Genomic DNA, 57,671 nt, shown 5'->3' with positions numbered 1-57,671 from the left:
TAACGGTAAGGGTTTCTGGTTGGTTGGGGAGGAATCTTGTTTTTGTGAATTGGAAAAAAGCTGTGTTAGGTTAGATTGAAATTTATCTATGGTGGGGAATTCGTCTAGGGTGTACCAAGCTGTGTACTCAAACTCGTGTTTGATTTGTTGTACGAGTTGTACTGCTAGGGATGTTTTGCCGATGCCGCTGATGCCGGTGAGGGTGATGAGGCGGCTGTGTTGTTGTAGAATCCAGGTGGTGAGGGTTTGGTGTTCGGGAGTGCGATCGTAGAAATCACCCAACTCCGGCATTTCGCTTAAATCTTGATGTAGAGTGTTGGTTTGTTTTGAGTTAGATGTTTCCTGATTTGGTGGCTGTGAGTTGGGTAGTTCTGGTGGGTGTCTAGCTTCTCCACAGATGTTAACGCTGTTAATTTGCACCGATTCTTCTTGTGCAACGTTTGAATATATTGAAACTTCCCACCTCTCCATTGCCGATCTAAAATTTGTTTTATTAACATCTTCCCCTAACTCCTCTGAAAGTATCTGCCATAATTCCGATCCGATTTCCCTGATGCGACTTTCAGAACAGTCAAAGTCTTTCGCTATTTCTTTGTATGTCTCGCGTTGTAGAGTTCCCCGCAGTACCGCTGCTTGTAAATCGTCAAGGTGCTGACCCGTTTTCTCGAAAACTATGCGATCGGCGAGGTTTAACATTTCTTTAAGATTCATCTGGCAGGGAGATGCGAGAGTTTTGTGTATTGTAGCTCACAACTGCCAACATTTTCGTACATTTTCGTACATTGTTCTACATTTTCGTACATAATTAGATTAAACAGAGTGAAATTGGCAACAAAGTAGCGACAAAATAGAACATTTTTTGTGTAGACAAACGTTGAAGATATAAAACAGAATAGAATAAGTCTTTAAGAATAAATTCCTGCGTATTCTGTAAACAACGGATGGTTAGACGTCAAAGTTTATAAGGTATCCAGGGTAGTCACAACAAGTATATTGAGGTAAGTGTCATGGAAATTGTGCAATTAGTATTCTACTTCCTTCTGGGTATTCTCGCTCTCGGGATTGGTATTTATTTCATTTTTTCTCCGTTTGCTTTGATTCTTGGGTTATTTAACCCCCGTATAGTTCTTGACGATAAAAAACCGCAAACTCGAATGAGAGTTTTAAAACGTTATGGCGTTACCAGCGTTATTATTGTTGGGATTGGTTTGGGTACCTTATCTTCTGCTAGCGCTGAAGATAGCGCCTATAGGACAGACTATTCCGTCTCTTCTACAACATCCAGCTATGCACCCAAAATTCAAGAAACTACACTAGCTTCGACACCTGTTGAAACAGAAACTTGGATTAATGTGAGAGGTAATCGGGCGGTTCAAGTAGATAGTATTGAAACAATAGATCGCATTGCTCCTAATAATAGTTTTTTCAAGCCAGTAGAAGCACAAGGCGGTCAACTTGTTATGGTTGAGCTAAAAATTAAAAACACAGGACAAGAATCTGGTAGTATGGCATGGTCAAATTACCAGTTGATTGATAGCCTGGGGCGGAAATATGACGAGATTAATGACTTCTCAGAAACCTTAACTATTAAGGAATGGCTTAAGGGAAATGGCAGAGAAGAGTCTAGTAATCAGTTATTTCCAGGACAAATTATCGAGGCTGTTAAAATATTTCGCGTCGCCAGTGATGCTGCGGATTTTAAATTAACAGTTAATGGTAAGCAGATCGACATTAACTAGGCTGCTTTTTCCATATTCCACCATTTCAATACGATCGTACCAGCATCATACAGATTCTTTTGCCACTTTACAGTAGGTTTGTTTGAGGAAAGAAACCCAAATATTGTGGCATTTATTGTCCCTTTATTATTAGTTTCTTGTCATCAAAATAGAAAACTAAGTATGGCTATGATTGACGGATAGCGCTCGGTCGCTAATAAAAATCTTTAAGTTTCTCTTGTAGGTTGCATTACGATTGCATAATCGTTATTTCAGCGACTAATTACTAACTAATGGATACAAAACAATCCAATACAAACTGCATTAAAATCTGCACACTTCTCCTATCATCTGACCGATTGAGCTTTTATTCAAAGCAATTTCTTGCTGCAGTTTTAGCATTCTAGCAATTCCTGCTTGAAGAGATTTTTTAGTAGTCAACTTTCCCCAAGCGTTATACTTCGGCTTAGCTTCCTTAAATGGTAGATGCTCTACAACTACTACCACTTCAACAGAAGCATCTTTCAATTCAGCGGGCATTGGGAGAAGCAATATGCCATCACATCCAATAGGCGAGATCAGTGTCATTGTGTCCTAGCCCGACTCCAAAAAATTCGAGCAATTTTAGTTGACCTCAAAGCTGTTCACCCTTACCAGTATCTTGATCGATCGTCTAGGTGCTATTGGATGGCGAAGGATCTCGCCCTTCACACCAAATACCAAACAGTGCGATACTTGCATCAAGAGCGATCGCCCCATAACGCATAAAGAGCGATCGCTCTTTATGCAACCAAAAGCATCAAAGTTAGTTTTAACTCACTGCAAATTCTGTGAACTGACGCATATAAGGTGGATGAAACCCAACCACAATATCCGACTTCGGCACACCTATATCAACCAGCTCTTGCCCTAAATCGATTTCTGTTCCATTCTGCTGAATCCAGATTTTCCCATCCTTAATATCGAGATGTATAGGACAACCGTAAACTCGCTGTTTGTTATCCCAACCCACTCGAACAACTTGATAACGATCGTGTTCTGTGTCAAAAACAACTTGCACCTCTACTTCTCCATAAGAAGGCTTGTATGCAGCATATTTCGTGAGAACTTGTTTGATACAATCCCGATATTTTTCTACTTTTTCCATAAAGCTATCACCTCTTCTTCTACGTCATATACTAATAATTTGAACTGTAATCTTCCACAACTGCGATTGTAAATTCACGCTTGAAGAAATCGTTATACGCTGTCAAAGGAATTGCCAAAAATAGCTGACGTTGGGGGTCTTTAAACTTGAGTGCTGACATAAAGCCCTGATGACAAATAACTACAATTATACTGGCGTTAATTGAGATGTGTGAGCGCAATAGTCATTACAAACACAAAAGGAATGTCCGTATCCCTATCTATCGAAAGCTTACCACCATTTCGCAAACCCCCAAAATTTGGCGGAGATCCTCATGAATTGCTGAGCATCGGGTAAATCCCTTCAGTGGTGCGATCGCCCTTCACACCAAATACCAAACACTGTGATAATTTTACGAGTTGCGTGAAGCGTAGCTATCCCGCAGGGCGATCGCCCTTTCTTGTTTCTGATGAGCGAGATCTTAAAATGAAAGAGCGATCGCCATTGGTAGGCAATTAACTTAATTGAAAAGTTTATTCGTCAATAAAGCTCAAGACAATCCAAAGTAGCGCTATCGCTCAATTCTTGAATTGCGTCTGCTCCAGCTCGAAGCATTGCTTCCACACTGCTGGTAGGTGTATTGCCACACCGCAGCCAAATCACCTTTGGCGGAGAACCATAAAGACGGCTTCTTTCTGCAAAATCAGCATCCTGAGTAACAATACAAAACCCTTGAATTTTAGCTAAATCCCAAATTTCGCTATCCATAGCTTCTGTAAACCCGTGAAACTGAACATGACTAGCATCCGGGAAGATATCAGCCAAGCGATTCACTAACTTCCGGCTCAAGTTTTGATCGAACAGTAATTTCACCTTTCACCTACTACGGCAATTAAACGATGTTCTCTATCGGCAGCAAATTCAAGACAAGCTCTAATATCTTCCTCTGTTAACTCTGGGAAGTCATCTAAAATTTCTGCATGAGACATACCAGCAGCTAACCAGCCCAAAACATCGTACACGGTAATCCGCATTCGTCTGATACACGGCTGGCCACCACGCTTACCTGGTTCTATTGTAATGATGTTGCGATAGCTCATGGGAAAGGGAATTTGGTATTTATAAAGCCAGTTTAGCCTAATTTTCCATTCTTTTGGTGTTCTGCCTCACTAGACAAATTAATTGTTCCTCTCTTCTCTCAACTCCTGATGCCCAATTCCCTTCAAAAACTCCTTTCTTGCCTCAATCCTTGAAGGCATTAAAACACAACGCACCAACAATTCTAAATCCAATTCCGGCAACAAATCACTTTTAGAAATTAGCTCATAATCATTCTCGCGCAGCCCATACACAGCCAACTGATTATTTTCCCAAAACCAGACTTCTGGAATGCGAAGTCGCAGATATTTAGCTAGTTTATTTGTACTCCCGCTAGTCATCGTTACTTCTACTGCTAAATCGGGATGTTCTTTCTTTTCACCTATATAATAAGACTCATCAGGCTCAAATGAGACATCTTTGGCTCGATTTCTGCGAGTTGCGCTTCCTACAGGGATAAAGTTAATCCCTTTCTCGAAAAAGTAAAGTGCTATAAATATAGCCAAAATACTTTTTATCTCCTCATGTGCTTCGCCCAATGTCATAAACTCGATCCACCCATCAAGATAAGTTATCCGCAAACCAGAAGAGTTTGCCATCAAAGACTCTATAGCCTCAAATTGCTCCCAACTATAATAACCGGGCAGAATTAATCGCTGTTCCCCAAGCGTAACTACTTCTTCTAAAACTTGTGCAGTCACAGCTATCACCATCCTATTTTAAATATTGCTAGCCCCTACCTAGTAAAAACCAGGCAGGGGCATTCTTTCACATTCTAACTTAGGATCGAAAACTTAATAACTTAAACACCTCCTACAGTCCTCTCTCCTGTAAGTTGCCTTCCTCAAAGGAGGCAGAGCCTCCGGATCTGCATTACCAGGCAGAGCCTGGTAACGAGCTAGTTCATTAAGTTATTAAATTTTCATTCCTTAATGAACTAGCTCGATCGCCCTTTTAGTCAACGCCTCAGCAGTCAACCCGTTAAACGCCATCAACTGACCCGCACTAGCAGTAGTTTCCCCCCGCTTCCAAGCAAAAGTATCACGCGGGCAATTGCTGCGTAGCATCACCGGCTCCAACATCCCAGAAGCACCGCCTGTCACGCCAATCAAGGCATCTCCACCAAACATTTTGGCAAAATTCTCATCGCTCAAAAAGCCGCCGTCAGCTTCCGAACAAGTATCCCAAGCAACATCGCTTGGACGGTACAAGCGGCGCGGATTCACAACAGAAACAATCCGCACTCCAATCCCTTCGGTTTCCAAAAATGCTGCGGCTTCAAACACCGGTATTAAAGTCATGTCGCCGACAACAGCAAACACAACTTTCTTGCTTCCCCCTTGATTTTGGGATGCTTGCGGAGAATCAATTTCGTGCAGCACTATTGCACCGTCTTGCAAAGCTTGGCGAGTCTGTGCAAAAGTAGTGCGAATTGGCAGCGGCGACTTGCTCGCAGTAATCACAACTCCCTTATTTTTAGCACTCAAAGCCCACTCGTAACAAGCTTGAATACTGTTAGCATCCGGGGGAAACAAAGGAAAGACATTTCCGTTACGCATCATGGCGGCAAAATAAGCCTCAATTTCCGGGCGTTGGTGCGTCCAACCGTTGCGGCCTTGCTCCAATGCACCCGCTGTAAATAAGGTGACAGCAGCCGGAGTTGGACGGCGCAATTCTGCCATTGCTTGGGTAACAGTTTGCCAAATTGGTAAACCGTTAACGGCAAAAGATTCGTAGGAACACCACAAACTCCGCCCTCCAAACAGCGACAAACCTACAGCCAAACCCGCGCAAGCATCTTCGCTCAAAGGTTCGTAAACTTGACCGTTTGGCGATTGATTGTAGAGGTCATCTGTCGTCGGGTGAATGATTTTCAGAGCTTGATTGATGTTGGCAATTGCCGATGCTTCATTACCGTCAGCATTGGTGACAAGAAAAGTCCGATCGCACTCGCCGACTTTCGCTACCAAACGTCCCATTGCTGTTGTCGAAATCTTGGCTTCTCCGCCAACCGCAAATTCTTCTAAAGGCAATTCGCCCAAATCTGCCAGCGGCAATGTAAACTCAGTAACAACTGTTTTCGCTGCTGGCCCGCCGCCCGCGCGCTCGCAATTTGTCCGCACCAACTCCCAAGCAGCCACCGTCAAAGCGCGCTCTTTTAAAGCACTGATAATGTGCGGAGCATCCAGCGTATCTTTTGGATAAAGGTTGTGAGATTTCGAGCCGCGCGCGTGCACTCCGGCACCTTTCAACTGTTTGATAATAAACACAGTCAATTTGCCGCCGAGAGCAGATTTTGCGGCTTTGTCAACTCCTTGTAAAACAGCTTTGGTAAATGCCATGCGCTGTTCGAGTGAAAAAGCAGTGCTGTCAACATAAGCTTCCGGTTGATTTTTATCGTCAAATTCCTTAGCATCAACTAAGATGACTTCTTCAAAACCGTTTCCTTGCCAATAAGCAATCATTTCAGCATTAGTTTTTGTCGAAACCATGCTGTGATGTTCTTGAGAATATCCGTTCCAAACTAACACTGGTAAAAAGTTAGTAGCCTTGGGATAAGCAGTGTGGAAATGCGCCATGCTGCTCATGGGATAGGGTTCGCCCATGCCGCCGTCGCCCATTGTGAAAGCAAACAGTTTTCCGGGATGCAAAAGTGCTCCCGCCATTGCAAAATGCTGCCCTTGTCCGAGGGGGCCAGCAGGTGCTAAAAGGCCGGGAATGAAACCGGAAAGATGTCCTAACAAACCGTCTTTTTCGCGGAATTTATCGCGCACTTGCTGCACGTTGACAATTCCCATGTCTTCTAAAGATCGATCGAGAAACATGGCACTGTAAAATCCCGGCGCGTGGTGCCCGACTTCGGTGACAATGTTCTTGTGTCCGAGCATCACCAAAGCGGCGTAGGCCTCGGCTTGGCTGGCAAAACCCCCCGGATGTCCCGATGCCTTGCTGGCGGTGACTTGCAGCGTCAGGTAGCGCAGGGCATCTGCTCCCAGCATTGTTTGAAAGACGGCGGCGGGATCTGCCGCATCGGCGATCGACTTGCTTCCCTCGGCGATCGCGGGTGCTTTCCCGTAAGTCTCAAAACCCGGCATTGTCTCGGAGAAATACTGGATTCCTTCGCAAAAACTGGGGATGGCTGACGTTGCCTTCGACGTAGTTGCAGTCATGCTTGATACCTGAAAAATTTGGATTAGATTAATTTAACAGTAATTTTATAACTTATTTGTTGCAAAATATCGTTATTTCTGTTATTGCCAATTATAAATCATTCAAATATCTCAAACTTTTAGATGAGTGCGCCCGATATTTTCACAAGCAAATCAGCGCGATTTTGCCGAAAAAATATCGCCGATCAGATTTATTGCACGAGTCTTGGATCGCTATAAAAACCGCAGATTTCAGGCAGATAAACACAAATAAACGCAGATTTTTTTTCCAGATTTTTTCTAAATTTTGCCAGCAGTCTATTACAAATTAGGGCTCGCTAACATCTAACCCCAGCCGTTCCCCAACATTAATATAAACGGGAGTGCTACTTTCAAAAAGAGAAGGTCTAGCCTTCTGATTCCCCAGCCACACAAAGAAACTGCTGAGTGCTGGAGCCGGATCTTGATCGCGGCGCAGCGTGTAGATCAAACCTTCACAGGGCCCGTTAACGCGGCTGCTGGTGCAAATCACTTTCTGATTGTTTACAGTGCCTACAGTGACATAATTTAGCTGTTTGTTGCGGCTGTAATTTTCTAGGCGCTGAGTGACTTGTTTGCAGCGAGTCAGAGGATCGTAGCCAGAATCCGAAAAGAAATTAGAATTCCAGCGAATCCAAGGCTCCCTAAACCCTTGCGGATTTTGATAAACAGTCATCGGTTCGCCGGTGGAGGTATCGCAGACAAAGCCTCCTGGCCCCAGATTCGATTGAGTTTGGCTGTAGCCGCGCTGGATCGAAATATTGCTGAGAATATCAAACCCGTTAGGTTTAGCTTGCGATCGCAGCGACATCAAAGAATCGATCGGGATTGCTGCATTCAACCCTGTTTTAATTTCCTCAATTTGACCGTTCCACTGGCTGATCACCGTACCAACAGTATCACCCTGACCGTGAATTCCCACAACGGTGCCATCAGCATCAAATACAGGCCCGCCGCTCATGCCGCGCCTGGTGACAGCTTGATATCGCAGTCCGTATCCCGATGATGCGCGATCGAGACGAGAAGAAACAATACCAGCAGTAAATTCGAGTTTTCTTTCATACCAAGAAGCGATGGGCAGCGGATAGCCAGCAACGTAAATAGTAGAACCGACTACAGCACGTTTTGATTCGCCAATTGGCGCTACTGGATAATTTTCTCGGCTGTAAAACTGGATCAGAGCTAAGTCTATATCGCGGTCGTTTTTCGGCAGCCGCTGTATTCTGATTGCTCTATAATTTTTTTCTAAATGAGTGCGAATGCTGTATTCTTGGGCGAGGCTGGCAACAACGTGATTCGCCGTCAGAACTGTATAAATATTGCCTTGTTTTGCAATAATTACTCCCGAACCGCTTGTAGCAAAACCCAGCGTATTGTTAACTTCGACGGTGCTCAAAGTTGCTACCTGAGCAATTTCTTCCGCTGTTTTGGCACAAGCAGCATATTGTTGGCCGACAATTGCTGTCGCCGTTATTGCACCGGTCAAGATGATTGTCAGCGCCCCGAACCGCGAACTCCACAAATTCATCGCTAACTCCCCAGACATGACGAGACGAACTGCAAATATATACCGATCGGAATTCCCCAACTGGATTTAACCATTTTTTCCAATAATTCTCGCGTCGGCGCGCTTCCATCTTCAAAAGTATAGACCTCAAAACCGGGCTGTCGATCGCTGCCCCGATCGTTAATTGCCACCAAGAAACCTTTGCCATTAAAAATCCGGCGGCGGTTCACGGCAATTTTAACGTTATTTGTATACCGCAAGCTATAGCCTTGACAAAAAAAAAGATTTTGGCAGCAGCAACTCTACAAAACCCCGCGCTACTGCCAACACCTCAGCACCAGCAGGGAATCCGGTGGCGGCGACTGTCCCTACCGCCCTGCGTAGGAACTGCTGTCGATCGATCTGTTAACCGCAGATTTCAAGCGTACAAACACCGATCGACACAGATAATTCAATCTTGAAAATTGCCCAACCATTAAGCAAGGCTGGAGGATGGCGAAAAAATCGGCTATTGCGCCCCATCATCCGTGCTTTCCCCTAGTTTTTGCCTCACGTCAATGTAAGGAATGTTACGGGATTCATCAAAAGACGGCATCCCGACATATCCTTGACGCCAAGCTAACAAATTATATAAAGAGCCGATCGGGTCTTGGCCGGGTCTGAGAGTATAAATCAAATTTTGACACAAACCGTTGACTTGATTCGCCGTGCAGATGACGTTTTGGCTGTTCATCCGGCCTGCTGTAATGTACTTGAGCACCCGGTTGCGGCGATAGGTTTCGAGGCGCTGGCTGACTAATTGGCACCGAGTTTGTGGATTGTAACCAGAACCGGAAAAATAATCTGAATTCCACTCAATCCAAGGCTCTACCGCACCTTGAGAGTTTTGGTAAACCGTCACCGGTGCGCCCCTGACGGTACTGCACGAAAATCCCTTTTCCGTGGGTGAACTCCAGCCGTAACTAGGCTCAAAAGGCACTGTCAGGCTGCTGAGGGCGATCGCGCTTGTCGCCAAAACCTTCGTCAATAATTGCTGTTTCATGATGATGTTCTCACTATTTTTGATGGAATTCGGTAGAAAAATCACCAAATATTGCGATCGCACCCTGAATATGCCAGAGGCTGGCTGCTAAATTATGTTGTTAGCGACTGGCACCTTTGCAATACCAAATCCGGCTTAAATACCCGCTTTATTTCTTAGTCCGCCTCGGCGGAGGAAAGCTTGTACAGTCGAGGTTTCAACCGCCGACTCATCAGGGATTTTTAATGCGGATTTTGTTTTGTCACTGCACCGAAAGCCCAGTTATGCCACTCCGAAGCCCTCGTAAAATGCGCGGGCCAGTCAAAAATATGTCCTCATTACTACTAATCAAGGTCAAGGTTTCGCCAACCGGAAAAAAGCTGTTTAAATCAGACGGAATAAAGCGATTTGAAACGCTACATCACACCGCTGATAGGTTATTCAATCTGACTGGCAGTCTAGCGTTAGGAGCTTAATCTGATGAGATCCCGACCCTGCAGCAGCGTTGCACGCATCAAGTGCCTTAGCCGTTTACGTGAAACCACACTAAGATCCAGGTAGTAATAATAACTTTTAACTTTTTTCATCTACGTATATCTCTTGCACTGATTCACAAATTATCTGAAATTATCTAATCTAGAGTGTGCTTATCTGCTTTTAATCTGCGGTTTATGTATGGATCCAGAACTTATCCAAGACGTCTTGTATTGCGGATGCCGGGAAATAGTCATAAGTGAGTGTAATCAGGGAGTAAGTGCTTTCTACCACCAAAGTTCACCTTCCACGCACAGACGTTTAGTTGAGTATTAAAAACTATGAACCGTATCTGCAAACAGTTAGGGTATTTAGCCACTGGATTAATTTTGATGGGCGGTAGCAGTTGTTCCAGCTATGATGCAGCGAACTTAACCGCAAACCAGAGCCAATCGCAAACTAGCGCCGGTCAATTCGGAGACCTACAGCTAACGGGAAATCAACTTCAGGCTCGATCGACTCAAACAGCTCCGGCTTCTAACTTTATTTCTCCTGTTTTAGCCAGTGGAGTAGCATCAGAAAATACTGTCACCGTTAAAGTTTATAAGGTAAACAATCTCTGTCAAACTCTGAACCCGGAAACAGTAACAGGCACCGACAATCAGTTAATGTCATCCGTCATTAATGAAGTGTTAAAACAGCAGATTTTCGATAGTCTTGGCTTGGTTGGCTATCGGCTAACGATCGATCGCGACCTCGGAATAGCGACCCTCGATCTGCGGGCCTTCGGGAATTCCCGGCAGAAATTGCAAAATCTGTCGAGCTGTCAAATGCTAGGTTTGTTTGGAGGCGTGCGCCAAACTTTAACCAGTTATGCTCCTTGGCAAATCAAAACAGTGCGTTTTACAGAACTGGGACAGGACATTGTAAGCACCGTTCGAGAATAACCTCTTAAAATTATTGCAGAGGGTATAACCCGGTTTCTGCAGCAGTCCTATTTATGTTCTCCAAGTCCTTTAACCAGCACTACCACAATTTCTATGACCTTACCTGACGGCCCCAAAAACCCCCGCTTCGTGCAGCTAATTCAATGGATAGCCGATCCGCTGACATACATGGATGTCAGCGCCAAAAAGTACGGGGAGATTTTCACGACGCGGTGGGGGAACCTCAAACCATTCGTGATGATCCACAACCCGCAAGCGATCCAGGAAATGCTCAACAGCAAAGCGCTTGAGGCTCCAGGCGATATCAACGGTATTCTCAAACCCTTGCTAGGAGAACAATCGATGATTGTGATCTCTGGAGAAAAGCACAAACGCCAGCGCCAATTATTGATGCCGCCGTTTCACGGGGAACGGATGCGTAACTACGGTCAACAAATTTGCGATATTACTCAAGATGTTGCTAGCAAGTTGACGGTCGATCGACCTTTTGTGGCCCGCACCGCCATGCAAGAAATCACCATGCGGGTAATTTTGCAAGTAGTCTTCGGACTGGATGAAGGGCCGCGGTTGCAGCAACTGTCCCCGCTGCTGGCTTCAATTATCGATACAACAGGCTCTCCGCTGCGATCGAGTATGCTATTTGTGTCTTGGATGCAGCAAGATTGGGGCGCTTGGAGTCCTTGGGGACGGATGAAGCAGCAGCAGCGGAAAATTCAGGAACTGATGGACGCGGAAATTGCCGAACGCAGACAGCAACCAGACAGCAACCGCACCGACATTCTCAGCTTAATGATGGCCGCCCGCGACGAAAACGGCGAACCGATGACCAATGAAGAATTGCGCGACGAGTTGATGACGCTGCTGTTTGCAGGCCACGAAACCACAGCAACGGCCCTAGCTTGGGCATTTTACTGGATTCACAGTTTGCCCTCAGTGCGCCAGAACTTGCTGCAAGAATTGGACAGTTTGGGCGAAAATCCAGACCCGATGGAGATTTCCCGCTTGCCGTACCTGAGTGCGGTTTGTCAAGAGACACTCAGAATTTATCCCGTGGGAATGCTGACGTTTCCGCGAGTGGTGCGAGAGCCCGTGGAACTGATGGGACATCAACTCGAACCGGGTACGGTGGTTTTCGGCTCAATTTATTTAACCCACAGGCGCGAGGATTTGTATCCAGAACCGCTGCAATTTAAGCCGGAACGGTTTTTGGAGAGGCAATTCTCGCCTTACGAGTATTTGCCCTTTGGAGGTGGCAGCCGCCGCTGTATCGGCTTGGCGCTGGCGCAGTTGGAGATGAAACTGGTGCTGGCAACCATTTTGCGGGATTTCAACTTAGTATTGGCCGAGAAAAAGCCGGTACAGGCCAAACGCCGAGGGGTGACTTTAGGGCCGGCCGGTGGCGTGCGGATGGCTCTGCTGGGGCGGCGGATGCGGCAGTCAAAGCCTGAACCTGTGGTTAGTGGGGTTTGATGTTGTAGCTGCCAAGAATTAGGGAAGAATGGGCGATACCTTCGGCCTGCTTCGCTTACGACCCGCAAGCGCCCATTTTTTGTAGCACCCGCTACATAAAAACCGCTAGAATCCTTAACCTGTAACCATCACCCGCTCTCAAGTTTCAAATTTTAAGTCTAAAATGGTATGAACCTTGCAAACACAACCTGAAAGCAAAAGTGGGTGATTGCAATAGCCCTCTTGATATCTCGAAAGCTTGGCTGCCATACTTTAAAAACATATGCATACCCTGTTATTCAGCAAGGTCGGAAGCGTGTTGGCATTGCCTGCAATCTTCCGACCTCTTTATTTTTTGGGCTACTTTAGACCTTGAGCTTTCTGATGCAGAAGGCAAGGCAAAAGTAGAAATTCTCCCTATCTTCTCAACTCCGCTCTCTTCAATTAGAGTGGTTTCTCCTTAAATTGAAAAAGCATCCGCCACCAAGTTTAATAAATTTCTGTGGGTGATTGCAATAGTCCTCTTGATATCTAGAAGGCTTACCCGCCATACTTTAGAAACATATGCATACCCTGTTATTTAGCAAAGGTCGGAAGCGTGTTGGCATTGCCTGCAATCTTCCGGCTTCTTTATTTTTTGGGATTTGAAGACTTGCGGCTAGAGATGCAGAAAGCAAGACAAAAGTAGAAATTCTCCTCTCTCCCCATCTGCCCCTCTCCGCAATTAGGGAGGTTCTGCCTGCAATTGAAATAGAATCGGGCAGCAAGTTTAAGGAATTACTAAGGAATAGTTAATAACTTGTTAAACGCTCTTCTTCTGCCCCCTTCTCAATCTTCTGTTTTCAGGAATTCCGAAACCGAGACCGACTTGGGGAGGCTCTCGACATCTTTAATTTCGCTTTCGTGGGCAAAAAATTCGACTTCTTTGTCGTCAATTTCGATCTGATAGCTAGCGGTAGCAGTCACAATCCGCCGCTTTTTTTTATCTTCTATTAAAACCCAACACACGACTGGTCTTACCCACCTCTCAACGTGCTGGCTTTGCTTGGTACTTCCAAAGGCGTACCAGCCTTTAGCTTCAATAATTTGCAGGACTTTAAAATCGTTACTTGCCATAAATATCTCGATCGCGTTAATTTCACTATTATTCTTAGATAGAACGGCACGCTGGCTAAGCAGGAAAAGGCTTGGGGAATTATCATCTGGGCTGAAAAACCAGCTATTTAGTCTAAATTTAGCGATTTTCTAAGGCATGGTCTGGGTTGTATCCCGCTAAATTTAGTGCGATGTTTTTGTACTCTCCTACAATTACGGTCAAGTATTTATGCTGGATACTCAAAAAATAGTTTGGCAGTAGCCTCAAAAGCAGCCAACTAGACATGAGTTAAGTGCATTTAAGTGGATGCTAACTGCTTCTAACGCCTGGTTGTTGAGAGCGATCGGCATACAAGACTGTTCAAAATTTCTGTTGCAATCAACAGTCATGTTTGCCCGATCGGGTAAAACGCAACTAGAGATTGCTGTTTTCAATTCTAGGCCTCGGCGTGCCTAATTCCACATTAATTGTATGGTTTAGTTGATAATTGCCAAACTGTCGATCGCACAAAACAGCCGTGTCTAATTCTTCGATTACCGTCACCGTTAAACTGTTCGCCGCCTTCGGTGAAGCCTACGGCGTTTCCTTCCTTACTGTAGAACTCCCTCCCGAAACTCCAGTGTCTCAAGTGCTCGAAAACTCGATCGCCCAATATCCTCAATTAGAACAGTGGCGCGATCGCACCCGCTTCGGTGTCAACCTAGAATTCGTCTCTCCCGACACCATCCTCCAAGACGGCGACGAAGTTGTACTCATCCCCCCCGTCAGCGGTGGATAATACGATTTTGGATTTTGGATTTTGGATTGAAGAATTGGGAAAGCCCGCGCGGTTACTGCGGTGAATTCAGAAACCGGGTTTCTGGCGATATTTCTCGTGAATCAACCCAAAATCCCGTAGAAACCCGGTTTCTCGCCCGCGCGGTGAATTCAGAAACCGGGTTTCTGGCGATATTCTCGTGAATCAACCCAAAATCTCGTAGAAACCCGGTTTCTCGCCCCTGCGGTGAGTTCAGAAACCGGGTTTCTGGCGATATTCTCGTGAATCAACCCAAAATCTGGTAGAAACCCGGTTTCTCGCCCGCGCCTCAACCCTGTAGTTTGTCGTTTTGAGTCACCAAGCAAAAAAAACTTTATAAAGTTTTGAAATTAGTTTTGCAGCCAAATCATTCTTGAGTTCGGTTAAATAAGAGATTTTTCCTCTGAACCAACACTATTCTGCAGAGCCTAGAAACTTCTCTGAGAAAGAGATTGAGGACTATCCAGCCACCTGAATTTTCGGACAAAACACTGCTGCAAAATCAATCCCGACCAAAAAAGTCGGGTATGGTTGACGGGGTAGATCCACCGTGTTAATCTGTCCTAAGAATTAGAAAACATCGCAAAACTAAAGAGTTGAGCTGTCAGGAACTCAGGGCTAAAGCCACTGAGCTTGGTAAGAGAAATCGAACAAGCTATTCTGACCAGCCTAAGTCTTAACTGACTACGTTATTCAGGTCACGACACCGGGCGAATGCGAAGCTAGTTCCCTGCTCTGTCGCTAGCGGTTAAACAGTCTTAAAGTCACTGAGACAGTGCTGCTAGCCTAACAAGCCTTTATAACATTGGCGAAGCTAACATTACCCCAGAAATGGGGGTTTGAGGCAACCATACCTCATCGGAGGGGCAACCATACCCCTCCACCCCGCGAGGGGATTCAATGCGATTAAAATCGCCGAGCCGTTTTCCTCTCAGGACTGAAGTCGCTGAGTTTCCCACTTACCGAGTTTTTCTTATGACCCAAGCAACCAGAACCCAATCCACAGCAGCAACCTTCACAGCCCTCAAATGTAAAGAATGCGGTGAAGAGTACGAACTCCAAGCCAAGCACGTCTGCGATTGCTGTTTTGGCCCGCTTGAGGTCAAGTACGACTACGAAGCAATCCGCCGCCGCGTCACTCGCCAAACTATCCAAGCAGGCCCCAACTCGATCTGGCGCTACCGCGAATTTTTACCCGTCGCTACAGAGAACGTCATCGATGTCGGCACCGGCATGACTCCTTTAGTAAAATCCCACCGCTTGGCCCGCCGCCTCGGTCTAAAAAATCTTTATATTAAAAACGATGCCGTCAATATGCCCACTCTCAGCTTTAAGGACAGAGTGGTGTCAGTCGCCCTCAGCAGAGCGAGAGAATTGGGTTTCACAACGGTATCCTGTGCCAGCACTGGTAACTTAGCTAACTCCACCGCTGCGATCGCCGCCCACGCCGGCCTCGACTGCGTAGTTTTCATCCCCTCCGACTTAGAATCAGGCAAAGTCCTCGGCACTCTGATTTACAATCCAACTGTAATGGCAGTTCACGGCAACTACGACCAAGTTAACCGCCTGTGCTGCGAAGTGGCCAATACACACGGCTGGGGATTTGTCAACATTAACTTGCGTCCCTACTACTCCGAAGGCTCGAAAACCCTCGGCTACGAAGTTGCCGAACAGCTAGGCTGGCAATTGCCCGACCACATCGTCGCCCCCCTCGCTTCCGGCTCTTTGTTCACAAAAATCTACAAAGGCTTTAATGAATTCATCGAAGTCGGTTTGGTTGATGAGAAGAAAGTTCGGTTCAGCGGCGCTCAAGCTGACGGGTGTTCGCCGATCGCCCAAGCATACCGCGAAGGCCGCGATTTTGTAACGCCAGTCAAACCGAATACTATTGCTAAGTCGATCGCGATCGGCAATCCAGCAGACGGTATGTACGCCTTGGAAATCGCCCGCAAAACTAACGGGAACATCGAATCCGTCAGCGACACCGAAATCATCGAAGGCATGAAACTGCTAGCCGAAACCGAAGGCATATTCACCGAAACCGCTGGCGGCACGACGATCGCAGTCTTGAAGAAACTTGTAGAAGCAGGTAAAATCAACCCCGACGAAACCACCGTCGCCTACATCACCGGCAACGGTTTGAAGACTCAGGAAGCCGTCCAAGGTTACATCGGCGAACCTATCACCCTCGAACCGAAATTAGAAGCGTTCGAGCGCGCCCTAGAACGCGCCCGCACGCTCGAACGCTTAGAATGGCAGCAAGTTTCGGTTTAATTATTAGTCATTGGTCATTGGTCATTGGTCATTGGTCATTAGTTATCAAGCTGTGGACTGTTGACTGTTGACTGTTGACTGTTGACTGTTGACTGTTGACTACTAAGAGGGCGGGCACGCACCATCCACCGCCCCTACCTACCTACTGACTGCGGACTACTGACTACTGACTACTGACTACTGACTACTGACTACTTACCACTGACTACTTACTACTTACTACTGATTACTTACTAAGGACTAAAAAAATGACTGTTAAAGTTTTAATTCCCACTCCGCTGCAAAAATTCACCAACAATCAAGCCACTATCCAATGCGGCGGCGAGAATATTTCTGAGTTGATTGAATCCCTCGAATCAAATTGTCCCGGTATCAAAAAAAGCTTGTGCGATGAAAAGGGAGAACCCCGCAGGTTTTTGAATTTCTACGTCAATAGCGAAGATATCCGCTTTTTGGACGGCTCAAAAACAGCCCTCCAAGATGGCGATGAAGTGAGTATTGTTCCAGCAGTTGCTGGTGGTTGATTTTTGCTACCGCAGATGCTGGCAGATTAACACAAATGGACGCAGATAGAAGAATTAACGACTATCTGCGTTTTTTTGCGTTCGTCTGCGGTTGAAAAATAAATCCCTGGCTTTACCAGGGATTGTTAATTCTAGGAGACGGTGGAAGCGACCTTGGCTGCAGTCCGGGGGCGACGACGACCTGTTACTTTATTCACAGGAACTGGCGCTGGCGGCGGCGTTGGTGCTGATGTCGGTGATGAACCTAATAGTTTGGGTGCTTCTAGAGAACCTGGTGTTACTTCTGCTGGTTCCCGTCGCACAAATGATGCTCCTTCGGGAATTTGCATCAGGAATACTAGCATGGGATTGCTTTGAAGTTCCCGGCGCAGCACTCGTGCAATTGCTCGTTCTATTTGCGTTTGCACTCCTGCCCAGTCTACGTCAACTCCTGATTCGGTAGTTGCAGAAGGCGTGACGAATTCTGACCAGCGATCGCTCAAAACTGTGTCTATCGTTTGAGCGATCGACTGTTGTAATAGTGCGCGATCGGCTGATGTGACTACACCTTTCAAGTGTATTTCTGGCTTAGCAACTAATTTGCCTTCTGCATTCAACGCCGCAGCTACTGTTACCGCGCCATCTCCGGCTAACTGCTGACGTTCTTTGAGGACGTTTGCTTTGACAACGCCCGATCGAGAAGAGTCTACTAATTCAATTCCTGAAGGTACTGTACCAGCAACTCGGATCGAATTTTCTGTTAGTTCTACGACATCGCCGTTGTCAATAATCACCATATTGCTCGCGGGAATGCCCATGCTTTGAGCTGTCTTGGAGTGCTGAATCAGCATCCGGTGTTCTCCGTGTACCGGCAAGAAGAACTTGGGACGGGTCATGTTGATCATTAACTTTTGATCTTCCTGACACCCGTGCCCGGAAACGTGAATGCCTTTGTCGCGCCCGTAAACTACGTTTGCTCCCAGCATCATCAGTTTGTCGATCGTGTTTACCACTGCGATCGTATTTCCCGGAATCGGATTAGCTGAGAAAATCACTGTATCGCCTTTTCTGATTTTCAGTTCGTGATGTTCGCCGTTAGCAATCCGAGTCATCGCCGCCATCGGTTCGCCTTGGGAACCTGTAGTCAAAATCAAAACCTTGTCATCTGGCAAATTGCGGATTTCTCTGAGCGGTTTGAACAGGCTGTCTTCGCATTTGATGTAGCCGAGATTGCGGCAGTGAGCGATGACGTTCAACATCGATCGACCTACCACTCCCACAAACCGATTGTTTTTCTTAGCCAATTCTAAAACAATTTGCAATCGGTGTACCGATGAAGCAAAAGTCGTCAGCAGTACCCGTCCCGTTGCTTGAGCGATAATTCTATCTAAATTCGGAGCGACAGAACGTTCTGAAGCGGTAAAACCGGGAACTTCCGAGTTAGTAGAATCGCTGATCAAGCACAGAACGCCTCTCTCGCCGTATTCCGCCAGCTTTTGCAAGTCGAAATGTTCGCCGTCTACAGGAGTGTGGTCAATTTTAAAGTCTCCGGTGTGGATGATAATTCCGACTGGAGTGTGAATCGCCACCGTAAAGCTGTCGGCCATTGAGTGAGTGTTGCGGATGTATTCGACTAAGAAATTCTTGCCAATTCTCACCGTATCCCGCGGTCTCACTGTCCTTAATTCTGTGCGGTGAGATACTCCGGCTTCTTCCAATTTTCCGGCTAGCAAAGCCATCGCCAAACGCGGGCCGTAAATGACGGGAATTTCAAATTCTTTGAGGTGATAAGGGATGCCGCCGATGTGGTCTTCGTGACCGTGAGTCACGATCATACCTTTAATTTTGTGGCTGTTTTCCCGCAGGTAAGTCATGTCTGGGAGGACAATATTTACACCGTGCATTCCATCTGTCGGGAATGCTAAACCTGCATCTAAAAGAATTATTTCGTCACCGTACTCGAACACGCAAGTGTTTTTTCCAATTTCGTGCAGCCCGCCGAGGGGAATCACTTTTAGAGCCGATGCAGTTGTATTTTTGATCATGCGTATCCTTTGTTAGTTATTTTTGAGTGTTAACTGTTAACTGTTGACTGTTGACTGTTGACTGGTGTCTGTTGTCTACTGTCTTTTGTCTTTTGTCTGTTTTCTACTGTCTTTTGTCGTCTGCTGTTCGTTAGATGGGGGCGATTTTTTCCAAGATATTTGTGAAAAACTCCCCTACGGGTTTTACTCTCCCGTACAGTCAGTTGTCTTCCGCCTTCAATCTTTAATTCTCAGTATTTAATCCTTTACTATTAGCTACTTACTAACAGTTAATGACTGATGACTGAGGACTAATGACTAATGACTCATTACAACTAATATTCAGTTGTCTGAAAACTCGTTCTCGCCTATCTAGCTAGTAGATACTGCTGCTAGCTTATCCAGTACGTCCTTTAACTTTTGAGTTACCTCAACGGGCGGATCGCACAGGGGCGGACGGGTGGAACCTACATCCCAGCCTTGAAGTTTGAGAGCTGCTTTGACGGGAATGGGATTTGTGGTGAGAAAGAGAGCTTTAAACAAGTCAAAAAGTTGCAAGTGAATCTGGGTAGCGACTTGAACTTGACCGGTCTCAAAAGCTTCGATCATCTGTTGCAGTTGCTCTCCTACCAGATGGCTGGCTACGCTAACTACACCAGATCCTCCTACAGCCAACATCGGCAAGGTTAGGGAATCATCTCCAGCATAGATGGCAAATTCAGGTGGTGTCAAGCGTCGAATTTGGCTGGCTTGATCCAAGTTGCCACTTGCTTCTTTTACGGCCACAATGTTGGGGATTTGGGCCAGTCGAGCTACTGTTTCCGGCAACATATTTTGGCCTGTGCGACCGGGGATGTTATATAACATTATAGGCAATTCTGGAGCAGATTGCGCGATCGTCCGAAAATGATTGTACAAACCTTCTTGCGGCGGCTTGTTGTAATAAGGAACCACCTGCAAGCACCCGTCCAATCCGAGTTTAGCTGCTTTTTTCGTAGCTGCGACTGCTTCGGAAGTAGAATTCGATCCGGCTCCTGCTATTACCAAAGCTTTACCGGAGACTGCCTTTTGCACCACCTGAAATAATTCGTACTCTTCATCCCAGCTCATAGTGGGAGACTCGCCTGTAGTTCCGCACACTACCAAGCTGTCCGTACCGCGATCGGCTAAATGAACTGCCAACCGTTCTGCTACTGCATAGTTAACGCTGCCGTCTTCCTTAAACGGCGTAATCATTGCAGTCAGAACCCGTCCAAACTTTACCACACTTTCTCCGATTTTAGACTGTTGATTGTTGATTTTAACTTTTTGATTTTAGATCGAAGGTTTATCTAAAATCGCCATTTCTCTTGCCAAATTGCCAGCTTCAGTCGATTTTAGATACTTCGGCTTCGCGAGCGTACAAGTTTGAAATTTTTCGACTTGCTTCGGCTACGCCAGCGGACAAGTCGCGAGCGAACAAGTTTTTGATTTTAGATTTACTTGCTGCAGCAGATTTATCTGGGAGCTTAACTCGATCCTAAAATTTTGGTTTTTTTACGACACTACTTAAACTTGAGTAGGAGGCTTCTATCCGTTTTTTGGGGTCGAGTCCACCTTAATTATAAGCAGCCGCTGCTTTGATTCGCAACAAATCTTTTTCTGCTAGCAACTCAGCTATCTGCACCGCATTTAAAGCCGCCCCTTTGCGAATTTGATCGCCGCTCAGCCACATCTCCAACCCGCAGGGGTGAGAAATATCTTGGCGAATCCTGCCGACTAACACCTCATCCTTACCGCTGGCTTCTACAGGCATCGGGAAATAATTAGCTTGCCAGTCTTCTACCAGCTTAACCCCGATCGCCCCCTTTAAGATTTCCCTGGCCTCGATCGGACTAAAAGGCTCGGCAAACTCTAGATTAATCGCTTCGGAATGGGCGCGGAGTACGGGAACCCGCACGCAAGTTGCAGTAATTTTAATTTCGTCCGTACCGAATATCTTCCGAGTTTCGTTTAGCATTTTCATCTCTTCCTCACAATACCCCAAATCGTTAATCGGCGTATTGTGCGGAAACAAATTAAAAGCTAACGGGTAAGGAAATATCTCAGTTTTGGGAGTTTCCCCAGCCAAAATTGCTCTGGCTTGAGCTTTCGTTTCCTCCATTGCTCTGGCTCCCGCGCCGCTAGCAGACTGGTAAGTCGCTACAACTATGCGCTTCACAGGCCTAACTTTGTGAAGTGGCCAAACGGCAACTGCCATCAAAATCGTCGTGCAGTTGGGATTAGCAATTATACCTCGGTGAGCTGCCACCGCTTGGGGATTGACCTCGGGAACCACTAGCGGTACCGTCGCATCCATGCGGAAAGCGCTGGAATTGTCGATGACCACTGCCCCAGCGGCCACGGCTTTCGGAGCCCATAGTTTAGAAGTAGAACCGCCTGCGGAGGCGAGCACTAGATCCACATTATCGAACGATCGCTCCGAAACTGCTTCGACCGTCAGCATCTCGCCGCCAAAGGGCACTTTTGTGCCGGCGGAACGCTCCGAAGCTAACAGCTTCAATTCAGAAATCGGAAATTTCCTGCTGTACAGGAGTTCTAGCAACTCGGCACCGACTGCGCCGGTGGCTCCTAATATGGCAACTCGGTAGGATTGAGACAAATTAGTTTCCTCCACAAATTATAGTTTCTACGATCGAAATCAAAAATTTAAATAACGGCATCACAAGCTGTTGCGCCTGAGAGATTGTGTATGGCGAATCAGGGGGAGAGAGTCCGAGAGTCCCAGAGTCCGAGGGGGAGAAGATTTTTAAGCTGTTCTGGAAATATACAATTTAAATTTACAATAGCTTATCAAAATTAATTTATTTTATTTATGCGATATCAGGGCGCGAGCCGGTGGTAGAGGTGCAGTTAACCGCAGCCGTCGATCGCACTCAATCCCAGTTTAGCATCTTTCGCCTCGCGATCACGTCCAATTCGCATCCGCTTAGCTTTTGGGAGCTACCTGCATTTTAGCAAGCGCATCCTTTGATGGCAGCGCCGCTCGTCCCGGCCACATTGACATCAGAGGGCGATTTGTGCTATTGTGCATCGGCGATTGGTGGATTTGACCTCCACATTTCTAGCAGCAAAAGCTAGTATCCTCAAACTAAAACTATTTTATCAGGAAATTGGGTTTAAAACCCCGTCCTTCTAGGGCGGCTTTAATTTCTTAAATCCATTCCTAAAAATCAGGAATTGCTGGTATTGGTAGTATACTAAAATCGTCAAGGTTAAACTCCTTTACCATCGTGAAACAGTTAAGACACACTTTTAGGTATAAACCGGGGGACGCAGAGTGGCGAAAACTCGCTATACAGCTAAAGGATCAACGCATCCTTAAACCAGTAAAAACAAACAATTTCTTGATTTGTTAAGTAGGGTAGGGCATACCCAAACTCTAGGCTTGTATCCTAGTACGCTTTTGGAGATAGACCCTCTGGGGTTACTGTGAATTAGACTCGTCAATTTGTACTATTGTACGGTTGAAAGGTTTAAGGACTGCCGCAAGGACATGGTGCTTAAAGGTCAGTCGATGAATTAAGAATCCCCACGCCTGATAGCTGGGGAGTGTCAATTGGCAAGATCCAAAAAAGTAGCCGGAAACGACTTACAGTCTCATCCGGTAGAGGTGTTTGTAGCTGTACAGCTACAATTGAAAGCGTAGAAACTTAAAATACAGGCAAAGTCAGATTTGTATGTATTTTTTGAAGGAGGCAGGAGGCAGAAGGCAGAAGGCAGAAAATCTTATTCAGCACGGGTATCAATCCCCTTTTGAATAAAAGCCACCAAATTTTAATTTGGTGGGTCTTAAAACCGAACTGCTGTCACAGGCAGAGGGTAGAAATCAGTATTCCTCCTGCCTCCTGCCTCCTGCCCTCTGCATTTCTCGATAACTATTGTTTAATATCAAAAAAAGCCGATGAAAGTAACCCAGGAAAAACTTCCAGCCAGCCAAATTGGTCTGGAAATCGAAATTCCATCAGAAAAATCCAAACAAGCTTACGAGCAGGTAATTAAACAATTCGCTCGCGAAGTGAATATTCCTGGGTTCCGCAAAGGCAAAGTTCCCCGCAACATTTTGCTGCAGCGCCTGGGCCAGACTCGTTTGAAGGCGACGGCTTTGGAAAATTTGATTAACGACTCGCTACAAAAAGCCCTCGAACAAGAAAAAATTCAGGCGATTGGCAGTTTTGAACTGCGTACCGAGTTTGAAGAATTGCTAGAAAAGTTCGATCCAGAACAGCCTCTGACTTTTTCGGCTAAGGTTGACGTACAACCAGAAGTGAAAATGAATCAGTACAGTGGCTTGCAGCTTCAAGCAGAAGAAGTTAAGTATGATGAAGCTCAGGTGGATGAGGTACTGGCCAAATATCGATCGGACAAAGCAACTTTAATCCCCGTAGAAGGCCGGCCCGCTCAGTTGGGAGACGTGGCTTTGGTTGACTTCGCCGGTAGATTTGCCGAAGCACCAGAAGGCGAAACACCCGCAGAAATTCCCGGTGGCGGTGCAGAAGACTTTCAAGTAGAACTGTCGGAAGATCAGTTTGTACCTGGTTTTATCCAAGGCATGATCGGGATGAATCCCGGAGAAACAAGAGAAGTTTCCGTGCAGTTTCCAGACGAGTACAGCAGTGAAGAATTAGCCGGAAAACCAGCAGTTTTTACGATTACTCTGAAAGAACTTAAGGAAAAAGAATTGCCGGAGTTGGACGACGACTTCGCTCAAGAAGTTAGCGAGTTTGAAACTTTAGCCGAACTGCGCGCATCCCTAGAAACTCGGTTTAAAGCAGACCAAGAAAACAAGTTATCAGCTAATAAGGAAAAAGCCATATCAGCAGCACTTGTGCAGCTAATTGAAGTGGAAATTCCCGAAACAATGGTCGATCGCGAAATCGATTATTTGCTGAACCAACAAGCGCTGCAATTGAAAAATTACGGCATAGATATCAACCAACTGTTTACCCAAGAAAATATGGGGCCGATGCGGGAACGCTCGCGCCCGGAAGCAATAGAAAAGCTGAAGCAGTCTCTAGCTCTGGCAGAAGTGGCCAAGCTCGAATCCTTGTCTGTGGAAGACTCGGAAGTAGCAGCAGAAGTCGCAAAAGTCAGAAAGCAGTTTCCTAAAGGAAATTTTGACCCTGAAAAGTTGCGGGAATTTGTAGGAGAAGACTTGCTCAAACAAAAAACTCTGAAATGGTTGGAGGAAAAAGGTACGATCGAACTCGTACCTGAAGGCTCTCTCAATCCTGCTCTAGACGAAGAATCAGAAGCAGAAGACGCTGAAGTTTCTGGAGAAGAAGCAGCCACTAGCGTTGTTGATGTGGAAGTCGTAGGCCAAGAGTAAAACCTTCTACTTTTTGGCAATGCCAAAAACTACCAGCCTAGGGTGCAGCGAACTTACCCGCAGGGGGCTAGAAACCCTGTTTCTATGTAGGTAATTGACGCATTCGATAGCCAAAAAACCGGGTTTTTACCGAATCTGCCGCCTGCAACGAAAGCTGTTGGTAAAAAAAACCCGGTTTCTGAACGCTCGCGCCTCCTGCAGTGTAGATGCCTCATGGCCCAAGGCTGATGTTTCTTTGAAACCGGGTTTCTGTTGCTAAGTTATATACTAACTAGGGGCGCGCACTAAAAACGAGAAACTAGAAACAGCGACGATCGATCGGTAAGTATTTCAACTCATTCACCCCCCAGTCGCGGGAAGTCGCCTCAGCTTTGCGCTTCGCTGCGGAAAGCAATTTGCCAACTCAAAACTCCCGATTCCCCCCATGTCGGTTCAGAAAAGGCATAATAGTTAAAAGCTGACGGCTTAATTTCAAGCTTTCATCAGCAGCAAATTGTCTAGTATCCTTGACTGGTGTCTTATGGTTGTATCTCAATCTTCCAATTACCTAATTACAAGCTATAACGATTTTGATGTCAGCTCTAGTCCCAGCAATGTAGTGCCGATGGTACTAGAACAGTCGGGGATGGGCGAGCGGGCATTTGACATTTACTCGCGCTTGCTGCGGGAGCGAATCGTGTTTTTAGGAACTCCCGTAACCGATGAAGTGGCTGACTCGATCGTAGCTCAGCTATTGTATCTAGATGCCGAAGATCCAGAAAAAGATGTCCAAATGTACATAAATTCCCCCGGTGGCTCGGTGACGGCGGGTATGGCAATTTATGACACAATGCAGCAAATCCGCCCGGATGTGGTGACGATTTGTTACGGCTTGGCCGCGAGTATGGGCGCATTTCTGCTGACAGCAGGAGCCCACGGGAAGCGGATGTCTCTTCCGAGCTCCCGGATTATGATTCACCAACCGCTTGGAGGCGCTCAAGGTCAGGCAGTTGATATTGAGATTCAAGCTAAAGAAATCCTTTATCATAAGCGTAAGCTGAATCAACTTTTAGCGCACCACACGGGTCAATCCCTCGAAAAGTTGGAGGCTGATACTGAGCGCGACTTTTTTATGTCGGCCGAGGAAGCTAAAGATTACGGATTGGTCGATCGAGTTATCGAAAAGGAAAATCTTCCGACGGCGGGAGAAAATGTCACTGCACTGAAATAAGAGGCTGTTATGTCTAAGTACGACTCCCATCTAAAATGTTCGTTTTGTGGCAAGTCTCAAGAGCAGGTACGCAAGTTGATCGCAGGCCCTGGGGTGTATATCTGTGACGAATGCGTTGACTTGTGCAATGAAATTTTAGATGAGGAGTTGTTTGATTCGAGTGCAGTGCCGGCGGCGGCGGTTCCGAAGCAGGAAACAACCCAAAAACGCCGCGCTACCTCGGGCAAAAGTATGTCGATGAGCCAAATTCCCAAGCCGAGGGAAATTAAAAATTATCTCGACGAAAATGCGATCGGTCAAGAAGAGGCGAAAAAGGTGCTCTCCGTGGCGGTTTACAACCACTACAAGCGACTGAGTTTTATCCATGCCAAAAATAGCGGCAAGCACCCGCCGGAAGAAGTAGAACTGCAAAAATCAAATATTTTGTTAATCGGGCCGACGGGCTGCGGCAAAACTCTCCTCGCTCAGACTTTGGCGGATATGCTGGACGTGCCGTTTGCGGTGGCTGACGCGACGACTCTGACGGAAGCCGGTTATGTCGGGGAAGATGTGGAAAATATTTTGCTGCGGCTGCTGCAGGTGGCAGATATGGATGTGGAAGAGGCGCAGCGCGGAATTATTTATATTGATGAAATTGACAAAATTGCCCGGAAGAGCGAAAATCCTTCGATTACGCGGGATGTCTCTGGAGAAGGGGTGCAGCAGGCGCTACTGAAAATGCTTGAGGGGACGATCGCCAATGTACCTCCCCAAGGCGGCCGCAAGCATCCCTACCAAGACTGCATCCAAATTGATACCAGCAATATCATGTTTATTTGCGGCGGCGCTTTTGTCGGTCTCGACAAGGTGATCGAGCAGAGAACGGGTAAAAAGTCAATGGGTTTTATTCAGCCTGGAGAAGCTGTGCCGAAGGAAAAACGGGCCGCTGATGTGCTCAGGCAACTGGAACCAGACGATTTGGTCAAATTTGGGATGATTCCTGAGTTTATCGGGCGGGTGCCTGTGGCGGCGGTGTTAGATCCGCTGGATGAGGAAACGCTGATGGCGATTTTGACTGAGCCTCGCAATGCTTTGGTTAAGCAGTATCAAAAGCTGCTAAAAATGGATAATGTGCAGTTGGACTTTAAGCCGGATGCGATTCGGGCGATCGCCCAGGAAGCCTACCGCCGCAAAACTGGAGCGCGGGCGCTCAGGGGAATTGTCGAAGAATTGATGTTGGATGTGATGTACGAGCTGCCGTCGCGCAAGGATGTGACGCGGTGTACGATTACTAAGGAAATGGTCGAGAAGCGATCGACCGCCGAGCTCTTGGTACTTCCGTCTTCGCTACCAAAACCGGAGTCAGCTTAAAGGCAAGGTTTTCAGCACAGCAGCTTATGGAATCTCGCATTCAACTATACCTGCGCTTTGCCGCCAGCCAGCAGCGCGACACCGAGCGGATCGGGCCCTTTCTCGCTACCTTCAGCCGCCACAGCGCTAACCCTTATCTCAACTATGCCATTCCCGACGACGGCGCAGCACCTTCCCTCGCCGATGTCAACGCCCTAATCGCTGCGTACTCTTGGCGCGGGCGAAAGCCGCGTTTGGAGTATGTCTCGAAACTAGCGCCTGCTGTCGAAGAAGCCCTGATCTCGGCTGGTTTCACTGTTGAGGGACGCTTGCCGCTGATGATTTGTACTCCGGGCTCGGAGAAATTGCTTCCCATCCCCCCAGAAATTGAGCTAATTTTGCCAGTTTCCGACGCTGAGCTCTTCGGTACTGTGGCGGCGCAACACGAGGCTTTCGGCGAAGTTGCACCAAGCCCTGAAGACGTTGACAGTCTTCGCAAAAGTATCGCGGCGGGCAGCATTGCGGTACTCGCCCGCGTAGCAGCAACGGGCGAACCTGCGGGGGCTGGAATCTGTACTGTGCCGGAAAATCAGACGACAGAAATCGCAGGTATCGGTGTCCGCCCTTCTTTTCGGCGGCGGGGCATCGCAGGGGCTTTGACGGCCCGGCTGCTGCGAGAAGCTTTCGACGCGGGTGTTGCGGTGGCGTTTCTGATGCCAGGACACGAGGAGGAATTTCGAGTTTACACCCGCGCGGGATTTTGTGCGATCGGCGAAATCTTGCACATTTCCCTCCCGCCCAATTTGATTACCAACCCATAAAATCATCCCCATCAACCTCAGCAGATAACTCAGGAAAATCCGGTTCAGATTCCAATCTAAAAGTTTCCGACTCCCAAATCTCTAAATCATCCGACAAATCGACTACTTCCCCCTCAAATATATGAGCCAACTCCCTAGCTAAATTTGCCACATCTCGCGCGTCATCTCGCACCGCTACAGCCTGAGCTTTAGAGTCATTCTGAGAGTCTGTAATGTGGTTTTTATCCCGCAGAGGTTCAGAAATATTTGGCAGTTTTGCGGCGGTATTTTCAGCCTCCAAAGAGCGTTTTTGCTCTTCTCCTTCATCCCTATTAAAATTATCTGGAATTTCAGAACCCGCCGAATTCTGTATCTGTTGCTTCCCATCGCCCGCCGGATGAGAATTCCTCAAATTTTCGGCAACCAGTCCGTTAGAAGCTGGCAAATCCTTGATGCTGGAACTATTAGTTTCAGCGGGATTGGAAACTCCCACTTTTACTGTTACTTGACGGTTAAAAACTTGCACAAAAGCTTCTTCAAGATTAGCTACTTTGTCTTTAACCATCTTGAGTAACGGCTGGGAACTAATCTTAACATAAGCACTATCATTGCTAAAAATTACTAGCTGTCCGTGTTGGCGGAGTAGCGATTGAGTCCCGTTGGGTCGCACGCGATCGAGTACCTGTTCCCACACTCTATCTAAATCAATTTCATCGGCTGAATTAGTCGGTGCATAATTTGTTTGATTCGTTTCAGCAGTTGGTATAGGTGCGGAAATCGGTGCGGTGGGTTCGCTTTCTGGCCGATTAGCAATAGGTGGCGGCTGCGGTGGGAGATTTTGAGGTTTGGCAGCGGGAGGCTGTTCAATCTGGGGTATTTGACTGCCCAGATTTTGGGAAGATTGAGCAATATTTCTACCTGGTTCTGCTGTTGGTTGCTGCTGAGTTCTAATTGCTGAGGGCAATAATCCCAAGAGGGTTACTTCCAGCCACAATCGCGGCTGAGTGCTGTTTTTAATTTGCACTTCCTGGGTTTGCAATTGTTTCTGACTTGCTAAAATTAACTCGGTATCCCAGGTGCGAGCAACATCGCAAAGTTTTTCCCAAGTGGCGGCTGTTAAAGCGACTAAATCTGAGCGTTTGGGTGCTGTTTTGGCTATTAGCAAATCTCGGTAAAAGCTGGCGAGACTTTGCAGCACTATTAGCGGTTCCCGACCGCGATCCATGAGGTGGCGGGTCATGTCTATTAATGCTGTAGGGTTATCTTTTTCAATTGCTTGCAGCAGTTCCATTAAGTCGTTTTCGGGGACTGCGCCGACTAAATCCCAAACTTTTTCGATTGTTATTTGGTCGGGAAATAAGCTGAGTTGGTCGAGCAAACTTTCGGCATCTCGCAGTCCTCCTTGGGCGATTTGAGCAACCATTTGTACTGCTTCGCTGGCAATGTTGATGTTTTCTAATTGGGCGATTTTGTGCAGGTGGGCGGTCATTGAGTCGAGGGGAATCCGGCGGAAGTCGAATTTTTGGCAGCGTGAGATGATGGTGGGCAGGACTCTTTGGGGGTCGGTTGTGGCGAGGACGAATACGACGCGATCGGGTGGTTCTTCTAAGGTTTTTAATAAGGCATTAAATGCCTGGGTACTCAGCATATGAACTTCGTCGATTACATATACTTTATAGCGGCACTGGACGGGGGAAAATTGGGCTCGTTCGATCAAGTCTCGGATGTTATCTACTCCGGTGTTGCTGGCGGCGTCGATTTCGATGACATCTAGTGTGGAACCTCTGGCAATTTCTTGGCAAACGTTGCATTTGCCGCAGGGAGTTGGGGTGGGCGCGCCGGTAGAAATACAGTTGAGGGATTTGGCGAAAATTCTGGCGCTGGAGGTTTTGCCGGTGCCTCTGGGGCCTGTGAATAGATATGCTGGTGCTATGCGCTGTTGTAGGATGGCGCTGGTTAGGGTTTGGGCGATCGCCTCTTGGCCGACTAATTCGGCAAATGTCTGAGGGCGATATTTGTGATGGAGGGGTTCGTAGGTCACGATCGAATATTGGTGGTATTAGCTGTAATCTTAGCTAAGGACACGTTGTTCGATCGCACCGCTAGCGATCGTCTCCAACCAAATCACTCGCTATACCGGGCGACGGGAGCGAGGGAGCGTGTAGCAATTAGCACCTTCCTGGCCTGTACCCGGACGATCTCCGGGCGATCGGTTGTTCGGCAGAATTGTTTTGGGCAATCGCTCTCAGAGTTACTATTAATTTATGTGTGTTTACTGTTCTTTTCTGAGAAGCAGAGCCCGCCGAACCTACTTGTTTTTGAACTGTACTGGTATAATATAACACAGAGAATCCGCCATTTCTTTTTCCCCTTGGCCGATCGCGATTTTGCGATATTTCGGGAACCAGCTTGCAGTTAAAGATAGAGTATTAATTAGAGGGTGCCTGTTCGAGTTGTAGAAATCCGGTTGTAGACAGATAGTGATAGAAAGAGATCGATGTTAGTCGATCGAGTTGCACTGCCAGCTCTACTCTGGAGTCCTGTAGAAATATAGTGCCAAATTTTACCCTTTAAAAGCCCATGTCAACCAAAATAATCCTTGTAGAATCAAGGTTGGCAGTAGCCTCTCCCAAGCCCAAACAGGCTAAACCAGCAGGTTTAGCCTCCGATCAACTCTTGATGGGAGCATCCGGGGCACTGTTGTTATTGCTTATCGGTTTAGCGGTGTTTACCAAGCTAAAACTCAAAGATTTGAGCAAGAAGCTCAAATTTGAAGAGTTTAGAAATCGAGAACTCCAGAAAAAATACAAAATGGCTCTGGAAACCTTGACAAAGATGGAAAAAAATCCCGACCTCATCCACTCGAGAGACTTTAATTTAGACTACCTGAGAATGCGGATGGCGGAAGAGGTTTTTCACTTTGCCATTGTGAACAAAATTAAGGTAAAAGTCAAAGACAAAATTAGTATTGCCCTGCGTCCGACTCAGGGTGCTGTCGGAGAGAAAAACGGAAGTGCAGGCAGCGGCAGACAAGTGGATTCGATGTTTGATATCGAATACGAAACTGGCGATCCGGCAGTAAAAATAGAAAAGCGAGTGCTGTTTCGGATTCAAATTAAGCTGATGAAACTGCCGACTCAGGCAACATCGGCGACAATTAATCAAATTATTGATTGTTTGGAAACTTACCTGAGTCCTTCCGACGATCACGACAGTTGGCAGCCAACAATTCAAGGTCGCATTGTTCACATTGAGTGGGATCAAAAAGCCAAGCCAACGCCGATGTTGGTGCTGGAACAGTCAAACGAAGGGGTGAATGTTAGCTTTAGGACTACGAGAGCTGCTGCGGGCAGACTTGCGAACGATCTTCCAAGTCAAGTTGCCTCTGTTAAAAGTTCAAAAGGAACAAAAGGTGTTACTAAGATTCCAAGTAAAACTGCATCTAAAAGTTCTAGTAAAACTGGGGCGAAGCGCCCTACTTCCCGCAAATAAGCGGATTTAATTAAGTTTATTTGCTGGCAATAGCAGCGGTGGCGGTGTTGGTGGCGGTGTCTTGTGCGAGGTAGCCGTCTTCCATGTGAATAATGCGATCGGCTATGTCTAAAATCCGGTTGTCGTGGGTGACGAGCAATATTGTACTGTGCTGTTCTTTGGCTAAACTTCGCATGATTTCTACCACATCTCTACCAGATTTGCTGTCTAGGGCTGCGGTAGGTTCGTCGGCTAATATTAATTTTGGTTGACTGACTAATGCGCGGGCGATCGCAACTCTTTGTTTTTGTCCGCCAGAAAGACTGTCCGGGTAATATTCTATTCTTTCTCCCAACCCTACAGCTTCCAGCATTCGCTCTATTTTATCGTTAGTTTCTTGGCTAGAAAGATGGCTGTGCAGTTCCAGAGACATTTGCACGTTTTGCCTTGCTGTCAAGCATTTGAGCAAATTGTGAGCTTGGAAAATATAACCGATGTCGCGGCGGAGTTGAACTAATTTATTTTTCTTGGTTCCCCGCAATTCTTGGTCAAGAATTTTGAGACTGCCTTCTTGGATCGATCGCAAAGCTCCAATCAAGGTTAACAACGTTGTTTTGCCCGACCCGGAAGGCCCGGTCATCAGCACGATTTCGCCCGGATAAATTTCGAGGTTGATGTCAAATAATGTCTGTTTGCGAAGTTGTCCTTCGCCGAAGGAATGATTGAGATTTTTAATGGAAACAACTGGTGTAGCATTCATAATTAATTGGCATTATTTAATGAAATCAACCCATAAGGTTCAAAATAATCAGACAAGGCTTAATTGAGATCGGGATCGACTCCCTGCGATCGCAAATAAGCAGCCAATCGCTCTTTTTGTTCTCGTTAAGCATCGGCGCGTTGGCTTTCAACATCGGCGTCGAGGTAACGCTGTGGGGTTGAAGCTTTGGGTCATAGCGCAGAACCGAGGAAGAGTGCGATCGAGATGGATGCTCTCTTACAGCATAGCGTTCGATCGGCAAAGCTATCAATTCCCAATTCCCAATTCCCAATTCCCAATTCCCAATTCCCAATTACCAATTCCCAATTCCCAATTCCCAATTCCCAATTCCCAATTCCCAATTCCCAATAACCAATTCCCAATTCCCAATTCCCAATTCCCAATTCCCAATAACCAATTCCCAATTCCCAATTCCCAATTCCCAATAACAAATAACCAATAACCAATAACCAATAACCAATAACCAATAACCAATAACCAATTTAAAAAATATCCGCCGGGTCTGCAGCCTGCAACTTCCGAACTGCGATAGCCCCCGATAGACAACACATCACAACTGTCATTACAAACACAGTTACAGCCTTCCCCACCGTCATGTACATCGGTAAACTCGTAGCACTTCTCCCTAAATTGTACAGCACCACAGAAACCCCAAACCCAGGCAAATAGCCAAGAATTGCTAATATTAAAGCCTCTTGAAAAACCACCCCCAAAAAGTAAAAATCCTTATATCCCATCGCCTTTAGCGTAGCGTATTCCGGCAAGTGATCGTTAACATCAGTATAAAGAATTTGGTAAACAATCACTATCCCGACGATAAATCCCATTGCCGCGCCGAGAGTGAAAATAAATCCGATCGCGGTGCCTTCTTCCCAATACTTTTTCTCAAAAGCCACAAACTCTTCCTTAGAATCAATTCGCACATCTGACGGCAAAGTTGCCCTCATTTTTTCCACAACAGCCTTAACATCCGTTCCGGGTTGCAAGTAAACAATACCAATATCAATTAAACCTTTTGTTCTCCGCGTCGCAAAAATTCGCAGAAAGTTCAAATCGCTAGTAACAATATTTCCATCTGCACCGAAAGATGCCCCTAAAGTAAATAAACCTTCTACCTTAACGCGGCGGTTGTCAACTTCAGTTTCAACAGTTTTTCCCCCATCGAAATATTCAGCTACTGGCCCGAATTCCGGGCGGGAAGCTCGGTCAAATAAGACCACATCCGACATCTTAATTTTGTCCAAATTATTTGTGATTTCTGGCATATCAAAAATCGGATGAGCGGGGTCAAAACCGATGACCATCAATTGGCGGGTATTGCTCTGGTTGGGAGCGGGATTTTTCCACAAGCCAAAGCCTAGATATACCGGGCTGATTGCTGTAACGCTGTTAAAACTCAAAGCTTGATACAAGCGCCGCTGGGGGAAGCTTTTCATGGCTATTAAAGCCGTAGATTGGCTGCTGGTGATGAAAATATCTCCTTGTAACTGTGAATGGAAGCTGACGGAACTTTCAAACAGCGCGTCTCTAAATCCGAACTGCATAAACATCAGCAAGTCGGCAAATCCAATGCCTGCTAGCGCGATGACTAAGCGCATTTTTTCGCGGGTTAACTGTGCCCAAGCTAAGGGTATTTTTGCCATAATGAAGGAAGGGGGAAGAGGGAATTGGGAATTGGGAATTGGCAGTTGGCAGTTGGCAGTTGGCAGTTGGCAGTTGGCAGTTGGTAGTTGGCAGTTTGCTGTTGGTGGTTGGCAGTAGTTAACGGTTAACGGTTAACAGTTAACAGTCAACAGTCAACAGTTAACAGTTAACAGTTAACAGTTAACAGTCAACAATTCCGAATCTTAGATGTCTATTTTGACTTGAACTTGCAAGTTTGTGAGCGATGCAACTTTCTTGCTCGATTCGGGGTCTAGGCGAATTCTGACTTCGATAACTCTCGCGTCGGTGTCGGCGGCGGGGTCAGTATTGAGGACATCTTTTTTGCCGATTTGTTTGCCGATTCGAGTGACTGTTCCTTCTAAATTTCCTGCAAATACGGGGCTGCTGATGGTAGCGCGCTGGCCGTTTAGGACTTTGGCGATGTCGGTTTCATAAACTTCGGCTATGGCGTACATTTGATCGGTACGGCCTAGTTCTACGATGCCGTCTTGGGTGTTGATGCGTTCTCCTTGTCTGGTGTTAACTTTGAGGATGGAACCGGATACGGGTGCTTTGACGTAGCTTAAGTTTAAGTCTACTTGGGCTTTTTGTTTGGTGGCGATCGCACTTTCGACTGCGGCTTGGGCGGCTTGTACGTCTTCGGAACGGACTTCGGATATTTGGTCGAGATTTGCTCTGGCTTGATTGATTTGTGCTTCGCCGGTTTCTGCTTTTTGTTTCAGCATTGCTTCGGCTTGATTGATTTGTTCTCGGCCTGTTTCTATCTTTTGATTTAAAGTAGCGCGGGCTTGGTTAATTTCCTGCCGCCCTGTTTCTAATTTGCGTTTAAGATTGGCGCGGGATTGGTTGATTTCTTGTTGGCCTGTTTCTAATGTTTGTTTGAGGGTAGCTTGAGTTTCAATTATTTCCTGTTGCACAGTTGCGACGGTTTTTTCTAATATCGCTTGTGCTTCTCTAACTTTTTGTTTGGCTGTAGCTACTGTTAAGCGTTTGGTGTCGTAGGTGGAAGCGGAAATTGCGCCTGTTTCGGAGAGTTCTTTGTTGCGTTGTTCCTCGGCTTCGGCGTTGGCTAATTCGGCTTTTAGTCGATCGACTGTAGCGTTTTGAGAGGCAATTTCGCCGCGCAATTGAGCTTCCAGCCTCGCGAGTTTGGCTTGCTGCGCTTGAGTTTCTCTTTGCAGTTGCGCTTCAAACTTGGCAAGATTGGCTTGTTCGGCTTCGGTTTCTCTTTGCAGTTGAGCTTCAAATTTGGCTACGTTTGCTTGTTCGGCTTCGGTTTCTCTTTGCAGTTGAGCTTCTAGGCGGGCGACATTGGCTGCTTCGCCTTCAGTTTCTCTTTGACGTTGAACTTCTGACTTGGAAACTTCGGCTTTTTGGGCGACGATTTCCCCGGTTTTTGCGCCTGCTTGAATTTTGGCTAATTCTGCTTGTTTGACTTGAACTTCTTTGTCGGCTTGTTGGAGGATGGCTTGGAGCCGATCGCGCGTATCGAGAACTGCTATTATTTGTCCTTGACTGACGCGATCGCCCTCTTCCACCCGCAACTCTTCAATTCTCGCTCCCTCCGACGCTGAAGGGGCGGACAATTTGATCACTTCCCCCTGGGGAGTCAACCTACCCAAAGCTGTGACGCTGTTGCGAGTGGAGGCTGGAGTTGCAGCCGCCGTTGCAGCCGCCTTTAACTCTTCGGCTTTTTTAATTTGAGATACTTGCCAAAAACCTACTCCTGTGATAAGGACAGTAGCGGCGATCGCTAAACCAATGACTCCTCGCCCTGGAGGTTTTAAAAATGACTTATCCTTGACCCGCGATTCCTTTCCCATGACTTATCACATAGGTGATTTCTTGATTAAGTTTTTTCACACCTATTGTTAAGTAGTGTAAACTGATTTCAGCTATTTAGGGAAATCAAAAAGCACCTGAGTCATGTAATTTTCTGCCCAATCTTGACCGAAAGCTTTTTCGAGGACGCGGCGGGTTTTGTCGTTTTGCTGCTGCTGGGTGCAGTAGTAAATTTGAGCGTCGAGAATTTTTGATGCTTCGGCCGCAGAGACTGGTTCTGCTGCGACTGCGAGTTGGCAGTGAATTTCAACGTAGGATTCAACTATGTCAAGAAATCTGGCTTCTTCTTCCGGTGAATCGGGCCGGACAAACAGGCAAAATTCTGAGAAAATATCTCCCCAGTCAGGAATTTGGCGGGGACAGGAAAATTGGTTGACCGGCAAATTTTGCAGTTGGGTTCGGTAATTTTCCGACAAAGTGCGGCTCTGATTGAGGGGAGAAAGGTCTGCGATCGCGGCGCTAATTTTGCCTTTGCCTGCTACGATATCGGTGCCGAACATTGGCAAAGCGTAATTCGGTCTGGGAAACATCACGCAGTGCAGAATATCCAGCATCGGCCCGACTTTAGCGAGTTCGAGGTGTATTTTGCGGAACTGCGGCGTTTGATAGCAGCGGTTCTCCACGATCAATTTTTCTCCCTCCAAGCGCCCTTCTATATATCCCAACTCAGCGGGGAGGTGGTAGGGTTCGAGGTCGAGATAGCGGTGCCATACTGCTTCCATCCGTTGTGCTAGTTCGCGGATGAGGTAGTGCTGTTGCTCGCGCAGGGAAGGCTGGGATATTTCTAACATTCCTAATTTATCGGGCGATCGCTTAATGAAACTTGATTCTACGGTTGCAGGATGCAGGAAAAAAGGTAGATACTTTTAAGGATACCAGCAGATTGACTTGCGATCGAGCAAGTTTTAGAGGAGATGACTGTATGTTTGGTCTGGGATTGCCCGAAATGGGCATTATTGCGGTAGTCGCTATTCTAATTTTTGGCCCTAAAAAAATTCCTGAGTTGGGAAATGCTTTGGGTAAAACGCTGCGGAGTTTTAAGGAAGGGGTCGGTCTAGGCGATGATGAATCGGCTCTAGACGAGAAGGAGAAGGAGAAGAAGAAAGAGGAAGAGGCTGGGCCGAAGGTGTAAATTAGGGGAGCATCTGGGGCGTTCCAAGAAAAAATGCCCCAGATGCTGTTTAAATTAGGTTGGTTGATTGGGACTGAAATCGTCATTTTTAATGACTTGCATTCCTGACGGCGAATCTATTCGGGAAATTTTCGTTCTCTAACTTCTAGGGAATAATCTTTCACAGCTTGAGTAATTGTTTCTCGCAAATTGACATAAGCTTTGGCAAAAGGCGGTTGTTTTTCCGAAAGTCCCAACAAATCGGAAGTAACTAAAACTTGTCCGTCGCAGTGCGGGCCGGCCCCGATACCAATGGTGGGAACGGTTAATTTTTGAGTAATTTGAGCAGCTAAGTCTGGGGGAATGTGTTCGAGGACGATCGCAAAAACCCCGGCTTCTTCCAGTGCGATCGATTCTGCTATGATGCGATCGGCAGATTCCGCTGTTTTGCCTTGTTTTTTGTAGCCTAATTGGTGTACCGACTGCGGAGTTAAACCGACGTGTCCCATCACCGGAATTCCGGCGGATGTTAGCTGCGAAACTGTAGCAGCCATTGCTGGATATCCACCCTCCAATTTGACAGCTTGAGCGCCAGTTTCTTTCAAAACTCTCCCCGCCGAGTGCATCGCTTGCTGCGGACTTTCCTGGTAAGTCAAAAACGGCAAATCCACCACAATTAATGCTTGTTTGACTCCGCGACGCACTGCTTTAGCGTGGTGCAGCATTTCATCGAGAGTTAGGGGCAGTGTTGTTTCGTAGCCCAATACTGTCATTGCTAGGGAATCGCCGACTAAGATGATGTCTGCGCCGGCTTGGTCGAGTAGTTGGGCGATCGCACAATCATAACCTGTCAGCGCGACAATTGCACGCCCTTGCTGTTTCCACTGAATAAGTTGGTGTGTAGTTACTACCATTTATTGCAAATATATATTGACTTTTTGGGTTAACAGTTTTGAACCCACGCATTCTATTGTAGGGTGCGCGGCGGTACATCTTAGCGCTATGATTAGCGCGTAAACTCAATCATTTTTAGCCTTAGTCCTGACTGTTAAAACTACACCCGAATATAGCTTTGATTGCCTTCATTTGGTAAAACAATCAACCGTTGATTTTTCAAATCAGGTTCTAAGCCTAAATCTTCCAAAGGAATTAAGCCTATTAAAGGTTCTTGTCCTGCGGGTAGTTCCACGCAATCATACCTTCCTTCTCTTCCCGCTAAGGCAAGACTGACATTTTTAAAGAGGCGAAATTTTCTAGATCCGATTACAGTATGTCCGTCAATTTCTCCAACTAGGGTTAAACCTAGCTGAGCGATAATTTCTTCTGGCAAACAGAGTCTAGTTGCCCCTGTATCAACCAATACGTTATCGAGAGTGATTGAACGTACTTGGTCTGTTGCTATAAACCCTCTCTCTGCCAGCATCTTGTCTACTTCGTTGGTGACGGCGATTGTTGCAGTAACTCTGCCCATGTTTTTATCCTTCTGTTATGCTAGATAGTGCGATCGCGCATTTCTAAATAATCTTTTTGCGATCCTGCTGGACTGCCATCTTACATTTTAGCAAAATATGTAGCTAAAAGGGCGATCGCCAAAGCTAAATATCGCTCTTACTTATGCATCAACCAGGTAATTTTGTCATGATTCGCTGCCGTTGACAATCTCCAATCATTAGTCGATGGTTAAGCTGTCCTGCATTTAAATTGCCTGTCAAAAACCAATCAAACCATGAGTGTGTTTTACAGTCTTAGCCCGACCCGAATATCCCAATTAAATCCACAACAGCTTAACAGTTTGCCAATCGGAATAAATGCGTCTAATTTACGCATTCATCTATTATCCCAACTACTTGATAAAGCAGATTTATGTTAAAAGTTGTCGTAGGTCATAGCAACGATCCTGACTCTCTAGAAGCAATAACAGAAGTCCTAGAACAATGCCATCAATCCCTATCAGGTGACATTCCTCAAGCAGGCATCTTGTTTGCGGCCATTGATTTCGACCATCTCCTAATTTTGCAGCAAATCAATCAGACATATCCCGAAATTCAACTGATTGGCGGCACAACGGATGGAGAAATGTCTTCTGTTTTAGGATTTGAACAAGATTCAGTTAGCCTGATGCTATTTTGTTCCGATCGAATTACTATCCGTGCCGGCCTTGGACGAGGGATTTCTCAGGACTTGGAGGCGGCGGTTGAAACTGCTATTGTTCAAGCAAAAACCGGCCATCAAGAACCGATTAAACTTTGTATTACCTTCCCAGAAAGTCTCACCGCCAGCGCTGCTTTGATGTTAGATAGCTTGAATCAAGCTTTAGAAAAAAAAGTCCCGATTTTTGGCGGACTCGCGGCGGATCAGTGGCGGTTTCAGCAAACCTATCAATTCTTCGGTACAGAGGTTTTTAGTGATGCGATTCCCATTCTCTTAATTTCTGGAGATATTTTATTTTCTCATGGTGTGGCTAGTGGCTGGAAACCAGTAGGGAAAAAGGGCACAGTCACCAAAGCCTCTCAAAATATCCTGTACGAAATCGATCGCCAACCCGCTCTAGAATTTTATCATCACTATTTGGGGAAATTGCCGCCTTCCTCAGAATATCCCCTGGCCGTGTTTGATGTAGATGAAAGTCATTACTATATGCGAGCACCCAGTGGAGTTTGCGATCGGGTACTCGGAAGCGTAACCTTTTTTGGGGACATTCCCGAAGGGGCGATCGTTCAAATTACCGAAACTACGCACGATCGTATTCTGACTGCATCTCAAATATCTATGATGCAAGCCTTAGAAAATTATCCGGGTAAAGTACCTGCTGCTGCTCTCTATTTTTCCTGTTCGAGTCGGCGACAAATTTTAGGTAGTCGGACTAAAGAAGAATATGCGCTAACTCAAACTGGCTTAACCCAGGAATTGCCGAGTAGTGGGTTTTACACCTATGGCGAAATTTCTCCTTTCAAGCATCAAAAAATCTCCTGCTTTCATAATGAGACATTTATTACTTTGCTACTTGGAGGAGCATAGGACTATGGCATCAGAAAAAATAGATGATTTAACAACTCAGCAGCTAGAAAAAGAAAACCGAATTTTGCGAAAAAAGTTAGAACGAGCGGAAAAAAACTGTTTGGAACTAGAACAAACAAATCAAAAAAAGGAGTTTTTGCTCCGACAAATCATCCATGAGCTAGAAGATTCACAGAGGGAAGTCAAGGAAAAGCGTCAGTTAGAAGAGACATTGCTCGAACTCAAACGAACTCAAGCCCAACTTGTTCATGCTGAGAAGATGTCTAGCTTAGGACAGCTTGTAGCGGGTGTAGCCCATGAAATTAATAACCCTGTTAACTTTATCCACGGCAACCTCACATATATTGAGGAATATTCGCAAAAGCTGCTAGAATTAGTGCAACTATACCAGCAGCACTATTCCAATCCAGTCGCTGAAATTCAAGCGAAAGAAAATGAAATAGATCTGGATTTTTTGCAGATAGACTTACTCCAAATCCTGAAATCTATGAAGATCGGAACTGAACGTATCAGTCAAATTGTGTGGTCGTTACGGAATTTTTCGCGCATGGATGAAGCCGAGTTAAAGTCAGTAGATATTCACGAAGGGATAGATAGTACATTGCTGATTTTGCAACACCGTCTGAAGGAGAATCGAGGAGGCTCAGAGATTAAGGTGATTCGCAATTATGGCAAGTTACCCTTGGTGGAGTGTTATGCTGGACAATTAAATCAGGTTTTTATAAATATTCTGGCAAACGCTATTGATGCGATTGATGAGGTGAATGCTCAAAAAACTCAACAAGAAAGACAAGAAAATCTTAATCTGATTACTATTTCTACATCTGTAATTAATGTAGACTGGGTGCAAATTGCGATCGCCGACAGTGGAGCCGGAATTTTAGAATCAATAAAAAAACAGATATTTAATCCATTTTTCACTACAAAACCTGTTGGTAAGGGAACCGGAATGGGAATGGCGATTTGTTACCACATCATCACCCAAAAACATGGTGGTCAGCTAATATGTTTTTCAACTCTGGGCACGGGGGCGGAGTTTGTGATTCGTATTCCTGTCCGCAAAAATTCTGAAATATCTCCCTTACAATTAGCATAAATCTGCCTCAAGCGCGATAGAGCTTGGAGTATATCAGCATCTCCTGCATTGAAAAAAGCGTTTTTTATTATAATCCTGTCCCTGCTGGCACGACCAAAGCAAAAATGAGATGCTTCCTCAAAAAAATTGACTCGTCGTTGCGATCGCATCTGTACAAACTTCTCGACAGTTAAACGATTATTTCAGTTTTTCTGGGATTTTGATCGGTTCAATAATCCCAATTAAAAAAATACGATGCTTTTGCACGACTAATTGAGACGTGCTGTATATTGTACCCAAAAAATAGTGACTCAAGAATATCGTAAAATCTAGCCACATAATATCGGATAATTGTGAAGCAACCAACCAGGCAAACAGCATGAGTATTGACCAATTAAACACAGACTACGGCATTGCAGACAACCTCACCTTCGCTAGCGGAAACGGTGGTTTCCCGATGATTCACATCGACAACGGCCAAGCCAAAGCCGTGATTTCTGTGTATGCCGGCCAAGTGCTCTCCTTCCAACCAGCCACCGAAACCGCAGACGTGATGTTTTTGAGCGAAAAAGCTTACTACGCCGAAGGAAAAGCCATTAAAGGCGGTATACCCATTTGTTGGCCCTGGTTTGGCCCAGATCCCGAAGGCTTGGGCCGCCCCAGTCACGGGTTTGTGCGGAATCGCCTGTGGAATGTGGTAGAAACCGCCACCACCCCAGACGGCGCAACCAAAGTCATTCTAGGACTTCAGGATACCGAGGAAACGAGAGAAATTTGGCCTCAAGCCTTTGAACTGGCGATCGCCATTACCGTTGGCACCAGCCTCACTGTAGAATTAATCACCCGCAATCTGGGCGACAAAGCATTTCCCCTCACCCAAGCTTTGCACACCTACTTCCGAGTCGGCGACATCAACCGCGTGCAGGTTTTGGGTTTAGAAAATAGCCAGTATCTTGATAAAGTTGATGGTGGTGTAGAAAAAACTCAAGTAGGTGCAGTTGTAGCAGTCGGTGAGGTCGATCGCATTTATCTCGATGTCACCAATCAATTAGTAATTGACGATGCCGCCCTCAACCGTCGAATTCGTATTCAATCCTCTGGCAGTAAATCCGCCGTTGTGTGGAATCCCTGGGTGACAATTTCTGCAAACATGGCCGACCTCGACGATGCAGATTATCAGCGCTTAATCTGCGTAGAAACGACGAATGCGGCTACAGATATTGTGGAAGTCCCCGCGCATGGCGAGTTCTGCTTGCAAGCAATTTATAGCGTTGAACGCGACTAAAGAATGAGAGTCTAATCTCAGCGGTGATGGGGCTATAATTTTCATGATTGGATTTAAAAACTCTGTCACCGTAACGACGAAGAATGTCTTACCCTCAGAGATATTGCTATAATGATATCTCAAGAAAAGTTATAGGGAAATCAACAGCGAACATCCGGTATTGTGACCACAAATAAATTTGATGAGGAAATTTTATTTATGTCTTCCACTACTCGCGAACAACTACATCAACAGATTGATAGCTTACCAGATCATATTGTCGAACAAATTGCCAGCTTAATCCTATCTATAACCACCCAACAGAAAATACCAGCATCAGAATACACGGAATGGCAAAGTACCCAGTGGCAAGATTTTGCATTAACGCAACTTTTCGGCGAAAATGATGAAATTGAATATTCCTTAGAAGATGCTCAAGAAATTTATCAACCATGAAACCAGGTGATATTGTATTAATTCGTTTTCCTCAAGCTGACTTGAAACAAGGAAAACTTCGTCCTGCATTGGTAATCGCCATTGCACCCGGTCGCCATCCTGATTTATTACTCGCTTTGGTTTCCTCACGCATCGATCAATCAACAGCAGGATTTGACGAAATAATAGATGTGGCAGATTCTGACTATATAGCTACTGGTCTTAAGGTTGCTTCTATTGTTCGACTAGGACGATTAGCGAGTGTCGAATCATCGGTTGTCAATGGTCGTTTAGGAAGTATTTCAAATGAAAGATTAATACAGATAAAAAATCGTTTAATTGATTGGCTCCAAAATAGTTTATAATCGAAATAGTGAGGATAGTAAAAAAATAATTATGCAAAACTATAACTGGAAAAAACTCCAAAATGGCTCAGATATTCGTGGTATCGCCCTCGAAGGCGTTCCCGGTGAACAAGTCAACCTCACGCCCGAAATTGCCACAATTTTAGGTAAATCCTTTGTCAGTTGGCTGGTGAAAAAAGTCCACAAACCGGCTGCAGCGTTGATAATTGCGATCGGGCGTGACAGCCGCCTCTCCGGGCCAACATTAATGCAAGCAGTCATGGACGGAATCGCCTCAGTTGGTGCCACAGTATACGACTTTGAAATGGCCTCAACCCCCGCCATGTTTATGAGTACCATAACCCCCGGTTTTTATTGCGACGGCGCGATTATGCTCACTGCTAGCCATTTGCCTTTTAATCGCAACGGCTTAAAGTTTTTCACCGCCAACGGTGGGTTACAAAAAAAAGATATTACCGATATTTTAACACTAGCCCAAAGCAATCATTTTCAGTCAGCCGCAGCGCCCGGTAACATTACCAAGCATGATTTTATCTCTGTTTATGCCAACCAATTTGTCAAAAAAATTCGGGAATCAGTCAATCATCCCGATAACTTTGAGCAACCGCTGACAGGGTTAAAAATTGTTGTGGATGCGGGGAATGGTGCGGGCGGATTTTATGTCGATAAAGTCTTAAAACCTTTAGGTGCAGACACTACCGGCAGTCAATTTTTAGAACCAGATGGTACTTTTCCCAATCATGTACCCAATCCCGAAGATAAACAGGCAATGCAGTCAATTTGTCAAGCGGTAATTGAAAATCATGCTGATTTTGGGATTATTTTTGATACTGATGTCGATCGCAGTGCGGCCGTCGATGGAATTGGCAAGGAACTCAATCGCAATCGCTTAATTGCTTTGATTTCTGCGATCGTCTTACAAGAACATCCAGGCTCTACCATTGTCACCGATTCTATCACCTCCGATGGTTTAACGCAATTCATCGAACAGGATTTAAAAGGGATTCACCATCGCTTTAAACGCGGCTACAAAAATGTGATTGACGAGTCGGTTCGCCTGAATCAAGCCGGACAGGAGTCATGGCTGGCGATTGAAACCTCTGGACATGGAGCTTTGAAAGAAAATTATTTTCTGGATGATGGCGCTTACTTGGTGAGCAAATTATTGATTGAATTGGCTAAATCTAAGCTAGCCAATCAATCGTTACCAGATTTAATTGCTAATTTACAAGAACCCGCAGAAAGTGCAGAATTTCGGATTAAAATTAATGTGGATGATTTCAAAGTTCTGGGAGAGGCTGTCATCGACAAACTGCAAGATTTTACCTCAACGCAAGCCGACTGGAAAATTGTTCCCAATAACTACGAAGGCGTGCGAATTTCTTGCACATCAGCTAGCGAATCCGGCTGGTTTTTGTTACGCTTATCGTTGCACGATCCGGTGATGGTTTTGAATGTTGAGTCTAATGTTAATGGTGGTGTCGCTCTCATAGTTGCTCGGCTTTTAGCTTTTTTCCAAACAACAGAATCGCTAGATTTATCTGCTTTGTAAACCCAATTTTAATTGGGATTATTACTAAACCAAACCCTAGGAGGAATTCGATAATGTGGCTTTTAATTATTAATTGTTCTGCAGCAAGCTGGGAAACCCATTCCAAAGCTTTTAAGGCGATCGCAGAAAAATATCCGGCCACGCCTCTTTCTTCCAAAAAGATGAAAGGCGACGGTGAACGCATCATGGAATATAAACTTGAAAATGTCAATGATGTAGAGGATTTCATGGAAGAATGCTTGACTTTGGATGGCTTTACCGCTACTTTTGAATCTCTATAAATCCGGGGTTGGAAGTCGAAAAATTCTCAATCAACTTCTTGCGTAAATCTTCGGTTGTTCGGTCAACTGCGGAGGTAAGGCAGATGATTTAATGAGAGTTTACGAATAAAGCAACTCTGCTTTGAATTTATGGTTTGTAGTGGGCGCGAAAGTCCTCTGCTTAATATCGTCCCCGGTCGATTGACCGATCTCGCGATTGGATCGCGCGTGCGTCAGTCAGTGTCCGCAACAAATGAGCGGACTCGCATTCCGTACTACGAACCTTTGTTAGATCGGTTAATCGATGGGACAGGGTATGAAACCTTTTGATTTATAGAGCTGCATTGGTTTTTGGGAGTGGGATGAATTGGTAATCGGGAGACTTCAAAGCCCAAGCTAAAAAACGTTCTGTGTAATACAAAGCTAATTGATTGCTAGGCCCATTAAAAACTGCATCAAAGGCGTGTTCTGCCCAAGGAATTTCGAGCAAAATAGCACGATTTCCTGTGGCGCGCAATCGTTCGTAGAGCGATCGCCCAAACTTAGCCTGTACGATATGGTCGCGACCTGCATAAACCAGTAGAGAAGGGGGAAGATTCGGTTTAACGTAATTGATGGGAGAAGCCCGACGGTAAAGCTCCTTGAGTTCCTCTGGCGTTCCTCCGAGAAAGGCACGCAAGACGGCTCGAACATCTATCGCATCAGGAAAAGGTGGGTCATTGTATCCCCCAATCAGGTTATTGGGGCCGTAATAATTCACCACTGCTCTGATGGGAAGCGCGCTTGAACCGTAAGTAGTTAGCATTGCTAAATGGGCCCCTGCAGACCTTCCCATCAAAGCAATTTTATCAAGATCGATTTCCCAATCACCGGCATGAGTTTTGATGTAGGAAAGAGCGGCTTGCACGTCTTCAAGCTGAGCCGGAAACTTATATTTGGGAGCGTGGCGGTAATCAATTGCTACAACACAATAACCTCGCGCGGCCATGTAGCGGTTGAATTCTTCATTGTAATCGGGATTACCTCTTTGCCAAGCTCCTCCGTAAAGCATGATTATCGCGGGATATTTGCCAATTTGCATCGGCCGGTAAAGGTTGATTTTAAGTGAAACTCCGTCAGGGTTAGCAAATACAATATGCCGATCGCTCCTGATGTCTCTGATGGGAATTCCCCGGAACGCATCTGCTAGGATAAACGGTTGAGGGCGTAGCTGCGCGCGCAGGGTTTGAGGAAGGGTGGCTAAATAGTTTGTGCCTAAAACTGCTGGCATTTCGGTAGCTATCGCTGCGTTCGTTGCTGTTAGTTGCATCAGCGGAAGCAGGCTCAGAATGAGGGCGAACAGGTTACAAATTAGTAAAGTAATGTAGACTTTGCCTCGATGTCGTTTGAGCAGATTCAGCAAAAGGGCGATCGTATTTAGGCCCACCAACCAAGGACTAATTTCTGGTGCACCCACCGCCAAAGGATACAAAAACATCGTCGGTGCTGGTACGACGATCCAGAGACTGAGAAATAGCCCGATCGCGCTTGCGAACCAACGAATAAATCGCGAGACTGAGAACCCTGTCAATAATCGTAACTTTTTGCCGTTATTCTTGGGGAGCATCGGATTTTCGCAACCTAATTTTTAATCAGCTTAAATTAATCGGGCGGTTTTGATTGGTGAGTCGATCGCCCCTGCCACCACCAAACCATAGTAATGCGTTCGGGTGCCGCAATTTGTGAGATTGCTGACATATTTCACAGTTTTTGATGCAAACAAGCCAAAATTGTGATAACATCATATATGTACAAAAATCGGTTCCAACAACAAACCAGCGTTGGAAGAAACGGGGAAAATTCGGTGCAAATCCGCTGCTGTCCCGCAACTGTGATGAGATGATAGAGTCTCTCAGTCAGAAGACCCGCCGATCGCAAACCTGTTCTTTTTCGTCTGCGAGGCATAGATGATGGTTAATTCAGTATTATTTAATAGATCGCCCTATAGAAGATTGGGGCCTTGAAGATTTACTTGCAGCGCAGTGAATCACTAGAGCTTGAATTTTCTACTAAAATTTAGTGCCCGGTACGATAAAAGTACGCGGCAAAAAACCGATTGTTGGGGTCAAAATCGCTCTATGGAATGAGAAAGATATTGATTTTACCTCTGGCATTCATTCACAAATTATCGGAAAATCATCTGCGTTGCATCTGTGTCGATCTGCTTGACATCTGCGGTTGATGTATCGATGAAGACTTATGCAACGCAAGTCTATGAAATTTCACCGATTGCTGATAGATGTTCAGTCAGATAATAGCTGATTCGTGACAGTAAAGACTAGGCGATCGCCCATAAATCGCTAACTTTTTCGCTGTAGTCTGTCGCGACAAATAGACATCGTGAATCAAAAACGCACCAAATTGAATTTTGTGCTAGCTCCTGAGATGATAAGAGAAAGGAAAAAATGAATTTATTTGTAGTATTTGGACTTTTGTTTGGACTGCTGGCGATCGCCCTTGTGCTCTATTTAATCACGGCTCGCCCTTATCAATCATCCGACTCTGTGGCCAACTCCTACGACGAGTGGACAGAAGACGGGATTTTGGAATTTTACTGGGGCGAACACATCCACTTAGGCCATTACGGTTCGCCGCCACAACGGAAAGATTTCCTCACAGCAAAATCCGATTTTGTGCATGAAATGGTGCGCTGGGGCGGCTTAGATGGATTACCTGCTGGTACTACTGTTCTAGATGTGGGCTGTGGAATTGGCGGTAGCAGCCGCATTCTGGCCCAGGATTATAAGTTTGCTGTGACGGGAATTACTATCAGCCCGCAGCAAGTTAAACGCGCTCAAGAATTAACTCCCCCAGAACTCGATCTGCAGTTTCGGGTGGATGATGCTATGGCGCTTTCGTTTCCCGATGCGAGTTTTGATGTGGTTTGGTCGATCGAAGCAGGGCCCCATATGCCAGATAAAGCTGTTTTTGCCAAAGAGTTGATGAGGGTAATCAAGCCTGGTGGCCTGCTGGTTGTGGCTGACTGGAATCAAAGAGACTCGCGCCAAATCCCTCTCAATTTTTGGGAGAAACCCGTAATGCGACAACTGCTGGATCAGTGGTCGCATCCGGCTTTCTCAAGCATCGAGGGCTTTTCAGAACTTTTAGAAGAAACGGGGTTTGTGGAGGGCACTGTGACCACCGCAGATTGGACGCAAGAAACCCTTCCTTCTTGGATAGATTCTATCTGGCAAGGTATAGTTAGACCGGTCGGATTAGTACGTTTTGGTGTATCAGGTTTTATCAAGTCTCTGCGAGAAGTACCGACACTTTTACTAATGCGATTAGCGTTTGGTGTGGGGCTATGTCGCTTTGGGATGTTTCGCGCAGTGCGATCGCATTCCTTGGCAGAATTAACAGAAACAAATTCTACCAAAGTTATGACTGGCGTTTAGCCACTCCATCATCAATGGTTGGGAGCATCTTATACCAATTTCATAAATTAGCGCTAGATTTTACCCCCCCAACCCCCCCTTATTAAGGGGGGGCTTCGGAATTCATCTATAGCACATCTTTAGAAAAATGGTATTAGTTTTGCATTATAGTGCGAGCTTAAGAGCTCGCGTATTGTACTCGCGAGCTCTTAAGCTCGCACTATCATAAAAAAATGCTTTTTGCAAAACTGAGATGCTCCCCAATGGTTCGCACTACGAACCGTTTTTGCCCTAATTAGCGCCAGCCCAACCACCTGAGCACGGGCACAACTAAATAATGACTCACTCCCAAACAAAGCCCGATCGTACTTCCCAACAAACCAAAAAAGGCGATCGCACCCCAAACTTGCAGCCAGAAATTAGTATTAGACGATTGTGACAAAATCGCAAAGAAACTCCCAGGAAAAATATTCCAAGCATTCAAAAACAGAAGAATTCCCGTAGAACAAACAGCCACCACCAAAGCATGAACTAATTGATGGCTACGCAAACCCATTCCTACAGTCATAGAGGCGATCGCAAAAGCCCCCAAAATAATCCCCTGCACGCCGCTAGAAGTCGTTGCTTCCATCCAGCACAAACCAGCCAACAAATAGGCTTGAGCTCCCATCAATCCCGACAGCCAATACTGTTTGTGCTGGCGAAAACTCCCCGCATCCGTCAAACCGATCGCAGTTCCCCAACCCGCAAAGGCAAACAGCAGCAATTCCGGCCCGACAGTAAAAGTCATGTCATGGATTAATTGGTGCAAACCTTCATTTAGAAAACTGGCAATTTCCTGGCCGACAGGCGCAGAGATCAAAACTAAACCGCCGATCGCCCCGGCACATCCACCAACCCCGCCGAGCACCATTTCCCAGCCGGTATCGAGAGAAGCTACTACGATTTGGGCGATCGCCCCGAACAGCAAAACCGTCAAACTTGCGGTTTTTTGCGCCCCCGCCACCACCACTTGCCGGCAGAATTCCACAATAGCTTGACCGGCTGGGGCCGTCGCAATTTTGCCCTTACTCCTAGCATAAATCTCCTGCAAGCGCGATCGAACATCCCCAGCCGCAGCCGGACGATCCTGCACGTTCGATCGCACCATATCATCCAACAAATTCGCCAAAGCCGGACTCACAGACACAATATGTCGCCACCGCAACTCACCCGTCATCGGATCTTCAATTTCAGCGGGATACTTCCCCGTCAGCAAATGAATGCAAGTCCGCCCCAAAGCATAAAAATCCGTCGCCGGTACCACACCACCGCCCACAATTTGTTCCGGCGGGCTGTATCCGGGCGAAATCAAGCGCGTCGAGCTCGGAGAATCTTTCCCCACCGGTGCGCCACCGCCCATCTGTTTAACTCCCCCAAAGTCGATCGCCACCAATTGCAGTCCGCCCAAACCCTTGCTCAGCAAAACTTGTGGCGATTCCGGGTCTCGCAGCATCAAATTGCTCGGTTTAATGTCGCGGTGAATAATCTGACACCTGTGCAATTCCTCTAAAATATCCACAGCTTGACTCAGCCAACTAAACACCCATTCCTGCGGACACCCCTGAGAGTGTTCTTCGAGAACTGCTTCTAAAGTTTTGCCGTGAATTTTTTCCATGACCAAACAAGGCAAGTGCCTCGCTGTGACATTTCTATCCACGCCTGAAAAATTTTGGGTTTTGACATGAAAATAACCGTCCGGCTCGACTATCGGGACACCGGGATGCCGCAAAAATGCCAAAACCCAAGCTTCTTGCTCGAACAGTTTCAGCGCTTTCGGGGCAGTTTCGAGCAATACTTTCAGGACGCGATCGGTTTGAGTTTCTGTGTCCCAAACCGTGTATATGGCTGCAAAACCCCCGGAACCGAGAACTTCTAAAGGAACGTAGCGATTTTTTAGCCGCAGCGGAGTCCCGCAATTCTGACAAAAATTGTTGCCCCAAGTCTGAGGGTAAGGCCTTGGGCAATCTGGATTGATGCAGTGGACGGCTTTTGAAGGGGGGTGAGGCACAACCAGAGTAGAAATGGGGCTAGATATCCATATTAGACTTACGCGCAGCTAAGGCAGAAACCCGGTTTTAAGCGAAGTTTAATTGCTGTAACGACGGATTTTGGTTGGAAAAACCAGGTTGCTGCTGCATCAGTCCTGTCCATATTATGTGCTATGCTGTCGATTTTTGACTTTGCCCTCTGAGAGTCAGTCGATTTTAGATTTTCGATTTTGGATTTTCGATTGAAGATTGTGCCAGAGTTGGCGCGATCGGGCTTTACAACCTCAGAAACCCGGTTTCTTGCTATATTTCTCGTTAATACACCCAAATTTTTCTCAGAAACCCGGTTTCTCGCCCACCCACGGGATTTTAGATTTTGGATTTTGGATTTTGGGAGAGTTGGCGCGATCGGGCTTTACAACCTCAAAAACCCGGTTTATTGGTATATTTCTCGTTAATACACCCAAATTTTTCCCATAAACCCGGTTTCTCGGCCCCCCACGGGATTTTCAATTAAATAATTGCATACTCGATTGCAGTTGAGATCGATCTCCTACCCTAAAATTAAGTATTTATAACTAACTTTTCCTCCCCCCAACCTAAAATTTACAATTTCAAATTTAATCGATCTCCACCATAAAATTAAGTATTTATAACTAATCTTTCCTGTTTCCTCAATCTAAAATCTAAAATCTAAAATCCAAAATCTCCTCGATCCCCAGCCTTTCCCCCTGCATCCTTTGCCGCTTTCGTTTAATAAGATATGTTACAAAAAATATCTAAATATAAAGAAAAATAAACAATACTTATGAGGATTAAAAGAATATTAAAATTAAAGAGCACCCATTTATTGATATATTTTTAACAGCCTGCGATCGGGCAAAAAAATTAAGCGAATACTAGGAAGCGAGATATGGCTTACGCGCAAACCCAAACTCAATCAAAGGCTGGGTATAAAGCCGGAGTTCAAGACTATAAACTAACGTATTACACACCGGACTACACGCCGAAAGATACAGATATTTTGGCAGCATTCCGCGTCACACCGCAGCCAGGAGTTCCCCCAGAAGAAGCTGGAGCTGCTGTGGCCGCTGAATCTTCCACCGGTACATGGACGACTGTTTGGACTGACCTCCTGACCGACCTTGACCGCTACAAAGGTCGCTGCTACGACATCGAGCCAGTTCCGGGCGAAGACAACCAATACATCTGCTTCATCGCCTATCCTTTGGATTTGTTTGAAGAAGGTTCCGTCACCAACTTGCTGACCTCTTTGGTCGGTAACGTATTCGGTTTCAAAGCTCTGCGTGCTCTGCGGTTGGAAGACTTGCGGATTCCCATTGCTTACCTGAAAACCTTCCAAGGCCCTCCTCACGGTATTACTGTTGAGCGGGACAAATTGAACAAGTACGGCCGTCCTTTGCTCGGTTGTACAATTAAGCCCAAATTGGGTCTGTCTGCGAAGAACTACGGCCGTGCCGTTTACGAAGTTCTGCGCGGCGGTTTGGACTTTACCAAAGACGACGAAAACATCAACTCGCAACCGTTCATGCGCTGGCGCGATCGCTTCCTGTTCGTTCAAGAAGCTATTGAAAAAGCTCAAGCAGAAACCGGCGAAGTCAAGGGTCACTACTTAAACGTAACTGCCCCTACCTTTGAAGAAATGATGGAACGGGCTGAGTTCGCCAAAGAAATCAAAACCCCGATCATCATGCACGACTACCTAACCGGTGGTTTCACTGCAAACACCAGCTTGGCCAAATGGTGCCGCAAAAACGGTATTTTGCTGCACATTCACCGCGCCATGCACGCCGTGATCGATCGTCAAAAAAACCACGGTATCCACTTCCGCGTACTTGCCAAGTGCTTGCGGATGTCCGGCGGCGACCACCTGCACTCCGGTACAGTTGTGGGCAAACTCGAAGGCGAAAAAGGCATCACGATGGGCTTCGTAGACTTGATGCGCGAAGACCACATCGAACAAGACCGCGCTCGCGGTATTTACTTCACCCAAGATTGGGCCTCCATGCCCGGTGTCATGCCGGTTGCTTCTGGTGGTATCCACATCTGGCATATGCCAGCCTTGGTTGAAATCTTCGGCGACGACTCCTGCTTGCAGTTCGGCGGCGGCACCTTGGGCCACCCTTGGGGTAATGCACCTGGTGCAACAGCTAACCGCGTTGCTTTGGAAGCTTGCGTCCAAGCTCGTAACGAAGGCCGCAACTTGATGCGCGAAGGCGGAGACATCATTCGCGAAGCTTGCAAATGGAGCCCTGAATTGGCTGTTGCTTGCGAACTCTGGAAAGAAATCAAGTTTGAGTTCGAGGCAATGGATACCGTTTGATGATTTTGGGTTGCAGATTTTAGGTTTTAGGTCGCAAACTTGCTCTTAAGTCTTTATCTTTGAAGAAGATTTACAAGTAAGTTTGCATCTAAAATCTAAAATCCAAAATCTCAAATTTGAGGGAGCTGGGGTCAAAAATGGATCTCAAACAAGTTGCGAAAGACACCGCTAAGGTGCTGGCAAGTTACCTAACCTATCAATCCGTGCGGATTGTGGTCGCTCAGTTGAGCGAAACCAATCCTGCCCAAGCCATCTGGTTGAATGACTTTTCCACGAAGAACAAAATCCAAGATGGAGAAGCTTACATTGACGAGCTGCTGAGGGAAAATCAAGATTTAGGATTTCGGATCATGACTGTGCGAGAATATCTGGCTCACGATGTGACGGAATTTTTGCCAGAAATGGTTTGTACTGGCATTCAACAGTCGAATATGGAACACAGACGCCAGCATTTAGAGCGAATTACGCAACTTAATTGGTCTGTTTCTACCAGTCATCCTGAAGCATCAATAGATTCTGAACCGAATCTGGATAATTTGTCGAGTTAATCGATCGAGAAGTGCGATCGAACACACACCTTAGAGATACAAAAAATGAAGACTTTACCTAAAGAGCGTCGTTACGAAACTCTGTCCTATTTGCCCCCGCTGACAGACTCCCAAATTGCCAAGCAACTCCAATACATCCTGGATCAAGGCTACATTCCCGGCGTAGAATTCAACGAAAGTTCTGCTGCTGAAATGCGCTACTGGACTTTGTGGAAGTTGCCTTTGTTTGGTGCTCGCAGCGTCCAAGAAATCATGACTGAAATTCAAGCTTGCCGCCAAGAAAATCCTCAGTGCTACATCCGCGTCATGGGTTTTGACAACGTGAAGCAGTGCCAAGTGCTCAGCTTCATCGTCCACAAGCCTAACAGCAGAGGCTACTAAGCTTTAACAGCCCTATTTTTTTAGGGGAAAAGTTAGCTAAAAATTGAGGTAGGGAATTCTCCCCGCCTCATTTTTTTTTAGGGCGATGATGATTAGACTTATTAGATAAATCTTTTATTGATAGATATACCGTAGATGAAAGGCAGATAAACACATATCAACGCAGATAATTTCAAGAGAGTCTCCGAATCAAAGCAAGATGTTTCTTCTTCCTTCTTCCTTCTTCCTTCTTCCCTCTTCCTTCATCCTTCTTCCCTCTTCCTTCTTCCTTCTTCCTTCATCTACAGCTTACAAATAGCCTTTAAAACTTGCAACAACACAACTGAAGATTCGGGTTCCATCAAAGTCAGAAAAGGCATTAACTGATAGGTTGGAGTATTGCCCCCCTGAATATTCACGAACTGATAGTGCATTCCGTTGGTTGTCAAACCCCAGATAGTGTCTTGATATTTTAAATTTTGATAAGCATAGATTAGCAATTGGGATAAACCCATCAATGCGTTGATTCCAGAATTTTTACTTTCAATTACCAAAACCCAAAAATATGTATCGCTTCTGATGGGCTTTATCCTGTTGACAGCCAAGATATCAAACCGTCCTTTAATGATAGTATCTTCATCTTCAATGCTAATTTCGGCGATATCTTGTTCTAAACTAATTTTAATCGGGCGGCGGTAGAAGCCAGCCAATCGCATTAAGGGAAAGGTAGTCAGAGCTTTTACCAGTCCTTCTGAAACTCGATCCGTGGAAATATAGTCATCAAAATCATCCCTAATTTGTGTAAGTTCCTGCTGTTCGTGTTCTGTGATATCTTCAAGAGATAACAGAGAGGTAAATGAGTTAGTGTACTGCTTTTGAAAGCCGAACAGACGGTGTACTTCTGATAATGTTAGATTTTTTGCATTAATAGTTGTCGTCATATTTTGATGGTTATTTAAGTTTTAGTTATAATTGTAACATAGAGATTGTGGTAATCAACTTGCACAAGATAAGGAGGACACGGCAGTGCCGTGTCCCTACCCCATAATCATCAATCTTCCTTTTCTGATAACCATCGCGCAATTAATTGTAGGGAAACGGCACTGCCGTGTCCTGACTTTGGCTAATATCTAATCTATCTTCTCCATCACCATCCCATCAACTATTTCATAACCCCAATTAAAATGTCGATTTGCCAACTGCTGGGCCATGTCATATTCGCCAAAATTGCATAGTTCAACTAACTTTTGATATCCTTCATCTCTTTCTCGCTGCAACCTTTTCCGCCGCAGTTGTTCCCTCTCTTCGTCAGAAGGATTTGGTCGCTCTTTTCCCAACGCATTTATCTCGCTAACTCGCTTCACATTCGCCTCCTAAAAAAAAATGGATTCTATAATTTCATCATTAACAATTTCATAGCCCCAGTCTGGATTAGCAGCGATTTGTTTTTCAACTATACTTCGACCGATCGCAGTATTGTAAGCTTTTTGTAAAGATGAAATACTGGGAATTTCGTCAGCGGTTGGCGGCTCTTTTTGTTCGAGTTTTGGCGGTTCTGGCATCGGTTCAGATGTGGATTGATTCAGGGCAAATTGCGGCCCGATCGCCCCTAATTTCCGCATTACGCTATCCTTGGTGATTTGCGGTTTTTCGTTGAAGGAAGACGGCAGATATGGTGTGTCAACGCCCTGCAGTTTTGCTTTCAGCGCATCATCCGCAATACGATCGCACTTTCGCAAAAAACCCTCCCACAAATCCTTCCCCAACACTGGATTTCTCAAGTCAGCGCGGGCTTTAGACACTGCTGCTTCCAGCGGTTCGCCCTTGTGGACGTAATACTGAATTCGCTCCTCTTCAAACGCCGGATAAGGCACTTCCGGCTCAATTTCCCAATCCCGCTTAACTTTCTGACTTTCTCCCAAAGGAATTCCCGCGATAAATTCGTCCCAAAAAGTCGAAGTTAAGCCTTTTGTCATGCCGTCAATAACTTTAAAAGCCCATCCCGAAGGATTGCCAAATCCTAAGTTGCGAACTCTGGCATATTCTTCTAAAGCCCGCTGAAAGTTGTGCAATTCTTCTTGGGAATTCCAAGGGCCGCTAAATTGGTAATTCGCGGTGACAGCAACGGCTATTTGCTGGCGCGGTTGTCCGAAATATTTGTCGGTTTTAACTGCACGCTGTGGGGGGGAAGTTTCGGATAATATTTCTACAGGGCGATTTGTGCGATCGCGAATTGGTTCTGTTATAGTCTCGGTGTGGTTGTTGGCAAAAAAGTTATTAAGTTTTTCCTCAAAAGCGTCAATATCCGCCCAGAGTTCTAGGGTGTCGGTGTGGGGATTTGTTGATTTTTCTTTCAAGAGCGATCGCACTTTTAGCAAGCGCCTCGCGATTTCTTGTTCTTCGGGACTTAAACCCGTGGCTTTTTCTATTTCGTTGCTGTTAGTTTTCACCCATTCGCTAGAGTTGGAATGTTGCACTTTCCATTGCAATAATTGGCAAAGAAAAATACTCGCACCAACTCCGCCGGTAATTTGGGCGAGTTTGGGATAGTAGATAGCGGGATTTCCTAAATTTCCTAAAAATATTCCTATTTTCATTTTATAAATTCCTAATTTTCTTGAATCCTAGGGTACCAGTCGGCCTATCTTACCTAATATTAGAGTGTGCCAAATAACACCTTACCTCAACTAAACTAAGATTAAGAAACTTAAGATTTTCTTTAAGCTTCTGTCTATTCCAGACGGAATAAAGATTCTAGAGCAAAGACGGGGATCGCATACTCGATCGCCTGATTGACAGAACAGAATTAAGCGTAATAATAAATTATTTACTGTACCGATCCTCCCAAAATGAATCCAGAACGCCAAGAAGCTTATTTGAACTTGATCGAGCGAGTGCTCACCTGTCCCAACGGCCAAGAACCAGAGGTTTTAAGTTCCTGTTCCGATTTAATAGATGCCGGATTTGTGCAAATGCTAATCCAGATATCAGCTTCAATGGCCGGGGAAGGAGACAGAGATACTGCCAATTTTTTAGTGCAACTGGCTCGTTTGCTGGGGAAATCTTTGGGATTGTCGCCGGATTTAGTGCCGGCCGGGTACAGCAGCGCACAGGGATAGATAAAAGTCCGCGCGACGTAGCCATCCCTCTTCATAAATCGCCTCGTTTTGTTTCAGGAAATCGGGGCGATTTTAACTGCATCAATGCCTTTACAGTTGATATTCGAGAGGCTCGCAAAAATCATTTACTCCAGTTTTAAATACATAAATAATCACCGAAGTTACCAAGATTTTAGGACAAATTTTTGCAGCGACCAAATCTCTAAATGCTGCATTCAATTGTCCGTTTGTCAACTCTTCTTTAACCTCAGATTTGCAGATAGCAACGCGGCATCTTTTGGCCAATCCGTCCAGCCACTTTTCCGAAATATTCGGTTCTTGTCCGGCTTGAATTGCCAGAGATATTGCTGCATCTTCGATGTTACCTTCGCAATCTTCGATTTCGTCGAGGGCTTTTAGGGCTTCGGGATATTCGGCTAATTGCGATCGAAATTGGGCAATTTCTTGTGAAGTAATAATCACCATAAAATTTTAGTTTGTGCTTTGTTGACTGGACAAGTTTAGGAGTTAAAGTTGATATTATAGCATTTTTTTATTTGGGGTTGGGAGAAGAACTCAAATATCTCCTATCTCTTAGTCTCGCGTTGCGCGAACATTGTTTGTGTAGACGCGGTTTCAACCGCCGGGTACTCTTAGTCTCGCGTTGCGCGAACATTGTTTGTGTAGACGCGGTTTCAACCGCCGGATGTTCTCTTGCGTTTGGGTTGGTTGATTAATCCTCAAGACGAACAAGTGGAAATTTATCGCGCTAATCGCGAGATGGAGATTGTACAATTTCCGGTTAGTTTGTCGGGTGAAGATGTGTTGCCGGGATTTGTGTTGAGTTTGCCGATGGTTTGAATGGGAATTAGGAACCGACAATGGGAATTAGATGGGAATCGGCGATTGAAATCGCTTCTACAAAAACAAAGTCCGCGCAACGCGAGACTGAAGATTAGATTAAATTTTTACGGTTTCCAATGGGATTTTTTTTCGGACAAATATCATCGTCGTACCAACCAGTTAAAGCCACAGCAATGGGAATCGGCGATTGAAATCGCTTCTACAAAAACAAAGTCCGCGCAACGCGAGACTGAAGATTAGATTAAAT

General features: G+C 45.8%; 56 protein-coding genes, 1 pseudogene and 1 riboswitch (1 of these 58 cut by a window edge). Of the genes and pseudogenes, 28 read left to right on the top strand and 29 right to left on the bottom strand.

All coding sequences use genetic code 11. The annotated features are described in order from the left end of the window. Positions 1–711: the 5' portion of an NB-ARC domain-containing protein gene (locus QUB13_RS13445; RefSeq protein ID WP_333381464.1), read on the bottom strand. The gene continues 678 nt to the left of window position 1, outside the view; only the first 711 of its 1,389 coding nucleotides appear in the window; the start codon lies at positions 709–711; its stop codon lies beyond the left edge, outside the window. 296 nt (positions 712–1,007) lie between these two features. Here QUB13_RS13445 and QUB13_RS13440 point away from each other — a divergent pair, with 296 nt between their 5' ends. Then, entirely contained in the window at positions 1,008–1,739 is a 732-nt protein-coding gene (locus QUB13_RS13440) for a hypothetical protein (RefSeq protein WP_333381462.1), read from the top strand. A gap of 303 nt (positions 1,740–2,042) precedes the next feature. Here QUB13_RS13440 and QUB13_RS13435 read toward each other — a convergent pair whose 3' ends face one another. The 9 genes from QUB13_RS13435 to QUB13_RS13395 form a co-directional block, all read right to left on the bottom strand. Next, positions 2,043–2,258 carry a hypothetical protein gene (locus QUB13_RS13435; RefSeq protein WP_333381459.1) on the bottom strand — a complete coding sequence of 72 codons (216 nt, stop codon included), beginning with the start codon at positions 2,256–2,258 and terminating at the stop codon, positions 2,043–2,045. 271 nt (positions 2,259–2,529) lie between these two features. Then, the gene (locus QUB13_RS13430; RefSeq protein ID WP_333381456.1) at positions 2,530–2,865 is read right to left on the bottom strand and encodes a XisI protein; all 336 of its coding nucleotides are present in this window, start codon (positions 2,863–2,865) and stop codon (positions 2,530–2,532) included. Between the two features lie 31 nt (positions 2,866–2,896). Beyond that, a complete protein-coding gene (locus QUB13_RS13425; RefSeq protein ID WP_333381453.1) occupies positions 2,897–3,025 on the bottom strand; it encodes an element excision factor XisH family protein in 129 nt (42 codons plus the stop codon). Between the two features lie 359 nt (positions 3,026–3,384). Then, complete coding sequence (locus QUB13_RS13420; RefSeq protein ID WP_106332056.1) at positions 3,385–3,717, bottom strand: DUF5615 family PIN-like protein; 333 nt, start codon at positions 3,715–3,717, stop codon at positions 3,385–3,387. Continuing rightward, complete coding sequence (locus QUB13_RS13415; protein WP_106148543.1) at positions 3,714–3,944, bottom strand: DUF433 domain-containing protein; 231 nt, start codon at positions 3,942–3,944, stop codon at positions 3,714–3,716. The genes QUB13_RS13420 and QUB13_RS13415 overlap by 4 nt, the downstream gene beginning before the upstream one ends. Positions 3,945–4,022: 78 nt before the next feature. Then, positions 4,023–4,643 (bottom strand): Uma2 family endonuclease, encoded by a 621-nt coding sequence (locus QUB13_RS13410; RefSeq protein WP_333381447.1) that lies wholly within the window; start codon positions 4,641–4,643, stop codon positions 4,023–4,025. A gap of 228 nt (positions 4,644–4,871) precedes the next feature. Beyond that, a complete protein-coding gene (locus QUB13_RS13405; RefSeq protein ID WP_333381444.1) occupies positions 4,872–7,112 on the bottom strand; it encodes a phosphoketolase in 2,241 nt (746 codons plus the stop codon). Positions 7,113–7,419: 307 nt separating this feature from the next. Beyond that, the gene (locus QUB13_RS13400) at positions 7,420–8,676 is read right to left on the bottom strand and encodes a COP23 domain-containing protein (RefSeq protein ID WP_333381441.1); all 1,257 of its coding nucleotides are present in this window, start codon (positions 8,674–8,676) and stop codon (positions 7,420–7,422) included. Then, positions 8,661–8,897 carry a hypothetical protein gene (locus tag QUB13_RS13395; RefSeq protein WP_333381439.1) on the bottom strand — a complete coding sequence of 79 codons (237 nt, stop codon included), beginning with the start codon at positions 8,895–8,897 and terminating at the stop codon, positions 8,661–8,663. The genes QUB13_RS13400 and QUB13_RS13395 overlap by 16 nt, the downstream gene beginning before the upstream one ends. 9 nt (positions 8,898–8,906) lie before the next feature. Between QUB13_RS13395 and QUB13_RS13390 the strand changes: the two genes are divergently transcribed. Further along, positions 8,907–9,098 carry a hypothetical protein gene (locus QUB13_RS13390; protein ID WP_333381436.1) on the top strand — a complete coding sequence of 64 codons (192 nt, stop codon included), beginning with the start codon at positions 8,907–8,909 and terminating at the stop codon, positions 9,096–9,098. A gap of 47 nt (positions 9,099–9,145) precedes the next feature. Here QUB13_RS13390 and QUB13_RS13385 read toward each other — a convergent pair whose 3' ends face one another. Further along, positions 9,146–9,679 (bottom strand): COP23 domain-containing protein, encoded by a 534-nt coding sequence (locus tag QUB13_RS13385; protein WP_333381433.1) that lies wholly within the window; start codon positions 9,677–9,679, stop codon positions 9,146–9,148. A gap of 794 nt (positions 9,680–10,473) precedes the next feature. On the opposite strand from QUB13_RS13385, the gene QUB13_RS13380 reads away from it, so the two are divergent. Both QUB13_RS13380 and QUB13_RS13375 read left to right on the top strand, forming a co-directional pair. Further along, on the top strand, positions 10,474–11,079 hold the full coding sequence (locus QUB13_RS13380; RefSeq protein ID WP_333115691.1) for a hypothetical protein: 606 nt from the start codon (positions 10,474–10,476) through the stop codon (positions 11,077–11,079). Positions 11,080–11,172: 93 nt separating this feature from the next. Then, positions 11,173–12,549 (top strand): cytochrome P450, encoded by a 1,377-nt coding sequence (locus QUB13_RS13375; RefSeq protein WP_333381420.1) that lies wholly within the window; start codon positions 11,173–11,175, stop codon positions 12,547–12,549. Positions 12,550–13,356: 807 nt separating this feature from the next. Here the strand turns inward: QUB13_RS13375 and QUB13_RS13370 are convergent. Beyond that, on the bottom strand, positions 13,357–13,644 hold the full coding sequence (locus QUB13_RS13370; RefSeq protein ID WP_194010724.1) for a hypothetical protein: 288 nt from the start codon (positions 13,642–13,644) through the stop codon (positions 13,357–13,359). Positions 13,645–14,141: 497 nt separating this feature from the next. On the opposite strand from QUB13_RS13370, the gene QUB13_RS13365 reads away from it, so the two are divergent. The 3 genes from QUB13_RS13365 to QUB13_RS13355 all read left to right on the top strand — a co-directional run bounded on the left by QUB13_RS13365 (position 14,142) and on the right by QUB13_RS13355 (position 17,218). Beyond that, a complete protein-coding gene (locus QUB13_RS13365; RefSeq protein ID WP_194010723.1) occupies positions 14,142–14,402 on the top strand; it encodes a MoaD/ThiS family protein in 261 nt (86 codons plus the stop codon). A 993-nt stretch (positions 14,403–15,395) separates the two neighbouring features. Next, positions 15,396–16,694: a threonine synthase gene (gene thrC, locus QUB13_RS13360; RefSeq protein WP_333381417.1), complete on the top strand. Its 1,299-nt coding sequence runs from the start codon at positions 15,396–15,398 to the stop codon at positions 16,692–16,694. Positions 16,695–16,942: 248 nt separating this feature from the next. Then, positions 16,943–17,218, top strand: coding sequence for a MoaD/ThiS family protein (locus QUB13_RS13355; protein WP_333091109.1), 276 nt, complete (start codon positions 16,943–16,945; stop codon positions 17,216–17,218). Between the two features lie 131 nt (positions 17,219–17,349). Here QUB13_RS13355 and QUB13_RS13350 read toward each other — a convergent pair whose 3' ends face one another. The 3 genes from QUB13_RS13350 to QUB13_RS13340 all read right to left on the bottom strand — a co-directional run bounded on the left by QUB13_RS13350 (position 17,350) and on the right by QUB13_RS13340 (position 21,862). Next, positions 17,350–19,242, bottom strand: coding sequence for a ribonuclease J (locus QUB13_RS13350; RefSeq protein ID WP_333381413.1), 1,893 nt, complete (start codon positions 19,240–19,242; stop codon positions 17,350–17,352). A 351-nt stretch (positions 19,243–19,593) separates the two neighbouring features. Continuing rightward, positions 19,594–20,487, bottom strand: a complete 894-nt coding sequence (dapA, locus tag QUB13_RS13345) for a 4-hydroxy-tetrahydrodipicolinate synthase (protein WP_333381411.1) — start codon at positions 20,485–20,487, stop codon at positions 19,594–19,596. A 331-nt stretch (positions 20,488–20,818) separates the two neighbouring features. Next, on the bottom strand, positions 20,819–21,862 hold the full coding sequence (locus QUB13_RS13340; RefSeq protein WP_194065680.1) for an aspartate-semialdehyde dehydrogenase: 1,044 nt from the start codon (positions 21,860–21,862) through the stop codon (positions 20,819–20,821). A gap of 1,302 nt (positions 21,863–23,164) precedes the next feature. On the opposite strand from QUB13_RS13340, the gene tig reads away from it, so the two are divergent. The 4 genes from tig (at position 23,165) to QUB13_RS13320 (ending at position 27,949) form a co-directional block, all read left to right on the top strand. Then, the gene (gene tig, locus QUB13_RS13335) at positions 23,165–24,589 is read left to right on the top strand and encodes a trigger factor (RefSeq protein WP_333381408.1); all 1,425 of its coding nucleotides are present in this window, start codon (positions 23,165–23,167) and stop codon (positions 24,587–24,589) included. Between the two features lie 520 nt (positions 24,590–25,109). After that, entirely contained in the window at positions 25,110–25,799 is a 690-nt protein-coding gene (gene clpP / locus QUB13_RS13330) for an ATP-dependent Clp endopeptidase proteolytic subunit ClpP (protein WP_194010717.1), read from the top strand. 9 nt (positions 25,800–25,808) lie between these two features. After that, positions 25,809–27,149, top strand: a complete 1,341-nt coding sequence (gene clpX, locus QUB13_RS13325; protein WP_333091101.1) for an ATP-dependent protease ATP-binding subunit ClpX — start codon at positions 25,809–25,811, stop codon at positions 27,147–27,149. 26 nt (positions 27,150–27,175) lie between these two features. Then, positions 27,176–27,949 (top strand): GNAT family N-acetyltransferase, encoded by a 774-nt coding sequence (locus QUB13_RS13320; RefSeq protein ID WP_333381404.1) that lies wholly within the window; start codon positions 27,176–27,178, stop codon positions 27,947–27,949. Here QUB13_RS13320 and QUB13_RS13315 read toward each other — a convergent pair. Then, the gene (locus tag QUB13_RS13315; RefSeq protein ID WP_333381402.1) at positions 27,936–29,969 is read right to left on the bottom strand and encodes a DNA polymerase III subunit gamma/tau; all 2,034 of its coding nucleotides are present in this window, start codon (positions 29,967–29,969) and stop codon (positions 27,936–27,938) included. The two genes, QUB13_RS13320 and QUB13_RS13315, sit on opposite strands and share 14 nt — an antisense overlap. Here QUB13_RS13315 and QUB13_RS13310 point away from each other — a divergent pair. Both QUB13_RS13310 and QUB13_RS13305 read left to right on the top strand, forming a co-directional pair. After that, positions 29,949–30,347, top strand: coding sequence for a hypothetical protein (locus QUB13_RS13310; protein ID WP_333381399.1), 399 nt, complete (start codon positions 29,949–29,951; stop codon positions 30,345–30,347). The genes QUB13_RS13315 and QUB13_RS13310 overlap by 21 nt on opposite strands. 161 nt (positions 30,348–30,508) lie before the next feature. After that, positions 30,509–31,420, top strand: a complete 912-nt coding sequence (locus tag QUB13_RS13305) for a hypothetical protein (protein WP_333381396.1) — start codon at positions 30,509–30,511, stop codon at positions 31,418–31,420. Between the two features lie 16 nt (positions 31,421–31,436). Here QUB13_RS13305 and QUB13_RS13300 read toward each other — a convergent pair whose 3' ends face one another. From QUB13_RS13300 to devC, 3 genes are all read right to left on the bottom strand, one after another. Then, positions 31,437–32,159: a DevA family ABC transporter ATP-binding protein gene (locus QUB13_RS13300; protein WP_333381393.1), complete on the bottom strand. Its 723-nt coding sequence runs from the start codon at positions 32,157–32,159 to the stop codon at positions 31,437–31,439. Positions 32,160–32,350: 191 nt separating this feature from the next. Beyond that, positions 32,351–32,626: a hypothetical protein gene (locus QUB13_RS13295; RefSeq protein WP_333381390.1), complete on the bottom strand. Its 276-nt coding sequence runs from the start codon at positions 32,624–32,626 to the stop codon at positions 32,351–32,353. Positions 32,627–32,662: 36 nt separating this feature from the next. Beyond that, a complete protein-coding gene (gene devC, locus QUB13_RS13290; RefSeq protein ID WP_333381387.1) occupies positions 32,663–33,823 on the bottom strand; it encodes an ABC transporter permease DevC in 1,161 nt (386 codons plus the stop codon). Between devC and QUB13_RS13285 the strand changes: the two genes are divergently transcribed. Further along, positions 33,765–33,941, top strand: coding sequence for a hypothetical protein (locus QUB13_RS13285; protein ID WP_333381599.1), 177 nt, complete (start codon positions 33,765–33,767; stop codon positions 33,939–33,941). The genes devC and QUB13_RS13285 overlap by 59 nt on opposite strands. Before the next feature lie 86 nt (positions 33,942–34,027). Here QUB13_RS13285 and QUB13_RS13280 read toward each other — a convergent pair whose 3' ends face one another. Both QUB13_RS13280 and QUB13_RS13275 read right to left on the bottom strand, forming a co-directional pair. After that, entirely contained in the window at positions 34,028–35,668 is a 1,641-nt protein-coding gene (locus QUB13_RS13280) for an HlyD family efflux transporter periplasmic adaptor subunit (protein ID WP_333381384.1), read from the bottom strand. A gap of 72 nt (positions 35,669–35,740) precedes the next feature. Continuing rightward, complete coding sequence (locus QUB13_RS13275) at positions 35,741–36,478, bottom strand: phycocyanobilin:ferredoxin oxidoreductase (RefSeq protein ID WP_333381381.1); 738 nt, start codon at positions 36,476–36,478, stop codon at positions 35,741–35,743. A 44-nt stretch (positions 36,479–36,522) separates the two neighbouring features. On the opposite strand from QUB13_RS13275, the gene tatA reads away from it, so the two are divergent. Then, on the top strand, positions 36,523–36,819 hold the full coding sequence (tatA, locus tag QUB13_RS13270; protein WP_333381379.1) for a twin-arginine translocase TatA/TatE family subunit: 297 nt from the start codon (positions 36,523–36,525) through the stop codon (positions 36,817–36,819). Positions 36,820–36,935: 116 nt separating this feature from the next. On the opposite strand, the gene panB is transcribed toward tatA, so the two are convergent. Both panB and QUB13_RS13260 read right to left on the bottom strand, forming a co-directional pair. Then, positions 36,936–37,712: a 3-methyl-2-oxobutanoate hydroxymethyltransferase gene (gene panB / locus QUB13_RS13265; RefSeq protein WP_333381376.1), complete on the bottom strand. Its 777-nt coding sequence runs from the start codon at positions 37,710–37,712 to the stop codon at positions 36,936–36,938. A gap of 140 nt (positions 37,713–37,852) precedes the next feature. After that, positions 37,853–38,269, bottom strand: a complete 417-nt coding sequence (locus QUB13_RS13260) for an aspartyl protease family protein (RefSeq protein WP_333381373.1) — start codon at positions 38,267–38,269, stop codon at positions 37,853–37,855. A 392-nt stretch (positions 38,270–38,661) separates the two neighbouring features. On the opposite strand from QUB13_RS13260, the gene QUB13_RS13255 reads away from it, so the two are divergent. The 7 genes from QUB13_RS13255 to QUB13_RS13225 all read left to right on the top strand — a co-directional run bounded on the left by QUB13_RS13255 (position 38,662) and on the right by QUB13_RS13225 (position 44,788). After that, on the top strand, positions 38,662–39,816 hold the full coding sequence (locus tag QUB13_RS13255; protein WP_333381371.1) for an FIST signal transduction protein: 1,155 nt from the start codon (positions 38,662–38,664) through the stop codon (positions 39,814–39,816). 4 nt (positions 39,817–39,820) lie between these two features. Beyond that, entirely contained in the window at positions 39,821–40,912 is a 1,092-nt protein-coding gene (locus QUB13_RS13250; protein WP_333381368.1) for a sensor histidine kinase, read from the top strand. Between the two features lie 358 nt (positions 40,913–41,270). Next, the gene (locus QUB13_RS13245) at positions 41,271–42,176 is read left to right on the top strand and encodes a D-hexose-6-phosphate mutarotase (protein WP_333381365.1); all 906 of its coding nucleotides are present in this window, start codon (positions 41,271–41,273) and stop codon (positions 42,174–42,176) included. Positions 42,177–42,374: 198 nt separating this feature from the next. Continuing rightward, positions 42,375–42,611, top strand: coding sequence for a hypothetical protein (locus QUB13_RS13240; protein WP_265236273.1), 237 nt, complete (start codon positions 42,375–42,377; stop codon positions 42,609–42,611). Further along, on the top strand, positions 42,608–42,955 hold the full coding sequence (locus QUB13_RS13235) for a type II toxin-antitoxin system PemK/MazF family toxin (RefSeq protein ID WP_333381362.1): 348 nt from the start codon (positions 42,608–42,610) through the stop codon (positions 42,953–42,955). The genes QUB13_RS13240 and QUB13_RS13235 overlap by 4 nt, the downstream gene beginning before the upstream one ends. Before the next feature lie 31 nt (positions 42,956–42,986). Further along, positions 42,987–44,507 carry a phosphomannomutase/phosphoglucomutase gene (locus tag QUB13_RS13230; protein WP_333381359.1) on the top strand — a complete coding sequence of 507 codons (1,521 nt, stop codon included), beginning with the start codon at positions 42,987–42,989 and terminating at the stop codon, positions 44,505–44,507. Between the two features lie 53 nt (positions 44,508–44,560). Further along, a complete protein-coding gene (locus tag QUB13_RS13225) occupies positions 44,561–44,788 on the top strand; it encodes a hypothetical protein (protein WP_194011858.1) in 228 nt (75 codons plus the stop codon). Positions 44,789–45,098: 310 nt separating this feature from the next. On the opposite strand, the gene QUB13_RS13220 is transcribed toward QUB13_RS13225, so the two are convergent. Then, positions 45,099–46,373 carry an alpha/beta hydrolase gene (locus tag QUB13_RS13220; protein ID WP_333381356.1) on the bottom strand — a complete coding sequence of 425 codons (1,275 nt, stop codon included), beginning with the start codon at positions 46,371–46,373 and terminating at the stop codon, positions 45,099–45,101. 175 nt (positions 46,374–46,548) lie between these two features. Next, a riboswitch (cobalamin riboswitch) is annotated at positions 46,549–46,693 on the top strand. A 518-nt stretch (positions 46,694–47,211) separates the two neighbouring features. Here QUB13_RS13220 and QUB13_RS13215 point away from each other — a divergent pair. Then, positions 47,212–48,201 (top strand): methyltransferase domain-containing protein, encoded by a 990-nt coding sequence (locus QUB13_RS13215; RefSeq protein ID WP_333381353.1) that lies wholly within the window; start codon positions 47,212–47,214, stop codon positions 48,199–48,201. A 274-nt stretch (positions 48,202–48,475) separates the two neighbouring features. On the opposite strand, the gene QUB13_RS13210 is transcribed toward QUB13_RS13215, so the two are convergent. Then, positions 48,476–50,230: a serine/threonine protein kinase gene (locus QUB13_RS13210; RefSeq protein ID WP_333381350.1), complete on the bottom strand. Its 1,755-nt coding sequence runs from the start codon at positions 50,228–50,230 to the stop codon at positions 48,476–48,478. A gap of 893 nt (positions 50,231–51,123) precedes the next feature. On the opposite strand from QUB13_RS13210, the gene QUB13_RS13205 reads away from it, so the two are divergent. From QUB13_RS13205 to QUB13_RS13195, 3 genes are all read left to right on the top strand, one after another. Beyond that, positions 51,124–52,554, top strand: a complete 1,431-nt coding sequence (locus QUB13_RS13205) for a form I ribulose bisphosphate carboxylase large subunit (RefSeq protein WP_333381347.1) — start codon at positions 51,124–51,126, stop codon at positions 52,552–52,554. Positions 52,555–52,691: 137 nt separating this feature from the next. Beyond that, positions 52,692–53,102: a RuBisCO chaperone RbcX gene (gene rcbX / locus QUB13_RS13200; protein WP_194012735.1), complete on the top strand. Its 411-nt coding sequence runs from the start codon at positions 52,692–52,694 to the stop codon at positions 53,100–53,102. 45 nt (positions 53,103–53,147) lie between these two features. Then, a complete protein-coding gene (locus QUB13_RS13195; RefSeq protein ID WP_333091076.1) occupies positions 53,148–53,483 on the top strand; it encodes a ribulose bisphosphate carboxylase small subunit in 336 nt (111 codons plus the stop codon). A 281-nt stretch (positions 53,484–53,764) separates the two neighbouring features. Here the strand turns inward: QUB13_RS13195 and QUB13_RS13190 are convergent, their stop codons facing one another. From QUB13_RS13190 to QUB13_RS13180, 3 genes are all read right to left on the bottom strand, one after another. Further along, positions 53,765–54,403, bottom strand: coding sequence for a restriction endonuclease subunit R (locus QUB13_RS13190; RefSeq protein WP_333381344.1), 639 nt, complete (start codon positions 54,401–54,403; stop codon positions 53,765–53,767). Between the two features lie 189 nt (positions 54,404–54,592). Continuing rightward, a complete protein-coding gene (locus QUB13_RS13185) occupies positions 54,593–54,826 on the bottom strand; it encodes a hypothetical protein (RefSeq protein ID WP_333381342.1) in 234 nt (77 codons plus the stop codon). 9 nt (positions 54,827–54,835) lie between these two features. Further along, on the bottom strand, positions 54,836–56,059 hold the full coding sequence (locus tag QUB13_RS13180) for a hypothetical protein (protein ID WP_333381339.1): 1,224 nt from the start codon (positions 56,057–56,059) through the stop codon (positions 54,836–54,838). 252 nt (positions 56,060–56,311) lie between these two features. On the opposite strand from QUB13_RS13180, the gene QUB13_RS13175 reads away from it, so the two are divergent. Further along, positions 56,312–56,581: a hypothetical protein gene (locus QUB13_RS13175; protein ID WP_333091071.1), complete on the top strand. Its 270-nt coding sequence runs from the start codon at positions 56,312–56,314 to the stop codon at positions 56,579–56,581. 90 nt (positions 56,582–56,671) lie between these two features. Here the strand turns inward: QUB13_RS13175 and QUB13_RS13170 are convergent, their stop codons facing one another. Beyond that, positions 56,672–57,046, bottom strand: coding sequence for a hypothetical protein (locus QUB13_RS13170; protein ID WP_194012741.1), 375 nt, complete (start codon positions 57,044–57,046; stop codon positions 56,672–56,674). Between the two features lie 228 nt (positions 57,047–57,274). On the opposite strand from QUB13_RS13170, the pseudogene QUB13_RS13165 reads away from it, so the two are divergent. Next, positions 57,275–57,421 (top strand): annotated as a pseudogene (locus QUB13_RS13165) (Uma2 family endonuclease); the annotation flags it as partial. Positions 57,422–57,671: the final 250 nt, after the last annotated feature.

The sequence above is a fragment of the Microcoleus sp. B4-D4 genome (assembly GCF_036705185.1).
GTDB lineage: Bacteria > Cyanobacteriota > Cyanobacteriia > Cyanobacteriales > Microcoleaceae > Microcoleus.
Note: the sequence above shows the minus strand (reverse complement) of the source record. Positions and strands in the feature narration are given on the sequence as shown.

Coding starts and splice junctions, on each gene's coding strand:
- QUB13_RS13440 (WP_333381462.1), top strand. CDS start 1,008: ATGGAAATTGTGCAATTAGTATTCTACTTCCTTCTGGGTATTCTCGCT.
- QUB13_RS13435 (WP_333381459.1), bottom strand. CDS start 2,258: ATGCCCGCTGAATTGAAAGATGCTTCTGTTGAAGTGGTAGTAGTTGTA.
- QUB13_RS13430 (WP_333381456.1), bottom strand. CDS start 2,865: ATGGAAAAAGTAGAAAAATATCGGGATTGTATCAAACAAGTTCTCACG.
- QUB13_RS13425 (WP_333381453.1), bottom strand. CDS start 3,025: ATGTCAGCACTCAAGTTTAAAGACCCCCAACGTCAGCTATTTTTGGCA.
- QUB13_RS13415 (WP_106148543.1), bottom strand. CDS start 3,944: ATGAGCTATCGCAACATCATTACAATAGAACCAGGTAAGCGTGGTGGC.
- QUB13_RS13405 (WP_333381444.1), bottom strand. CDS start 7,112: ATGACTGCAACTACGTCGAAGGCAACGTCAGCCATCCCCAGTTTTTGC.
- QUB13_RS13400 (WP_333381441.1), bottom strand. CDS start 8,676: ATGTCTGGGGAGTTAGCGATGAATTTGTGGAGTTCGCGGTTCGGGGCG.
- QUB13_RS13385 (WP_333381433.1), bottom strand. CDS start 9,679: ATGAAACAGCAATTATTGACGAAGGTTTTGGCGACAAGCGCGATCGCC.
- QUB13_RS13380 (WP_333115691.1), top strand. CDS start 10,474: ATGAACCGTATCTGCAAACAGTTAGGGTATTTAGCCACTGGATTAATT.
- QUB13_RS13375 (WP_333381420.1), top strand. CDS start 11,173: ATGACCTTACCTGACGGCCCCAAAAACCCCCGCTTCGTGCAGCTAATT.
- QUB13_RS13370 (WP_194010724.1), bottom strand. CDS start 13,644: ATGGCAAGTAACGATTTTAAAGTCCTGCAAATTATTGAAGCTAAAGGC.
- thrC (WP_333381417.1), top strand. CDS start 15,396: ATGACCCAAGCAACCAGAACCCAATCCACAGCAGCAACCTTCACAGCC.
- QUB13_RS13355 (WP_333091109.1), top strand. CDS start 16,943: ATGACTGTTAAAGTTTTAATTCCCACTCCGCTGCAAAAATTCACCAAC.
- QUB13_RS13350 (WP_333381413.1), bottom strand. CDS start 19,242: ATGATCAAAAATACAACTGCATCGGCTCTAAAAGTGATTCCCCTCGGC.
- tig (WP_333381408.1), top strand. CDS start 23,165: ATGAAAGTAACCCAGGAAAAACTTCCAGCCAGCCAAATTGGTCTGGAA.
- clpP (WP_194010717.1), top strand. CDS start 25,110: ATGGTTGTATCTCAATCTTCCAATTACCTAATTACAAGCTATAACGAT.
- clpX (WP_333091101.1), top strand. CDS start 25,809: ATGTCTAAGTACGACTCCCATCTAAAATGTTCGTTTTGTGGCAAGTCT.
- QUB13_RS13320 (WP_333381404.1), top strand. CDS start 27,176: ATGGAATCTCGCATTCAACTATACCTGCGCTTTGCCGCCAGCCAGCAG.
- QUB13_RS13310 (WP_333381399.1), top strand. CDS start 29,949: ATGGAGGGGTTCGTAGGTCACGATCGAATATTGGTGGTATTAGCTGTA.
- QUB13_RS13305 (WP_333381396.1), top strand. CDS start 30,509: ATGTCAACCAAAATAATCCTTGTAGAATCAAGGTTGGCAGTAGCCTCT.
- QUB13_RS13300 (WP_333381393.1), bottom strand. CDS start 32,159: ATGAATGCTACACCAGTTGTTTCCATTAAAAATCTCAATCATTCCTTC.
- QUB13_RS13285 (WP_333381599.1), top strand. CDS start 33,765: ATGACTAAGCGCATTTTTTCGCGGGTTAACTGTGCCCAAGCTAAGGGT.
- devC (WP_333381387.1), bottom strand. CDS start 33,823: ATGGCAAAAATACCCTTAGCTTGGGCACAGTTAACCCGCGAAAAAATG.
- QUB13_RS13280 (WP_333381384.1), bottom strand. CDS start 35,668: ATGGGAAAGGAATCGCGGGTCAAGGATAAGTCATTTTTAAAACCTCCA.
- QUB13_RS13275 (WP_333381381.1), bottom strand. CDS start 36,478: ATGTTAGAAATATCCCAGCCTTCCCTGCGCGAGCAACAGCACTACCTC.
- panB (WP_333381376.1), bottom strand. CDS start 37,712: ATGGTAGTAACTACACACCAACTTATTCAGTGGAAACAGCAAGGGCGT.
- QUB13_RS13260 (WP_333381373.1), bottom strand. CDS start 38,269: ATGGGCAGAGTTACTGCAACAATCGCCGTCACCAACGAAGTAGACAAG.
- QUB13_RS13255 (WP_333381371.1), top strand. CDS start 38,662: ATGTTAAAAGTTGTCGTAGGTCATAGCAACGATCCTGACTCTCTAGAA.
- QUB13_RS13250 (WP_333381368.1), top strand. CDS start 39,821: ATGGCATCAGAAAAAATAGATGATTTAACAACTCAGCAGCTAGAAAAA.
- QUB13_RS13245 (WP_333381365.1), top strand. CDS start 41,271: ATGAGTATTGACCAATTAAACACAGACTACGGCATTGCAGACAACCTC.
- QUB13_RS13240 (WP_265236273.1), top strand. CDS start 42,375: ATGTCTTCCACTACTCGCGAACAACTACATCAACAGATTGATAGCTTA.
- QUB13_RS13235 (WP_333381362.1), top strand. CDS start 42,608: ATGAAACCAGGTGATATTGTATTAATTCGTTTTCCTCAAGCTGACTTG.
- QUB13_RS13230 (WP_333381359.1), top strand. CDS start 42,987: ATGCAAAACTATAACTGGAAAAAACTCCAAAATGGCTCAGATATTCGT.
- QUB13_RS13225 (WP_194011858.1), top strand. CDS start 44,561: ATGTGGCTTTTAATTATTAATTGTTCTGCAGCAAGCTGGGAAACCCAT.
- QUB13_RS13220 (WP_333381356.1), bottom strand. CDS start 46,373: ATGCTCCCCAAGAATAACGGCAAAAAGTTACGATTATTGACAGGGTTC.
- QUB13_RS13215 (WP_333381353.1), top strand. CDS start 47,212: ATGAATTTATTTGTAGTATTTGGACTTTTGTTTGGACTGCTGGCGATC.
- QUB13_RS13205 (WP_333381347.1), top strand. CDS start 51,124: ATGGCTTACGCGCAAACCCAAACTCAATCAAAGGCTGGGTATAAAGCC.
- rcbX (WP_194012735.1), top strand. CDS start 52,692: ATGGATCTCAAACAAGTTGCGAAAGACACCGCTAAGGTGCTGGCAAGT.
- QUB13_RS13195 (WP_333091076.1), top strand. CDS start 53,148: ATGAAGACTTTACCTAAAGAGCGTCGTTACGAAACTCTGTCCTATTTG.
- QUB13_RS13190 (WP_333381344.1), bottom strand. CDS start 54,403: ATGACGACAACTATTAATGCAAAAAATCTAACATTATCAGAAGTACAC.
- QUB13_RS13180 (WP_333381339.1), bottom strand. CDS start 56,059: ATGAAAATAGGAATATTTTTAGGAAATTTAGGAAATCCCGCTATCTAC.
- QUB13_RS13175 (WP_333091071.1), top strand. CDS start 56,312: ATGAATCCAGAACGCCAAGAAGCTTATTTGAACTTGATCGAGCGAGTG.
- QUB13_RS13170 (WP_194012741.1), bottom strand. CDS start 57,046: ATGGTGATTATTACTTCACAAGAAATTGCCCAATTTCGATCGCAATTA.